Origin of the sequence: Niveispirillum sp. BGYR6, assembly GCF_027568365.1 — a bacterium.
Lineage (GTDB): Bacteria > Pseudomonadota > Alphaproteobacteria > Azospirillales > Azospirillaceae > Niveispirillum.
In genome coordinates, this window is sequence record NZ_JANLNL010000008.1 from 1 (window position 1) to 57,671 (window position 57,671).

The 57,671-nt window shown below is 61.3% G+C and carries 42 protein-coding genes (1 of these 42 running past the window's edge); 21 read left to right on the plus strand and 21 right to left on the minus strand.

Annotation, left to right across the window (positions count from 1 at the left end; translation table 11 throughout):
• Positions 1–239: 239 nt before the first annotated feature.
• The 8 genes from PCJ49_RS16445 to PCJ49_RS16480 form a co-directional block, all read right to left on the minus strand.
• A complete protein-coding gene (locus tag PCJ49_RS16445) occupies positions 240–671 on the minus strand; it encodes a hypothetical protein (protein ID WP_269911882.1) in 432 nt (143 codons plus the stop codon).
• A 19-nt stretch (positions 672–690) separates the two neighbouring features.
• On the minus strand, positions 691–2,049 hold the full coding sequence (locus PCJ49_RS16450; RefSeq protein WP_269911883.1) for an HlyD family type I secretion periplasmic adaptor subunit: 1,359 nt from the start codon (positions 2,047–2,049) through the stop codon (positions 691–693).
• Between the two features lie 79 nt (positions 2,050–2,128).
• Positions 2,129–3,898 (minus strand): type I secretion system permease/ATPase, encoded by a 1,770-nt coding sequence (locus tag PCJ49_RS16455; RefSeq protein ID WP_269911884.1) that lies wholly within the window; start codon positions 3,896–3,898, stop codon positions 2,129–2,131.
• A gap of 236 nt (positions 3,899–4,134) precedes the next feature.
• Entirely contained in the window at positions 4,135–4,677 is a 543-nt protein-coding gene (locus tag PCJ49_RS16460; protein ID WP_269911885.1) for a hypothetical protein, read from the minus strand.
• A gap of 8 nt (positions 4,678–4,685) precedes the next feature.
• A complete protein-coding gene (locus PCJ49_RS16465; RefSeq protein WP_269911886.1) occupies positions 4,686–6,212 on the minus strand; it encodes a class I SAM-dependent methyltransferase in 1,527 nt (508 codons plus the stop codon).
• Between the two features lie 123 nt (positions 6,213–6,335).
• Positions 6,336–7,553 carry a glycosyltransferase family 4 protein gene (locus PCJ49_RS16470; protein WP_269911887.1) on the minus strand — a complete coding sequence of 406 codons (1,218 nt, stop codon included), beginning with the start codon at positions 7,551–7,553 and terminating at the stop codon, positions 6,336–6,338.
• Between the two features lie 138 nt (positions 7,554–7,691).
• Positions 7,692–11,279, minus strand: a complete 3,588-nt coding sequence (locus PCJ49_RS16475; RefSeq protein ID WP_269911888.1) for a hypothetical protein — start codon at positions 11,277–11,279, stop codon at positions 7,692–7,694.
• A gap of 520 nt (positions 11,280–11,799) precedes the next feature.
• Positions 11,800–12,753: a glycosyltransferase family 2 protein gene (locus PCJ49_RS16480; RefSeq protein WP_269911889.1), complete on the minus strand. Its 954-nt coding sequence runs from the start codon at positions 12,751–12,753 to the stop codon at positions 11,800–11,802.
• Positions 12,754–12,986: 233 nt separating this feature from the next.
• Here PCJ49_RS16480 and PCJ49_RS16485 point away from each other — a divergent pair, with 233 nt between their 5' ends.
• The 5 genes from PCJ49_RS16485 to rfbD all read left to right on the plus strand — a co-directional run bounded on the left by PCJ49_RS16485 (position 12,987) and on the right by rfbD (position 17,523).
• Positions 12,987–13,991 (plus strand): glycosyltransferase family 2 protein, encoded by a 1,005-nt coding sequence (locus PCJ49_RS16485; protein ID WP_269911890.1) that lies wholly within the window; start codon positions 12,987–12,989, stop codon positions 13,989–13,991.
• 130 nt (positions 13,992–14,121) lie between these two features.
• Complete coding sequence (gene rfbC, locus PCJ49_RS16490; RefSeq protein ID WP_269911891.1) at positions 14,122–14,682, plus strand: dTDP-4-dehydrorhamnose 3,5-epimerase; 561 nt, start codon at positions 14,122–14,124, stop codon at positions 14,680–14,682.
• A 3-nt stretch (positions 14,683–14,685) separates the two neighbouring features.
• The gene (gene rfbB / locus PCJ49_RS16495) at positions 14,686–15,747 is read left to right on the plus strand and encodes a dTDP-glucose 4,6-dehydratase (RefSeq protein WP_269911892.1); all 1,062 of its coding nucleotides are present in this window, start codon (positions 14,686–14,688) and stop codon (positions 15,745–15,747) included.
• 5 nt (positions 15,748–15,752) lie between these two features.
• On the plus strand, positions 15,753–16,637 hold the full coding sequence (gene rfbA / locus PCJ49_RS16500; protein ID WP_269911893.1) for a glucose-1-phosphate thymidylyltransferase RfbA: 885 nt from the start codon (positions 15,753–15,755) through the stop codon (positions 16,635–16,637).
• Between the two features lies 1 nt (position 16,638).
• Positions 16,639–17,523 carry a dTDP-4-dehydrorhamnose reductase gene (gene rfbD / locus PCJ49_RS16505; RefSeq protein ID WP_269911894.1) on the plus strand — a complete coding sequence of 295 codons (885 nt, stop codon included), beginning with the start codon at positions 16,639–16,641 and terminating at the stop codon, positions 17,521–17,523.
• Positions 17,524–17,682: 159 nt separating this feature from the next.
• Here the strand turns inward: rfbD and PCJ49_RS16510 are convergent, their stop codons facing one another.
• The 5 genes from PCJ49_RS16510 to PCJ49_RS16530 form a co-directional block, all read right to left on the minus strand.
• On the minus strand, positions 17,683–18,564 hold the full coding sequence (locus tag PCJ49_RS16510) for a hypothetical protein (protein WP_269911895.1): 882 nt from the start codon (positions 18,562–18,564) through the stop codon (positions 17,683–17,685).
• Positions 18,561–19,805 carry a hypothetical protein gene (locus tag PCJ49_RS16515; protein ID WP_269911896.1) on the minus strand — a complete coding sequence of 415 codons (1,245 nt, stop codon included), beginning with the start codon at positions 19,803–19,805 and terminating at the stop codon, positions 18,561–18,563. The genes PCJ49_RS16510 and PCJ49_RS16515 overlap by 4 nt, the downstream gene beginning before the upstream one ends.
• Complete coding sequence (locus PCJ49_RS16520) at positions 19,802–20,641, minus strand: Wzz/FepE/Etk N-terminal domain-containing protein (protein ID WP_269911897.1); 840 nt, start codon at positions 20,639–20,641, stop codon at positions 19,802–19,804. Before PCJ49_RS16520 ends, PCJ49_RS16515 begins: the two co-directional genes overlap by 4 nt.
• 66 nt (positions 20,642–20,707) lie before the next feature.
• Positions 20,708–23,236: a YjbH domain-containing protein gene (locus PCJ49_RS16525; RefSeq protein WP_269912071.1), complete on the minus strand. Its 2,529-nt coding sequence runs from the start codon at positions 23,234–23,236 to the stop codon at positions 20,708–20,710.
• 25 nt (positions 23,237–23,261) lie between these two features.
• Positions 23,262–26,015, minus strand: coding sequence for an SLBB domain-containing protein (locus tag PCJ49_RS16530; RefSeq protein WP_269911898.1), 2,754 nt, complete (start codon positions 26,013–26,015; stop codon positions 23,262–23,264).
• A 10-nt stretch (positions 26,016–26,025) separates the two neighbouring features.
• On the opposite strand from PCJ49_RS16530, the gene PCJ49_RS16535 reads away from it, so the two are divergent.
• Entirely contained in the window at positions 26,026–26,751 is a 726-nt protein-coding gene (locus tag PCJ49_RS16535) for a YjbF family lipoprotein (RefSeq protein WP_269911899.1), read from the plus strand.
• A gap of 160 nt (positions 26,752–26,911) precedes the next feature.
• Here the strand turns inward: PCJ49_RS16535 and PCJ49_RS16540 are convergent, their stop codons facing one another.
• Positions 26,912–27,235, minus strand: a complete 324-nt coding sequence (locus PCJ49_RS16540; protein WP_269911900.1) for a hypothetical protein — start codon at positions 27,233–27,235, stop codon at positions 26,912–26,914.
• Positions 27,236–27,495: 260 nt separating this feature from the next.
• On the opposite strand from PCJ49_RS16540, the gene PCJ49_RS16545 reads away from it, so the two are divergent.
• From PCJ49_RS16545 to PCJ49_RS16595, 11 genes are all read left to right on the plus strand, one after another.
• Entirely contained in the window at positions 27,496–27,990 is a 495-nt protein-coding gene (locus tag PCJ49_RS16545; RefSeq protein WP_269911901.1) for a hypothetical protein, read from the plus strand.
• Between the two features lie 97 nt (positions 27,991–28,087).
• A complete protein-coding gene (locus PCJ49_RS16550; protein ID WP_269911902.1) occupies positions 28,088–28,279 on the plus strand; it encodes a hypothetical protein in 192 nt (63 codons plus the stop codon).
• A 149-nt stretch (positions 28,280–28,428) separates the two neighbouring features.
• Positions 28,429–31,986, plus strand: a complete 3,558-nt coding sequence (locus PCJ49_RS16555) for a response regulator (protein WP_269911903.1) — start codon at positions 28,429–28,431, stop codon at positions 31,984–31,986.
• Positions 31,983–32,375, plus strand: coding sequence for a response regulator (locus PCJ49_RS16560; protein ID WP_200819978.1), 393 nt, complete (start codon positions 31,983–31,985; stop codon positions 32,373–32,375). Before PCJ49_RS16555 ends, PCJ49_RS16560 begins: the two co-directional genes overlap by 4 nt.
• 164 nt (positions 32,376–32,539) lie before the next feature.
• A complete protein-coding gene (locus tag PCJ49_RS16565; RefSeq protein WP_269911904.1) occupies positions 32,540–32,986 on the plus strand; it encodes a response regulator in 447 nt (148 codons plus the stop codon).
• A gap of 124 nt (positions 32,987–33,110) precedes the next feature.
• Entirely contained in the window at positions 33,111–35,375 is a 2,265-nt protein-coding gene (locus PCJ49_RS16570) for a helicase-related protein (protein ID WP_269911905.1), read from the plus strand.
• 112 nt (positions 35,376–35,487) lie between these two features.
• Positions 35,488–35,991: an arsenate reductase ArsC gene (locus PCJ49_RS16575; RefSeq protein WP_269911906.1), complete on the plus strand. Its 504-nt coding sequence runs from the start codon at positions 35,488–35,490 to the stop codon at positions 35,989–35,991.
• 196 nt (positions 35,992–36,187) lie between these two features.
• A complete protein-coding gene (gene greB, locus PCJ49_RS16580; RefSeq protein ID WP_089289013.1) occupies positions 36,188–36,757 on the plus strand; it encodes a transcription elongation factor GreB in 570 nt (189 codons plus the stop codon).
• Positions 36,758–36,948: 191 nt separating this feature from the next.
• Positions 36,949–39,900, plus strand: coding sequence for an ATP-binding protein (locus tag PCJ49_RS16585; protein WP_269911907.1), 2,952 nt, complete (start codon positions 36,949–36,951; stop codon positions 39,898–39,900).
• A gap of 144 nt (positions 39,901–40,044) precedes the next feature.
• A complete protein-coding gene (locus PCJ49_RS16590; protein ID WP_089289015.1) occupies positions 40,045–40,497 on the plus strand; it encodes an Rrf2 family transcriptional regulator in 453 nt (150 codons plus the stop codon).
• Between the two features lie 178 nt (positions 40,498–40,675).
• On the plus strand, positions 40,676–41,323 hold the full coding sequence (locus PCJ49_RS16595; RefSeq protein ID WP_269911908.1) for a hydrolase: 648 nt from the start codon (positions 40,676–40,678) through the stop codon (positions 41,321–41,323).
• A 63-nt stretch (positions 41,324–41,386) separates the two neighbouring features.
• Here PCJ49_RS16595 and PCJ49_RS16600 read toward each other — a convergent pair whose 3' ends face one another.
• Positions 41,387–43,633, minus strand: coding sequence for a TonB-dependent receptor (locus PCJ49_RS16600; RefSeq protein WP_269911909.1), 2,247 nt, complete (start codon positions 43,631–43,633; stop codon positions 41,387–41,389).
• Positions 43,634–43,967: 334 nt separating this feature from the next.
• Here PCJ49_RS16600 and adhP point away from each other — a divergent pair, with 334 nt between their 5' ends.
• Positions 43,968–44,990, plus strand: a complete 1,023-nt coding sequence (adhP, locus tag PCJ49_RS16605; protein ID WP_269912072.1) for an alcohol dehydrogenase AdhP — start codon at positions 43,968–43,970, stop codon at positions 44,988–44,990.
• A 107-nt stretch (positions 44,991–45,097) separates the two neighbouring features.
• Here the strand turns inward: adhP and PCJ49_RS16610 are convergent, their stop codons facing one another.
• Positions 45,098–45,553: a hypothetical protein gene (locus PCJ49_RS16610; protein WP_269911910.1), complete on the minus strand. Its 456-nt coding sequence runs from the start codon at positions 45,551–45,553 to the stop codon at positions 45,098–45,100.
• A gap of 11 nt (positions 45,554–45,564) precedes the next feature.
• A complete protein-coding gene (locus PCJ49_RS16615) occupies positions 45,565–48,840 on the minus strand; it encodes a winged helix-turn-helix domain-containing protein (protein WP_269911911.1) in 3,276 nt (1,091 codons plus the stop codon).
• Between the two features lie 474 nt (positions 48,841–49,314).
• On the opposite strand from PCJ49_RS16615, the gene PCJ49_RS16620 reads away from it, so the two are divergent.
• Positions 49,315–50,028: a hypothetical protein gene (locus tag PCJ49_RS16620; RefSeq protein ID WP_269911912.1), complete on the plus strand. Its 714-nt coding sequence runs from the start codon at positions 49,315–49,317 to the stop codon at positions 50,026–50,028.
• A 97-nt stretch (positions 50,029–50,125) separates the two neighbouring features.
• On the opposite strand, the gene PCJ49_RS16625 is transcribed toward PCJ49_RS16620, so the two are convergent.
• The 4 genes from PCJ49_RS16625 to PCJ49_RS16640 all read right to left on the minus strand — a co-directional run bounded on the left by PCJ49_RS16625 (position 50,126) and on the right by PCJ49_RS16640 (position 56,005).
• Complete coding sequence (locus PCJ49_RS16625) at positions 50,126–51,259, minus strand: ABC transporter permease (RefSeq protein WP_089289063.1); 1,134 nt, start codon at positions 51,257–51,259, stop codon at positions 50,126–50,128.
• Between the two features lies 1 nt (position 51,260).
• Positions 51,261–53,981, minus strand: coding sequence for a ribosome-associated ATPase/putative transporter RbbA (rbbA, locus tag PCJ49_RS16630; RefSeq protein ID WP_269911913.1), 2,721 nt, complete (start codon positions 53,979–53,981; stop codon positions 51,261–51,263).
• 36 nt (positions 53,982–54,017) lie between these two features.
• Entirely contained in the window at positions 54,018–55,010 is a 993-nt protein-coding gene (locus PCJ49_RS16635) for an HlyD family efflux transporter periplasmic adaptor subunit (protein WP_269911914.1), read from the minus strand.
• A 77-nt stretch (positions 55,011–55,087) separates the two neighbouring features.
• The gene (locus tag PCJ49_RS16640; protein WP_269911915.1) at positions 55,088–56,005 is read right to left on the minus strand and encodes a LysR family transcriptional regulator; all 918 of its coding nucleotides are present in this window, start codon (positions 56,003–56,005) and stop codon (positions 55,088–55,090) included.
• Between the two features lie 181 nt (positions 56,006–56,186).
• Between PCJ49_RS16640 and PCJ49_RS16645 the strand changes: the two genes are divergently transcribed.
• Together PCJ49_RS16645 and PCJ49_RS16650 are read left to right on the plus strand one after the other, a co-directional pair.
• Positions 56,187–57,377, plus strand: coding sequence for an acyl-CoA dehydrogenase (locus PCJ49_RS16645; protein ID WP_269912073.1), 1,191 nt, complete (start codon positions 56,187–56,189; stop codon positions 57,375–57,377).
• 214 nt (positions 57,378–57,591) lie between these two features.
• A protein-coding gene (locus PCJ49_RS16650; RefSeq protein ID WP_269911916.1) for a CoA transferase crosses the window boundary here: on the plus strand, positions 57,592–57,671 show its start. It continues 1,123 nt past the right edge of the window; 80 of the gene's 1,203 nt are visible here — the first part of the coding sequence; the start codon lies at positions 57,592–57,594; its stop codon lies beyond the right edge, outside the window.

The window sequence follows — 57,671 nt, forward strand, 5'->3', positions numbered from 1 at the left end:
GACGGAACAAGCGACGCGATCGTCACCATCTCAAGTTCCGTCTGTTGGGGCGTCTGGGGCTTAAGCATAAACACAGTGAATCAAAAACCCCCGCCATAGGCGAGGGCTTTGTCAGCAGTCTGAAAGCCCTGCGGATCACCGCAGGGCTTTTTTGAAAACATAGGAAAACGCCTGGGATCACGGCAACCGACAGCCAACGATGAAGCAGCTGTTTCCGGTGCCCCGCTTTGGGGCCGGCGTCAGGCATTGGGCGTCAGATGCTCGTCGGAATGCCCCAATTGCCCCAGGAAATATTCAAGCCGGCGACATAAATCGTCAATCTGATCGGCCGCTAACTGGTCGAAACGGCGGAGCATATTCATGGTGGGTTCATCCAACCTTGGATAAGCCAACAGCAACCCTTCCGATTCCCCCGCCGGCGACCGCACAAAGAGGCGGAAGGAATGACCATGCACAACGAAATAAGCCAGCAAGGCAACAAACCCGACCTTATCCTGCAAGAAGAAGGTCGGGCACTCCACATAGGCATTGTCCGGTACCAGATTGGTCCAGACAGCATCGGGAACCACCAGGCTGTTGGCCGGAAGCTCACAATGCGCCACACCCAGCGCCAGCTCTCGCGGGGCCGCCTGTAAACGCCAGACCGGCCCCGTCTCACGAATTGTCAGCATCCGTCCTCCTGGCGCTGGCTCAAACCTCCTTGAACGCGCGGAAGAAGCTGTCGGTCAAGGGCTTGGTCAGATATTCAAGCAGGGTGCGTTCACCGGCCTTTACCAGCACTTCGGTCGGCATACCGGGAACAATCTTCTGGCCGCCCAATTTGGACAGCTGATCTTCCGGTACAATTACACGGGCCAAATAGTACCGGTTGCCGCGCTGATCGGTGGTCACGTCCGCATCAACCTGCATGACTGTCCCGGTCAAAATGGGGATCTGCCGGCTGGACAGGGCAGAGAAGCGAACCTCCGCCTCCAGGCCAACCGCCATATTATCAATGTCATTGGGGCTGACCATCGCCTCAACCACCAGCTTTTCCTTGCTGGGCACCAAATCCATGATGGTTTCGCCGCCGCGCACCACCCCGCCCAGGGTATGCACCCGCAGACCGACGATGACCCCATCACTGGGTGCCTTCACCTCACGCCGTTCCAAAATATCGTTGGCGTTGGTCAGCCGGTCTTCGAGATCGAAAATCTGCTGCTGCGCTTCGCGCAGCTTGTCGGCCACATCTTCATCGAACGCCTTACGAACCTGGAGGATCTGCAGACGGGCTTCACCGATCTGCATCCGGGCCCGCGCAATCTCGCCCTCGTAATTCCCGCGCGCGCCATCCAGCTCCGCCCGGTTGCGCTGAAGCTGCAACAGCCGGGTCTTGGAAGCATAGCCCTTGTCAAACAGCTGCTGCAGCCCTTCCAGCTCATCATCAATCAGACGGATCTGATCGGTATTGGCAGTAACCTGGGCTTCATAGCCCTTGATCTGTTCTTCCAGCTGTTTGACACGCTGCTCGTAGATGGAAAGCTGGCCGGCCAAGGTTAAGCGCCGGCTCTCAAACAGCTGCTGTTCATTGCCACGAATGCTGCCTTTACGGGCATTATCACCCGCACCCGGCGTCAGTTCCGCCGGCCATTCGATCTTTTCGCTGCGACCACGCTCGGCGATAAGGCGCGCTTCCTTGGCCTTGGCCGCCAGGAACTGGCCAAACAGCACATCCCGCTGTGCCTGGGAGGAGACTTCATCCAGGCGCATCAGCACCTGACCGGCCTTCACCGCGTCCCCATCGCGCACCAGGATTTCGGAAACGATACCGCCTTCCAGATGCTGAATGCTCTTACGGTTGCTGTCCACCACCAGCGTACCGGACGCCACAACGCCCTTTGCCAGCGGGGCGAAGGCGGACCACGCCAGAAGCCCGCCAAACGCAACCAGAATGATCGCCATGCCGAGCCGCACGACGGACATTTCATCGGTAGGCACCTGCGACGGCAGTTCCTTACGCGGGCCAGCGGCCACGACGGCAGACTTGTTGCTGGTGACAAGGTCGGTCATGCTTTCGCACTTTCACAAGGGCCGGCACCCACCGGGTGCCGGCATGGAATATGGTAAAAAAGGCCGACGGGTGACGGCATCAGCCCCCCGTCGCCCCCGTAACCTGCCCCTGCGGTGCCCCGCCCTGTGGCGGAACCGCCGGTGGTTGGGCAACCGGACGGGTGAGGCGGGCAATCACTTCCTGCTTCGGCCCGAACATCTCCACCATGCCTTCACGCAGCAGCAGCACCTTGTCCACATGGTTCAAAATGCTGGGCCGGTGGGAAATGAGGATGACAGTGGCGTTCCGCTCCTTCAAACGCTGCAGCCCATTGATCAGAGCCACCTCGCCATCGGAATCCAGGTTGGAGTTCGGCTCGTCCAGCACAATGAAGGATGGGTTGCCATAGACCGCACGGGCCAGGCCCAGACGTTGACGCTGGCCACCCGACAGGGCGATGCCGCCCGGCCCGATCAACGTATCGTACCCCATGGGCAGGCGCAGGATAAGATCATGCACACCGGCCAGCTGGGCTGCCTCCACCACCTTGGTCGCATCAACCTCCCCGAAACGGGCGATGTTCTCCTTGATGGTGCCGTCGAAAATCTCAACATCCTGGGGCAGATAGCCAATATGCGGACCCAGTTGTTCATGGTTCCAGGCCGAAACATCGGCACCATCCAGACGCACGGAACCGGAATGCGGCGCCCAGACGCCGACCAGCAGACGGGCCAGCGTGGATTTACCGGCAGCGCTGGCCCCGATAATCGCCAAAGCCTCACCAGCGGTCAGAGCGAAGCTGACCCCCTTGATCGTCGGGTTACTGGCACCCGGCGGCATGGCCACCACGCGATCAACCGCCACATGCCCGACCGGGGCCGGCAGTTCCATCTTGTCGGTATGGGGGGTGAAGGTCCGCAGCAGATCATCCAGCCGGCTATAGGCACCGCGCGCCGAGACGAATGACTTCCAGGAACCGATGGCCTGTTCCACAGGTGCCAGACCACGCCCCATGATGATGGAGGCGGCAATCATAACACCGGGGGTGATCTGACCTTCAAGCGCCAGATAGGCACCGAAACCCAGCATGGACGACTGCAACAGCAGGCGGACGAACTTGGTCAGGGCGCTGATCGCGCCGGCGCCATCGCTGGCCTGGGCCTGCAATATCAACGACTTTTCCTGGCTGACCCGCCAGCGGCGGCGGATGCCCGGCAACATGCCCATGGCCGCCAGCACTTCACTGTTCTTCAGGCTGGCTTCAGCGAAAGAGGCAGCCTTGATGGCATGCATATTCGCTTCGTTCAGGGGCTTCTTGGTTGTCACCTCGGTGACATAGGCCAGTGCAAACAGGATCAGGGCCCCGATGATGGCCACAAGCCCCAGCAGCGGATGCATCATGAAGACGATGCCGATGAAGATCGGCGCCCAAGGCGCATCGAAAAGGGCGAAGGGCCCCTGCGAGGTGATAAACTGGCGCACCGTATCCAGATCGCGCAGCGACTGGCTGCGGTTAGCCGCAGGGCTGCGCAGGTTGAGGGCGAAAATGGCGTCGAACACCTTACCGCTCAACATCTGGTCCATCTTACCGCTGACCCGGACCAGCACGCGCGACCGCACCATCTCCAGCAACGCCATCACCAGCATCATCGAGCCGATGATCAAGCTGAGATAAATCAAAGTGGATTCGCTGCGCGCGGTCAATACACGGTCATAAACTTGCAACATATAGATGGGCGATGTCAGCATCAGCAGGTTAATGAAGAAACTGAATATCGCCACGAAGAAGAACGCCCGACCGGAGCTCTTCAACGCCTGGCGCAATTGTGACGGGGCGCCTGCCTGGCGGTTGACGGGAACAATCTTCATCGGGTTCGCCTGCTTCCAGAAGCTGGTCACGAAAATAACCCAGCCACGCCCGTGTGGCCGGGAGCCTATTCTACCGTTTTGAACACCCGGCCTGCAACAGCACCGAACGGGTGGCTGATGCAACCATTCCTCCCGGTACCGACCGAATGCAACAATAAGATTGGGGCGTTTCCGGGGCGCAGACCGGTTATGGATGTTATGCCGCAGGGGACAGGACGGAACCCTGGTGAGCTTTCTCAGCAGGGAAGCGCGCCTGCGGGAATTTGAATCTGCCCCCCATGATCAATCCAGGCCAGTTCGTCGAGGTTCCAGCCGGCTTCCCGGCTCTTGATCAGCAGCATATTAATGAATTGATGAACCAGTTCCCGTGGCAGGTTCATCCATGCCTGCTCCTGATCTGCGTCGTGAAAGGAAAGGCGCAGCACCTCTCCATGGCTGGTCACATCAATCCGCTCAACCAGCCGAGGCGGCTCCTCCGCAATCTCTGCCACCAATGCCGCTGGCGCGGAAGAAGGCGCCGGATTGGCGACAGCGACGCGGTTGACCGCCTCCAGATGTTCAAACAGCAACACGTCGCCGCGATGGTCGGGGCCGCTGCGGGCCACCAGCTCGCTGGACTGCATCAGCAGGTCCAGAAGACCCGACAGCAGCGCCCGTGTCAGGCGCCGTGTCATATGCATGTCCATGCCCGTCGCCGCCGTTCGGGCGGTCAGCACAAGCCTATCCTGGCGCACATCATAGCGCAGGTCCAGGCTGGTGGCGGCGACGGGCGTTACCATACGACCGGTCAGATAACCGCAAGCCGCTGCAGCAGCGGTCGCGTGCTTTCCTGGAAGCCCTGATATTTCTCACGCAGTTCCGCCAGATTATCCGCATCGTCCAACAGCGGCTTTCCATCGCGCACCAGACGCTGATTATTGCGCGACAGCGTATCCCAGACGAAGGCCGGCACGTCGACCGCCCCTTCCGATTCCGCCAGCAGGAACAGCTGCGTCACCTGATCCTGCGCCACGGCACTGCCAAAGATCGGGGAGGCGAGATATTGCAGATCCGACGACCAGCGGGCGCGCTGGATGACGGCATTGTTGAAGGCACGGCAGCGACCTTTGCGTACCTCTGCGTCAGCCTCAGGCAACACCGGCTGCGCATAGCTGGCGCCGACCAGGACCATCAGCGCCTGCTGCACGCGCGGGGCCCCCAAAGGGGCCAGGGTCGGCGATGCCATTAACTCGGCGAAACTCGGCGTCCCCTGCTCCAACGCTGCCATCAGGGGTACATAAATATCTTCCTGCAGCGCAGCCTCGCCCAAGGCGCCATTCACCGTCATCGCTACCTTGGTCCGGTCGACCGACAGGATGAAACGCTGATTGGCCCAGAGATGCTGCAATTCAGCCGTCGGCACCCGAACAGCCCCCTTGACGAAAATATCGCGCCGGAACTGCTGGTTGACCATGAAGTCCCGCAGGGTTTCCTGTCGCGCCACATCACCGGCCTGGGCCAGCACTTGCTGCTGCTCAGCCGTGAGATTGATGGCGTCAAGCCGGTCCAGCAGGTGGGCGGAGCTGATCCAGTTCAGCTTAGCCTTGGCCAATTCTGCGGCAACATCGCCATGATAAAAGGGCGTCCAGTGTTGATTGAAATATTCGTGCGCAACATAGGCCCTCTGCTGGCCCTTGATGCGTTCCAGCCGATCCGCCATGCCGGGATTGCTGGTAAAGAAGCGACCATTGACGTCGCAAACCGTTCCCGCCAGCCCCAGTGCCTGTTCAATACGGGCCAGTACGGACTGGCCCGCCGCCGCGGCAGCCCCCTCCACCATCAACCGGCGCAGCGGCATGGCCGCCGCCCAGCCGGGCAGGGTGTTGTAAGAAATATAGACCAACCCGCCGGGACGCAGCCGCTGGCGAATAAACTCGACAATCTCCGCACGATGCTGATCGCTGATCCAGCTATAGATACCGTGCAGTGAGATAATATCGAAATCCGGCAGGTCGGTACGGGCCAGAAACTCCGCAAAGCTGTCTTCATAGAAGGTAATATTGTCACTTCCAGCCGCCGCCGCCAAATCACGCGCGCCAACGATCTGCGCCGGATTGAAATCCGTGGCATGGAACTGGATCTCGGGATTGGCAGCGGCAAGCAAATTGCTGGAAAAACCCTGGCCGCAGCCAAGTTCACAATAGGTCAGCGGCTGGTGGCTGCGATGGCCGGACAGCAAGGCGGCAAAACCCAGCAGGGATGGCGACAGCTCGCGATAGAAACCGTGGGTATAGGAGATTTCTGCCATATAACCAGCCGACCAATCCGTCGTCATTCCCTGCCGCCTTTGATGGGTTATCGTCACAAGGCTCATACCCGACTGGTACTGGGTGCGCAACCCGCGCCTTCATGGGCGCTGATCCTTGTGTAAATGTTGGAAAGCCGCCAGTGAGCAGGCTTACCCCGCCACCCGGTTGATCAGGGCCTGCTGGCGCGGCAGACAGATACGGTGGAGATCATAGCGATCAATCACGGTCTGACGTGCCGCCTGCCGCATGGTCCGGTAACGCTGCCCCTGGTTCAGAACCTCTGCCACCACCGCCGCGAGCCCATCATAGTCGAAGAAATCCACCAGCAGGCCGTTATGCCCGTGCTCAATTACCTCCTGAACGGGCGGGGTTGCGCTGCCAATCACGGGCGCGCCGCAGCTCATTGCCTCCAGCATCGACCAGGAGAGCACGAACGGGTAGGTCAGATAGACATGGGCCGCAGATATCTGCATCAGGCTGACGAAGGCCGCATAGGGAATATGGCCAACGAAGGCCACCCTTGACAGGTCAATGCGATCCGCCACCTCCGCCAGGAAGATTTCCTTCCAGCTTTTCCCCTCTGGGGCCTTGGCGCCATAGGACACCCCATCGCGGCCGACCACCACGAAAAACGCATCCGGGACCAGGCGCTGCATCTGCGGCAGGGCACGCATGAAGCTATGATAGCCGCGATAGGGTTCCAGGTTGCGGTTGATGAAGGTCACAACCTTCATCCCCGGCCGCAGGACCAGATTTCGGTCTGCCAGTGTCAGCGACGCATCAGATCGTGGCGTCAACAGATCTGTATTGATCCCGTCATGCACCACCTCCACCCGGGGACGGGCAAAGGAGGGGTAGGAAACGCGCTGCCATTCAGTGGGACTGTAACCGGCATCCATCTGTTCCAGCGAGATCAGACCGCAGGAATTCTTGGCCCGCACGCGGGCGCCGCTTTGCCATTGCGGCCGGGCAAATTCCGGATCGAAATTCACGTCGCTGCCACGCGCCGTATAATAGAATTCCAGGAAATGCAGCTGCGGCACGCCCGGCCAGATGTCGCGCAGGAACAGCATCTCCCCCCAGCCGGGATGGCCGACAATAATGTCCGGCCGATAGCCCGATGCCAGCAGGCCCTCTGCGGCACCCGCGCAGGCCTCCCCCCGAATCACCTTGGCTTCGAAATCCGTCACCCAGGGATGGATGTTGGGTGAACTGCCGCGCAGGGGACGATAGCGGACGAACCGGATGCCGGGCAGTTCCGCCCCTTCAATCGCCAATGCGGTGATCTGGTGGCCTGCTGCGAGCAGGGCCGGGACCAGCGATTTGAACTGGCCGGGAAAATTCTGATGCACAAACAGGATCTGCATGGAACGCCGCCAACTCCTCCGAGACCGTCGCCTATTGCTAACGTCTCAGAACGACTTTCCAAAGAAAAAAGACCCCGGATTTCTCCGGGGTCTTCAGTTCGCTCCCGAAGGAGCAAATCAGTCTTTTCAGCACGCCAATTAGATGGCGTGAGCCTGCAGAACTTCACCGGTGATGGAGACACCGTTCAGGTCGATCAGGCCGGTCAGCTTGACAACCTGGTCACCCGTGGTCGGGCTGCTGACGAACACGTTGTCGTTGTTGTTATCAACAACGAGGTAGGTGTCGCCACCGAACTGGAACCACGTCACCACGGCGTTGGTAGCCGCCGCAGCGTGGTTGGAAGCAGCCGCGTTCAGGTAGTCAGCGAAAGCAGCCGTGCCAGCCAGGACAATCTTGCTGTCAGCATTGCTGGTCAGCGTGGTGTTGGAGATCGCATTACCGGCACCGGTCGTAATCACCGACAGAGCCGACAGGTTGATCGAGTCACCGGCAACCAGCGACGCACCGGAACCGGAGTCCTTGGCGAAGTCGGTGATGGTGGCGTAGATGTTGCCGTTGGCGTTCGGGGCATTCAGCACGAAGGTATCGGAACCAGCGCCACCGGTGATCACGGACAGACCGCTACCGACGGTGATGGTGTCGTTACCGGCGCCGCCATCAATGGAATGAGCGCCATTGCCAGCAGTGATGGTGTCATTACCGTCGCCACCGGAAATGGTGTGGTTACCGGTCGCGGTCGCGGTGATGGTGTCGTTACCAGCGCCACCGAGGATCGAGGCATTGCCGGTGCCGGCAGCCGTGATGACGTCGTTACCAGCGCCACCGTCCAGGGTGTCGTTACCGCCACCACCGATGATGGTGTCGGCACCGTCGCCGCCAACGATAGAGTCGTTCTTGGTGTTACCGGTCAACACGTCGTTGCCGATACCGCCCTTGATGGTGACCGTGCTGCTGCCGGTATAGGCAGAGGTATAGGTCACGCCCAGAGCGGCAGCGTCAGCGGCCTTGCCCGTCACGGCGGAGGCATCGAAGTTGGTGACAGAAACAGCCGTGGTGTTGGTCAGCACCAGACCCGCATTACCCGTCACGGTGATGGAGGTCGCGTCAGCGGCCGCCAGCGTGATGGTGTTGGTGTGGGCAGTGCTGTCCGTATCGGTGTTGGTAATGGCAAACGTTTCGACACCGGAAGCCGTGATCGTGCCGGCAGCCAGAGCACCGGCGGAAGAGAGGGTCAGCGCCAGGCTGTCCGACTTACCGCTGGAGTCCTTCAGGACGTAGGAGGTGTTGAAGCCCGGCGAAGCCGTCAGGGTCAGGCCCACGCCAGCGGCGACGTTGGTGTAGGTCACTGCACCGGTCACAGCACCCTGGCGCAGGGAGGTGAAGCCAGTGGCGTTGTAAGAGCCACCACCAGCAGCGGTGCCGAGGCTCAGCACTTCGAAGCCGGTGACATTGGTGTTGGCAGCGGCGTCGAAGTTGCCAGCGAAGTTGACAACCAGAACGTCGGAGGTGCCAGCACCGCCGTCAATGGCCTTGGTCGGAGCCGCCGCGATGGTCACGGTGTCAACACCCGAACCGCCCTTATAGGTGGCCTTGGCGGCATCGACCGTAACGGTGTTGGCACCCGTGGAACCAGAAGCGTCAACGCTGGTCACGGTAGCGCCGTTGAAGTCAGCGGTAACACCGCCGGAACCGGACACCGCAACAGTCTGCAGACCGGACAGGCCAGCCGTCGAGGTCAGGGTCAGACCCTTGTCACCGGACACGGTCAGCGCGGTCACCTTGCTGGCCGACACATTGGTCAGCGTGGAAGCGGCAGTGGTGGTCGACAGGTTCAGCTTGGTGTAGGCACCGGCCGTGTCGGTCAGCGTACCGCCGGTGACACCGTTCAGCGCCACGTTCAGCGTGGTCACGGTCGGGGTGGTCAGGGCATTGGTGACGTCCACGCCGGAATTGCCACCCTTCAAGGACAGGTTAGCCAGCGCGTTGGAGCTGATGATCGTGCCGCCGTAATTTTCCAGCGTCACAGAAGCGATGGTACCGGCCTTGTCGCTCTTGCCGGCGTTCGCGTCCTGGATGGACACGGCACCATCCACGACACCGGCGACGGTGGCGCTCTTGGTGGCAGCAGCGCTCTGCTTCACGGTGACGGCGGTGGTGGCCGCGCCGCCGGTCACGGTCACAGTACCCAGAACGGTCTGGGTGTTGACAGCGTTACCAGCCAGGTTGTTGACCGTAACGGTGGTACCACCGGTGACGGAGACAGCGCCAGCGTTACCATCAACGCTGGAGGTGTTGGTCACAGTGACGGTAGAGGTAGCGCCGGTGACGGTGATCGCACCGGTAGACGCACCCGTGCTGGTCACGGTCACGGGGCCAGCGGCGTCGGTGACAGAGATCGTGCCCGAGGTACGGCTGGCAGCCGTTGCCGTGACATTCTTACCGCCGGTGACGGTCAGGCTGTCGGCGCCGGCAGCCGTGGAGCTGGCGCTGACGGTCACAGTGGTGTCGGCCGAAACGTTAACCTTGCCGCCACCGGTGGCGGTCACCGTGGACAGGCCGGTCCAGCCCTTCACGTTGGCGTCAACTTCCTTCGTGGTGGTGAAGGTAGCGGTCTCGACATTCTTCACGCTCGCGCCGGAAGCCGCGGCAACATTAGCCGTGGCGGACGAGAAGGTGATGGTGTCGTTACCGGCGCCGCCATCGACGGAGTCGAGCGAAATCAGATCACTGCCAACGCCGGCCACAATCGTGTCATTGCCAGCGCCACCGACCAGATTATCGATGCCAGCGGTCAGCGTCAGGGTCTGGCCAACCGGATCGGTGCGATCAGAGATGGCGAAGACGGTGGAGCCGGACAGGGTGACGGCCTTCAGGGCAGCGTCGAACAGGCTGATCTTGAAGCCTTCCAGACCTTCGGCGACCTGATCGTTCACCGCGGTGATCTTGAAGGTACCGGTGGTGGAACCAGCAGCGATGGTCACAGTGCCGGTCAGGCCCGTGAAATCAGCGGCCGAAGCAGCAGCGATGCTGCCACCATTGGTGTCGCCAACGATGTTGAAGGTCAGCACGGTGTCAGCGGCCGCAATCACCGAGGACGTGACGGTGAAGGTGGTCTCGTTGCCTTCGGTCAGCGTCGTCGAAGCGGCGGAGATGCTGTAGCTCGGGTTCGGCGTCGGGAAGGCGCGGCCTTCGACGATGCCGTTATGGTAGTAGTGATAACGGGCAGCGGCCACGCCGGTGTAGCCACCAAAGGTGTTGCCAGCGGCCAAGTAGTCAGCCAGATCCTTGTTGGCGGCCAGATAAGCAGCACCGTCGAAGCCAGAGGCAACGCGGTTCTCGTCGATGCCGAACTTCAGGAAGTGCTGATACAGAGCGTTGGGATCGGTGATGCCGGCAGCGCCCAGATCCGCGTTCTGAGAGGCGTAGATGTTCGCATCAAACTGGGCGGACGTGAGGATGCTGCGACCCTCAAAGACGCCGTAACGGACATAGTGCTCGGTCAGCTGCGCCGGGGTGGTCAGGCCAGCAGAAGCCAGGTCAGGATTGTTGGCGGCATAGACCGTCGGATTGAAAGCCGCAGAGAACGGCCGACCCTCGAACTTACCGTACTGCTCCCAGTGAGCCTGCCCAGAGGCGAAAACACCAGCCTTAACGGCGTTGGCGACGTCCTTATTCTGGGACAGGTAGTAGGCCTCATTGAAGAGGGAGCTCAACGTGACAGCCATCTAGATTCTCCGTAGGTTGGCTAACTTGCCTGACCGAAATGCTGAAAAACGGGTGGAGTTGAGCAAGCCAAAGGGCAATTTACAACCGAAATTCCGGCTGCATATGTCGAGAGAGGATACTCAGCGGCCGGCTGACCGACCGCGAAATGCGGAGGCAACGACCAGAGGAAGTCATTTTGCTCACTGAAAACACGCCCGTTAGACCCTTATTCGTTCAAGCGTAGTAGGTTCTTTAAGCGAGCCAGCCTTCTTACGCAAGAGCCAAATGAGCGCGGGATTCCGCGAAAACCCGACTTTGTTAAGCAACTCGCTAACATGAGGTCGCTGTGCAAGAACGGGAAATGCCGGATTCATCCCATCCTATTGTTAATACGGGCTTTTTCTGATGGGAGCGCTACAATGCAAATTTGCCACAGCCCGACATGAAAAATTTATGTCCATGTCGAAGATGATCGTGGCGAGGCTTCCAAGAGGATAACAAAGCATCCGCCCGTCACCAGCGCCACGATGAAGGCTCGTTTCAGGCCCGCAAGTAGAAGCCGATTGTCCGAATCACGCCGGACAGACGAAAACCATGGCGAATCATTCGCATACGGCGGACCAGGAAGCTTTGCTGCGGCAGCGAGCGGAAGGCGGCCAACGTTCTGGCCTGAGCTGGCGGCAACTGGGCCCCATGCAGCCGTTCCAAGGCAGCTGCCTGGGCATAGAGCCGATCCATCCAGGCCAGAAAGCGTTGCTGGTTAGCCCGGAAACGACCGCTGCGAATCTTGTCCCGAATGGCATCGGCGGCCGACCAGGCCTTGGCTCCCACGGCATTATTTCCATGCTGGCGGTAGTCGATCAGGCATTCCGGCATCGTAATGATCTTGCCCAGACCGGCACAGACCAGGGCAAGCCACCAATCATGCATCAGCGATTCCGCCGGCACATTACAACCGATTCGACAGGCGGACCGATTGATCCCCATGGCACAGCCCGTGACGACATTTTCCGTCAGCAGACGGTTGAAGGCCGCACCGGCCACCGCATCCATCCCCTGGAAATGGCGGAAACTGGGGTTGATGACGGCACCATCGGCATCGACCACAGCCAGATCGCAAAAGGCCAGCACCGGGGTTTCACGACCCAGCTCCGCCTCAGCCCGCATCAGCGCCGCCACGGTAGTCCCCACCTTGTCAGGGTGCCAGACATCATCCTGATCAGCAAAAAGCACATAAGGGGCTTCGGCCACCGCCATCAAACGGGCGAAATTAGCAGCGGCCCCACCCGCCGGCTGATCGGCTTCCAGCACCAGCACCCGTTCTGAATCACGTCGGCGCCACGCATCAATCAGTGTCAGGGTGCCGTCCCTGGAACCATCATCCCGCACTAGAACGCGGTAATCGCGGTCCCGCTGCGCCTCTATGGACGCGATCAGTGCCGGCAGATAAGTCTCGCCATTATAGGTCGCCAGAAGGATGTCGGTACGGGCCATGATCTTCAACTGAGAAACAAATAGGGAGGGTGCGGCCGTGCCGCCGCGCCGACTGTGGCGCGAAACAGGGGCGCGGCGGAAGCGTTACTTGCAGATAGACGCCGAATGCCTGCCACCCATCCAACCACCACCCACGCCGGCAGAGGGTGGCGGACACCCACACGCGTCATTGACCGGCCCCTTCCCCGCGCCTAGAGAAGGGGGAAGCTGAAGCCCCGGAGATAGAGCCGCAAATGACGGTAGCGTCGGTAAGCAGTATGGCGGAAGCCCCGCTTTGCTGGATCGTATTGCTGAACTGGAACGGCCATGCGGACACAATCGCTTGTATCGACAGCGTCATGTCACTGAAAGAGGCGCGCTGGCGCCTTGTCGTCTGCGACAATGCCTCCAGCGACGGCTCCGCCTCTATCCTCTGGCAGGCCATGCGCCAACGTTTCGGCACCGCTTTCCAGGTGCTGAGCGAGGCCGATGCCTCAGCGACGCCGATCGCCCCCGACACGCGGGCATTTCTGATTCAGAATACCGCCAATCATGGCTATGCCGGCGGCAATAATGTCGGTATCCGCCTTGCCCTGCGCGATCCTGCCATGGCGGCCATCTGGATTTTGAACAATGACACGGAGGTGGATTCCAATGCGCTGGCCGCGCTCTGGCACCATGCGGAAGCCCATCCAAGACAGGGCATCATCGGCTCCACCCTGCTCTACCATGACCGCCCGGATGTGATCCAGGCGGCAGGCGGGGGCACCTATCACCGCTGGACCGGTCTGTGCGACCACCATGGGTATGGAGAGCCGCGCGAAGCGGCACAACGCCACGCCAATCGACCGTTGGATTATGTGTTTGGCGCCGCCATGTTCATCCGCCGCCCCTGGTTGGAACAGGTCGGGCTGATGGACGAAAGCCTGTTCCTCTATTTTGAGGAGATTGATTATTGCCGCGCCGGTCGCAGCCGATTCGAAATCGGCTATTGCCCGAACGCCATTGTCTTCCACAAGGAAGGGGGCAGCACCGGCGGCAAACGCCAAGCCGTCAGCCTGTTGGCTGATTTTTATAATCTGCGCAACCGGTTGCGCATCACTTGGCGCCATTTTCCCTATGCGTTGCCCACCGTCTGGGCTGGCCTGCTGGTGACCATGTTGAACCGCTGGCGTCGGGGACAGCGTGATCGCGTCGCCATGGTGTTACGCATCGCCTTCGGCTTCCGCCATATCGAGTTCAAGGATCTGGAGCGCTGACCGACCCAAACGCGACGGAGGGCCACCATGACGCGGGTTGCAGTGGCGGTGCCGCTGGGGCATAAACGCGTCGGGGCGATATCAAACATCAGGGGCCGGCGCCCACGCCCGCCCCGATATGGAATCAAACATGGACGTCAGAGAATTCGCGATCGCCGGGCCAAAGCTGTTGGTGCCTGCCCGCCATGGCGATCATCGCGGCTATTTCAGTGAGACTTTCAATCGCCGCCGCTTTGCCGAGGCGACCGGCACCGATCCCGATTTCGTGCAAGACAACCACTCGCTGTCGGCTGATGTGGGGACGCTGCGCGGCTTGCATTTCCAGCGCCACCCGACCGCGCAAGGGAAGCTGGTGCGCGTTGTCCGGGGGGCCGTGCTGGATGTGATCGTGGATATCCGCACGGGCTCTCCCACCTTTGGTCAGCATGTCAAAGTTGAGCTGTCGGCCGAAAATGGTGCCCAGTTGTGGGTGCCGGTCGGCTTTGCCCATGGGTTCTGCACCCTGCTGCCCGACACGGAATTTCTTTACAAGGTCACCAACTATTACAGCCCGGCCGATGATGGCGGCATCCTGTGGAACGATCCCGACCTGGCTATCGACTGGCCCTTCGGCCCTGATCAGGTAAAGCTGTCCGCCAAGGACACGACGCTGCCGCTGCTTAAAGATCTTCCCGCCCTTTTCCATTGGTGAGACATGACGTTCCGTAATCCCAAGCTGGTGCTGGTCACCGGCGGCGCCGGCTTTATCGGTTCGGCCCTGGTGCGCCATCTGATTCTGGATCGCGGCATCGCGGTCGTGAATGTCGATTGCCTTACCTATGCCGCCAATCCGGACAATCTGAAGCCGGTGGCCGACAGCCCGCTCTACCGGTTCGAGAAGGTGGATATCCGCGACCGGGCGGCCATTGATCAGGTGCTGGCCACGCATAAGCCGGATACCATCATCCATCTAGCAGCCGAAAGCCATGTCGATCGCTCGATCGATGGGCCGGACGCCTTCATCCAGACCAATATCGTGGGGACGTCTGTATTGCTGGCCGCCGCAAGGGCCTATTGGTCGGGGCTGGCCAAGGAAGCAGCGGCACAGTTTCGCTTCCATCATGTTTCCACCGACGAAGTGTTCGGCAGCCTGGGCGCAGAGGGCTTCTTCACTGAAGAAACCGCCTATGCGCCGCGCTCCCCTTACTCGGCCTCCAAGGCGGCGTCGGATCATCTGGTCGATGCCTGGCACCATACCTACGGGCTGCCGGTTGTCCTGACCAATTGCTCCAATAATTATGGCCCCTATCATTTCCCCGAGAAGCTGATCCCGCTGATCATCCTCAATGCACTGGAATGGAAGAAGCTGCCCGTCTATGGCGACGGCCAGAATGTGCGCGACTGGCTGCATGTTGAAGACCATGCCCGGGCGCTTGCTGAGGTGATGATCAAGGCGGAAAATGGCGGCCGCTACAATATCGGCGGCAATAATGAGAAGACCAACCTGGAGGTTGTGGAGCGCATCTGCGATCTGGTGGACAAGTACCGGCCGGAGCCGGGCCGTTCCCGCCGGGAGCTGATCAGCTTCGTCACCGACCGCCCCGGCCATGATCACCGCTATGCCATTGATGCCTCCAAGATCCGTCGCGATCTGGGGTGGACGCCGCAAGAGACGTTCGACAGCGGTATTGAGAAGACCGTGCAATGGTATTTGGAAAATGAATGGTGGTGGAGCCGGCTGCGTGCCGTTGCCGGCCAGCGCCTGGGAAAGGTGTAAGGGCCATGAAGAAGCGTAAAGGCATTATTCTGGCTGGTGGTTCCGGCACCCGGCTTTATCCCATCACCCGTGGCGTCTCCAAGCAGCTGCTGCCGGTCTATGACAAGCCGATGATCTATTATCCACTGTCCGTGCTGCTGATGGCCGGCATCACGGATATTCTGATCATCGCCACACCGAAGGATATGCCGCAGTTCCAGGAACTGCTGGGCGATGGCAGCCAGTGGGGTGTCTCCTTCGTTTATGCTGTACAGCCCAGCCCCGATGGACTGGCACAGGCCTTCATCATCGGGCGCGGCTTCGTTGGCAACGACGACAGCGCCCTGATTCTGGGCGATAATATCTTCTACGGCCATGGGATGGACAAGCTGCTGGCCAATGCCGACCAGCGAGTCAACGGTGCCAGCGTCTTCGCCTATCACGTGAACGACCCTGAACGGTATGGTGTTGTCAGCTTCGATGCAGACGGCCGCGCGCTGACCATTGAGGAAAAGCCCAAGCAGCCCAAGTCGAACTTCGCTGTCACGGGCCTGTATTTCTACGATAATGACGTGCTGGACATTGCCGCCGGAATCAAGCCCAGCCCCCGGGGTGAGCTGGAGATTACCGACGTCAACAATGTCTATCTCCAGCAGGGCCGGCTGAATGTCGAGCGGATGGGCCGGGGCTATGCTTGGCTGGATACCGGCACCCATGACAGTCTGGTGGAGGCAACGCATTTCGTGCAGACGGTGGAACGCCGCCAAGGGTTGAAGATTGCCTGCCCTGAAGAGATCGCCTATCGCAAGCGGCTGATCGACGACACTCAATTGGAGGCGCTGGCCAAGCCCTTGATGAAGAATGATTACGGCCATTACCTGCTGAAAGTTCTCAACGAAGGGCGCGACTGAGATGACGGTTCTGGTTTTTGGCCGGACCGGCCAGCTTGCCACGGCGCTGGTCCACCATTCGTGGGCCCCCAGTGCCGATGGCAGACCGCGGGCCGTGATCGCACTGGGCTCTGCAGAGGCTGATATCCGTGACGCGGCGGCGGTGGCAAATGCCATCGCCGCCCATCAGCCGAGCCTGGTGGTCAATGCGGCCGCCTATACGGCGGTCGACAAGGCAGAGAGCGAACCGGAAGCCGCCTACGCGGTGAACGAGGCGGGGCCGGCCGCAATCGCACTGGCGGCCGCTGCGGCCGATATTCCCCTGATCCATGTTTCAACCGACTATGTGTTTGATGGGACGGGTAATGTTCCCTATGGGGAGGAGCAGCCAACAGCGCCGCTGGGTGTCTATGGTGCCTCCAAACTTGCTGGTGAAAAGGCTGTGGCAGCGGCCGGCGGCCGGTCTGTAAGCCTGCGGACCTCCTGGGTGTTCAGCGCCGATGGGAATAACTTCGTCAAGACGATGTTGCGATTAGGAGCCGAGCGTCCCACTCTGCGAGTGGTGGCTGATCAAGTTGGCCGTCCTACGGCAGCGGCCGACATCGCCGCCGCAATCGCTTTCCTGGAGCCTTTTGTGCGGGAGGGGCGTCTTAACGGTGCTGTCCATTTCGGCGGAGATGCCCCCATCAGCTGGCATGGCTTCGCCGAAGAGATTTTTGATGCGGCAGCTGCCTTGGGACGGCCCCGCCCCACCGTTGCCCCGATCACGACCGCTGAATATCCCACTCCAGCCAAGCGGCCCGCCTATTCGGTCCTCGCCTGTGATCGCTTCCTGGCCTTGCCAGGGGCCTGCCTGCCGGATTGGCGCAGTTCCCTGCGAAAGGTCGTCGCCACGCTGTGCCACTAAGGTTGCTCGGCTACCGGCGAAAACTACGGCGCTGCGTTGTAAAGCCATCAGTGCCCATATCAGAACCCGATCAGGTGGAAGGGCGCGCTGGGATCTGGTACCAATCCGCCGAGGGTCAAACCCTCGGCGGATTGGTATTATCTCTCCTGCAAGGGAGGCCTACATCAATTGAGGCCCGCCATCAGCCGGTCGGACACCTAATCCGATGAGCAGCGCATTCAGCCGCACCAATGAAACTTTGCGACTGGACGGTCCCTTTAAAAAAAACTTAAAGCTATTCGCTATAAATAAAAACACTCTCATCAATAGATATAAACGATCGAGAATAGACCAACCTGGCGCTCGCAGTTGCTGGCCAAGCAGAACCCCCTGACCATGTGCGTAACGCGTAATCTTATTCTGTAAATCTGGACGCGATGGTCTTACAACTGAAATATTATTCAGCCATGAAACATTTTTTAGGTGATGACGCATTTTGACCAGGTAAAGAAACCGTCCATCTTCCCCGGACTGATGTGGAGAAGAGGTACCCGGCCCAATCGATGGGTCAAAACGCAGACCGGTAATCGCCGTCGTTCGGAAGGCTGTTGACCAGATAAAGGCTCGGAACACGACTCGCACGGCGGAAATTTGCCTTACTGTCACATTCCTCACGCTCGGCGACGTCGATATATGATCATCGAATGAAACAGGGGCCGAAACAACCAACTCTGTCCTTAACGCTTGTAAGGCACCACGAATGAAATCGGAGCCCGGGCGAACGCTGACATCAACAAACATCAGGAAATCGGTGGTATTCTCCAGCCGCATTAAGCCTTGATTTCGCGCATTGGAGACACCTCTATTGGGCAAGATCTGCAAATCTACCGAGGGATCGCCGAGCAACCATTCGGGAGCGGTGTCAAGACGTCCCTGTAAGATGACGGCAAACACAGGCTGAATATCCGGAATGGAATCGCAGATAGTATGAAGATTGTTGATACAGCCCTCAAGTAAGGAAAGTTCCTCCACCAAGGCAGGAATAATAAAACCGAAAATCATAGCTTAACTATCGCCTGAGATGGGTTAGATTCGTCTTGAGATTTAAGCGGAAAGCCACATGCGATCATAACACCCAAAACTGCCCCCACCATGGGATGGGCAAGAGGGATCGCCGTGATCATTAGCAACAGATAGGCCGCTGCGGTGAACACGCGCACAGATGCAGGCGCCTTAAGGCGCCAGGCGGCTGCTACAACGATCCCAGCAAACATAAAAAGCAAGGGCCCTAATTCAAAGGCAATTCGACCAGCACCAGAAAGGTTACTTTTAGAGGGGGTCGCAGCCCATAAAAATTGGGGATTTCTCTGCTTTAAATCAACGAACACGTCGTAATAATAATTACCAGATATTCCATGCGGCATCATGTAGTTCCCGAAGAATGACTTAAAAGAAACATAGATTGCTGCAAATCTTTCATTTGCAGATGCGTCCACCAACAACAGGCTGGTTGGATTTTTTAACAGAATGTCCACAATTGTTAATATACGATACTGATGTTTATAATCCTCAAAAAGCGCAAAGCCGAGCGCCCCCACGAACAGACTGATCAAAAGGACAAACCCAAAGCCACGGCGCCCCAGAAGAAAGGGCAGGCTAATTCCGGTAGCCAAAATAATCACAATGACGACCTGGGACGAAATCGCCAGAAACAGGATTGATAGCAAAGCAATCGCCACGATGAAACGTTTCATCCCGAGCAATATGTGCAACAATAATAGAAAAAGCATTTGGCTGGCATAATATGTCGGCTCAGGCGCCAAACTCGTCACACCACGGCTATCAGTGGTACGTGCATCCGAAATCAGAAAAACGAGAAATCCACGGCCAATAATGATTTGAAGAACCCCAACAAGAAACCATCCAAGAATTGCGATTTCAGTGATTTTTTGCAAGAGCGCACGCTCTGATAGTGAAATATTAAAGAAAAGATAAGTAAAAACAAAAAGGCTAATATACCCAATGATATTTCGAATAGCGGATAATTCGATATCACCTGCCAAAAAAATAATTATTGCGGCAATGGTGATGCCAGCAACCATCCAGACACCGGCCGAGGCCTGATGCCGACGGGCAAGCATGATCAGCATGAGCCCAAGCACCAAGCCTGTAGGCTGGGTATCCACCGGAAGAGGAATCGTCCGCAGATAGGGGAAGAAACAAAACAACAGGAACAATGCCAGCAGCCAATGGCTGCTTTGGCATCGTTCCGTATGCGGAATATCCCCCACCGCGACCGTCACCTCTGCCCCCTGATCGCCAGAATGATAAAGGCTGTGATAAAGGCTGTGAGCACGGCCGTCAGGCCCAGCCAGATCAGCAAGAAGGAGGGGCGCACGCGAACGTTTGCCGCCGCCGCTGGATCAATGAGATTGAAGGCAAAGGGCGACAACGATTGTGCGCTGACAAGTTCGGCAGAAAGACGGCTATGCATCTCCAGCAAAGACTTTCGAGTGCTGTCTGCCGTCGTTGACTCAATCATGGAGTTGATACGCTCCAACCGCTCCTGCAGACCTGAAATACGCAGTCCCCGCAAAATCAGATCGGCTTCTGAGATAATGGTGGAGAGTACGGGCTGCGAAACGCCCTGTTTACGAAAAAAGAACTCCAGCTCAACAACGTTTGACCCGCTGGCTGCACGGGAAAGTTTTACTTTCTGTGTCAGCAATCCGCGAATAACATCGCCTCCATCTTCACGTCCCATCGGGTCTAACTGGAATAAGTCGTCCTCTATAAATTCACGAACCTTTGACAATAGGCTGCGCTGCTGGGGATCAATCCCCAACGCCTTGACCATCTCGGGCTTTGCTGCAAGCCGATCCGCCAAGGAACGGGAGGTCAGCACAGCTTCAAGCGCATTATAGGAGTCGGACGACGATGTCAGGCTGCTTAATATCCCGCTGAATTGCGTCGGCGTTTCACTATCTCGCAACTGCAACGTCGCCTGAGCCACGTAACCTTTGTCCAAGAACGGCAGGACCAGTCCGGTGAGTACAAAAGCCACCAGCAAGCCCCCAAGATAGAGGAACCATTTCGCCCTGATGGCCCGCATCAAGGTCGGTAGGTCGATCAACTCCATGGTGCGCATATCACTCAGTCTCCCAGCCGCCTTGGCGTCGGCAATTCCCGATCCACCGATCGATGATCAGTCTAATAACGTATTCCAGTTGCGCCGCAGGCGCGATCCATCGGACGCCTCGATCTGCCCGATCAACGCCCGCCGACTGGCCAGCATTTGGCCACCGTCACGGGTAAGCGGGCGCCAGAGCCAGCCCAGCGACCCACGGCTGGATTTGACATAGATGTTGTCGAGCGGGATGATGAAATAAATGCCTTTGTCGAAACGGCCCTCACCAAACTGCTCTGCCGAAACGTCTGTAAAAGTGGCAAAGGCCCCCACGGTGATGCCACTGTCAAACGTCCGTGACAATTCGAATGTGGCCCCCTTATCACCCGCCAGATAGCGGCCAACACTCAAGCGAGTATCCACCCCTAGCGGTTCATAGTGATAATATCCGCTCAAGTGGCCGGTCACGACATCATAATCGCGGAAGCCGAACCATTGCTGGAAATCGCGCTGTTTGACCCAGGCAACATCCAAGCCGATGGCCCATTCCTGACCGAAGGGCTTATACAGCACCTCGCCGCCGGCCCCACCGAACATTTCCTCCAGATAGCCGCCGTAAAGCCGGCCATACGTATCCTTTGCCAGGCTAAATGAATAATCAGCCTGCAGGTGCGTCATCGACGTCGTACCCTGCTGGAGATAGCTTTTGATGTCAGAGCGCACATGCGGCAACACGCTGTCCGACGGAACGCGCATCCGGTCGAAATTATTATAGATGTCGATGCCAACGCCGCCGGCAATGTTGAGGCCGGGAGCCAGGGTCACTGTGCCGGATACGCGCATCAGCGCCTGCCATAAAATGAAGGCTTCCGGCCGCCCCAAAGTCTGACGCAGGGCCGGGCGCAGCGACCAGCCGAATCCTGGATAGGGATCTGGCTGTGGCGTATTGGCCTCTGCCAGCTTCATCTCCGGCCGTTCCATGCGGGTGCGCATCCACACCTCTTCCATGGAACCACCCGTAGCCGAGAGCGAGCGCTCCAGATCAGCGCGGTACATGGTCGCGGCCAGCATCTCCATGCCGTTTTCCATGAAAACCAGCTGGATCTCGCCATATTCAGGAGGCAGCACAGAGGCGGCGGCGCGCACGGCACGGCCAATGGCGCGCGGCATCTGCCGGTACCGGCTATTGGCAATGAACAAGCTCGCCTTGCCGGGCTTATAGTCAGCACCATACAGGAAGAAACCCTGCTTGCTCAGCACCTCCCGCAGCTGCTTGCGGACAGGTTCCGGCGGCGGGGCCCCGGTCAACTGCACCTTGTCAGAGGGCGTGACTGGTGACGGCTGCGACACCTTCAGCTCATCCCGCAGCAGTTTGGTGTCGAAATCCATCACCAGCCAGGGCAGGCTGTTTTCCACCTGCACGATGCGGATCTTGCCCTGGAAATCAGGCGCCAGTTCGATAACCCGCTGTGCCAGCGCATAAGCCACCGTGACGCCATCCCGATTGGGCGAGCCGGTCACAGTAACGTGGATTTCCTTGCCCATGCGGGCAAATGCTTCCAGATGCAAACCATCAAAGGCAGCCTGACGTCCAAGACCGGTGCGCACCTCCTCCGCATTGCCCGGCACGATCGGCGCCTGTGCGACAGGCGGCGCAGCCAATGCCGCCGCCTGCTGCCCCGCCGGCGTGACGGGGAGCAGCGGGGGCGGCGGTGCATCCAGCTTGGGCGGACCCTTGGCCTTATGGAAATTGGTGGTGGTGGCAAAACGCAGCATGGCGCGATTACCACGCTCCAGCGCTACACCCAGTTGCAGCCAATCCCAGGGTTTATAATCAATCCCGATATTGATCGGCAGGCTCTGCTTCAACGGGTTGTTGAGCGGCTCCGACTGATAATCGTTGGGATCATATTCCAGCTTCAGGTTAAGCCCCTCAACAAAGGGCGGACGCCAGTTGACCCCGCCGAACAGCGAAACACGGCGTCCCTGGAAAAAGTCAGTGGAAATAGCACCACCGCCGCTGGCAAAGGTGGTGTCACGTGTATCGAACCGCTTGGAAATGAGGGAGAACGGATTACGCAGCGTACCCTGGGTGCCCATATTGCCCCAGCCCATGCCCAGCGAAATGTCGAAATCCCCGAAGCTCTGATCGGCGACAATATATTCGGAGCCAAACAAGCCGGTCCCGGCAATATCGCGCAAGCCCACCGACAGGTTAGGCCAGTCGGCATCGCCCTTTACCAAACGGACCTTTACGTCAATGCCGCGGTCTTTATAGCTCTGATCGCCAGAGAAATCCTGCGGCCCGTAGAAGCGGTTAGCAACGCTGGTGTAACGCAGGGTCGCTTCCAGCCAGGGTAATCCCTGGACCGTCAGGAAATAGCGCGTATAGGGCCAGACATAGGAAAAGCCGACATAGGCCTGCCCGTCGTCAGACATGCGTCCCATCGGGGTTTGGATCAACCCCACGCCACCATAATCGTTCACCGTTGCTGATGGCTGCCGGGGCAGGAACGGATTGTCCAGTTCCTGCCCCTGGGCTGCCCCCCCGTTGGACATAGCCAGCAAGGCAATGAGGGCTGTGGCCATCCGGCGGAAGCGTAACATGATCACCAGATTATCCACCCGTCGATCAATTCCGAGAGATCACAGCCAGCGAGGCCGCCGAAATGGCCAGACTGCTGATCAACGACATCACGGTGCGAGTGGTGGCCAAGAAGCTGAACGGTTCCGGATCACGCGGCACAACGATCGTGGAACCCGGCGGTATCGGCACATTGCCATCGCTGAAGCGCCCCAAACCGAGAGGTTCGGATTCCCCGTTGGGATAGATGACGAACGCATCAGAGAGTTCTGCCGATGCTGTGACGCCCCCCGCCCTTTTCACATAATCACGTGCGCTGGCGCCACTGGTAAACATGACAGAACTGGGGTTCAGCACCTCTCCTGTCACCGTCACATGCGATGGCCGCTTGGGGATAAACAGCTTGTCACCCGGCTCGAGAGCGAAATCCAGTTCGGGTCGGGAGGCCAGAACCGTCGGATCGGCCTCAATCACCACACGGCCGACCGCCTTCGTGCTTTTCAGACTACTGATCAGCCCCTGCAAGAAGGGCAGCGCGCTCTGTGCTGCCTGAGCATTCTCAGCATTGCCGCTGGCAAGCACGCCGGGCAGCGCCTGCTCCAACTCACGGGCGGCACGACGGTAACCCTCCTCTTCTGCAACACGGACCTGTTCTCGTTGAAAAACAGCACCGTAAGAATAGGCACCGGGCGTCAAGCCATCAACGCGACGCAGCAGCTCCGACAATCGCTCCCCACGTCGAATATCGTAGCGACCTGGCCGCAACACCTCGCCGGCCACTTCAACCACACCAGTTTCACGTTGCTGTATAACACCGCTGACCCGGATCACATCACCGGGGCTGATCGTCGCCTGATTAAGCTGCGCCACATTCAGTCCGGTCTGACGCCCACCAGCCGTGCTGCTCATCTCAATGGCATTGACGTCGGCATCAAGTGTCAGGCCACCGACGGCGGACAGCACCGTCTGGGATCTTGTGCCAGGAACCACGGGGTAGATTCCGGGAAACCGGACCTCCCCTTCAAGTACCGATACATATTCCAGCAAATAGGGAAGCAGGTCAGGATGGCGGTCATATATCGCCGGACAGGGGCGGACATCAATTAACCCGGAATTGCCATAACTCATCATCCGCCGGGCGATCGGGAACCGTTGTTGCATCCCTTCCGAAACAATGGCGGCCAGAGACTGCAGGCCAGCACAGGCAACGTTGGTTTCGATCAGACGCGTCGTGCCTGCCGACTTGTCAGTATAGGCGCCAATCAACCCCTTTGCGACCGGCTCATTTTCCTGCTTATCAGGCGTAGACGTCAATGAGCCTCCCCCCAAGGCCAGCCTTTCCTGCGCCATTTTCGAGTCGATGGAAAGCTGCAGGCTGGGGGGGGACTCTTTCCGAAGTACCGCCTGCACATCCGCAGAACCGAGATAGCGTACATCGTCTCTGGTCAAGATGATGATCTTATCACGCTCGCGCAACGTGATGTTCATGCCCCCTTCCAGTACACGCTGGAGATCGACGGGAACGTACCGGCGCTGGCGGTTGGCGGGATCCTCCGTTTCAATGACGGCAAACGGAAGATAGGGGTTGGATTGAAGGACATAAGGGTCCCGCAGGAGATCGCTGAGCGTCTTGGCCTGACCCAGGCCGCGATCACCCGGCAATTCCGCAGCGCCTTCCAGGGCAATCGCTTCCCGCGGCAGCTGAACGAAAATCACATCGCCTGCCGCAATGGCCGCCGTGCTGGCAGGGCTCCGGATGATCTCATTGCGACCACTGGAGTCCAGGCGCAGAATCTCAAGCCGGTTTCCACGCGCGCGCTGCGGCCCCCCGGCCAGTTCCAGGGCAGCGTTCAGCGAAACCTTGCCGCCATCCGCCCGCAATTCATAAATACCCGGACGGACGACCTCGCCAGCGACGGCGATGGTGGTTCCAATGCCGGGAACGATGATCTGGTCGCCATCTCTCAGCCTGAGATCATGGAGCGAGCGGCGCCCCAGCAGCACATCATAAAGATCAACCGGAATTGTTTCGCCGGCCCGAACGATCTTGAGATTGCGCAGGCTACCGGTCTTATTCACCCCCTCTGCAAGCAGCAGGGCATCGACAAGGCTGGACAGGCTGGTCAGCGTGAAACGGCCGGGTGAGTGAACTTCACCGGTGACCAGGACGCCGATCGACCGGATCGAACCGACAGAGACATAGACATTGGTCTGCAGAAAGGCCGCCTGCGCCTGCGCTGTCAAATCATCCCGGAACTCCCCGAAATGCCGCCCGGCGGCCGCCACAGGCGGCATGTTGGGCAGGACAACACGGCCTTCACGATCCACCCGAACCTGGGTGGTATTGTTCACTTGGCCACGCAGCGTGATGACCAGCTCATCACCAATGCCCAAGACATAATCATCGGGCACCGAACCGGACAAAAGGCCCGTCGTCTGCGTGGTCCCCGTCGCCGTCCGCAGATCGTAACCAAACTGAACGAGGTCCTGCGACACACGCCGCTGATATTGGGCCTCCAGGGTAGAAGGAACCTCCTGTTTCTGCTCTTCCCGGCCGAAAGGCAGCGTCTTGCCCGGCGGCTGCTGTTGTTGCAGGCGGGCCCGGTCCAGCGCACTGGGAACCTGCCCACTCGGCTGGCCTTGGCTATATTGCTGCTGCAGGTCACGCAGATTAACGCTGCCGCTGGGCAACTCGATCATCTGTGCCGACGCTGGCATGGCGGCACTGACAAGCAGCCCCACCCATGCTAGACCGGATCGCAGGTGCCGCCCCTGGACGGCAGCCTTGAACACATGACGCATCGAGTTCTCCATGATTCATCCCAAACGCGATCCCAAGGCGACCACGGCCATCCTCAGCCGGCGCCGCTGTCTGGGCCTGTTGGCAGCCAGCGCCTTGCCGGCGACCACCTTGCCGGGATGTGCCCTGGTTAGCACTGAATCTCCTTATTGGGCAACAGTGGCCGCGGTGACTGGTGTCACGCAGCCAGTACCGGTCACCCGCCAGCAGGCAGATGACCTGCCCTATGCCTCGATTCTCGCCTGGTATGACGATGGGGCAGTGGCCTTCATGGTGCTGGGGGAAGTCGGTCCGCAACGGGAACTGGTCTATTACAGCCAGAGCCGGCAGGTCCTGGTGACACGGGGCCCCTTCATTGTGCGCAGTGTGGGAATGGCCGGCGACCTGACACGAACAATCTTCCCCACAGACTGGCCAATGGCAGACAATGGAGAACCGGCAGATTTAAGAGCACTGGCGGGCCGCACCCTGGTGCGGCGCATCGATATCCAGTCCGCTGCCCTGTTTGACGTACCGCTCAGCAGCCGTTTCACCCTGGAAGGCACAGTCCAGATCAAGATTCTAGGGCGATCGCTGGAAACTGTCATCCTGCGGGAAGATGTGCAGATGCCGGGAGAGAAGCCCTACACCAACCGGTACTGGCTGGATGCCAAGACCGGATTCTGCTGGAAGTCGAATCAACACATCCACGCGCGCGCTGATGCGATGAATATCGAGGTTACCAAGCCTGCCGGCTGAACCGCAGGGAAAGGGGCGTTCACACGGGACCGAAAGGCGGGGAGCCCGGCGCCTTGCCCATCAAACCTACCCTTAAGAAAACCTGAAATGCAAAAGGGCCCCCTCACGGGGGCCCCTCCGAGAACAGTCCACATCCTGCGGGTGCGAACAGCGCCCGTTATCAGCGACGCGTGCTGGTCGCGGTCGTCGTCGACGTGCTGGTCGGGGTCGTGATTGGCGGGGTCGGCGTGGTGCCGCCGCCATTGTCTGGCGCATCATCATTGCCGCCGGAAGCAGCGGCAGCCACCACACCAGCCACAGCAACGGCACCGACAACGGCAACCGTGGTCAGCGAGCCAACTGCAACGCCGCTAGCACCGGCGCCCGCAGCGCTGCCTGCGCCGGTAGAAGCAGTGGCGGTAGAGCTTGCCTGCTGAGCATTGGCAACGGCCGGCATCAGCCCAAGTGCGATAGCCGCAGCCGCAGCCAGAAGATCCTTTTTCATTTGGACTAATTCCCCAGAGGTTGGACCGATGTGCCTTATACCACTTCTTTTCCGCGTTGCGAGAGGTCTTCTGCCTCCAACGGGTTAAAAATACCGCATAGCGGTGTCCTGTGGCAGGGCTGCCGCAGCTGCCAATAGGGCAAAACGGGGGAGAAGATCATTTTTCCTTTCACCCTTTCCCCATTCAGTCAGATATTTCTGGTTGCACCACGTATAACGATTCGGAATATGCCTTTGGAGCGAACGAAGCGGAAGAGACCATGAAAGGCGATCCGGCAGCCCAGGCACGCATGGACCATCAGCTTCGCCTGCTGCACGATGATCTTGCACGGCTGGAGAAGCGGTGCGCGGCCTTGTCTCCCCCCGCGGACGTCACCCATGCCTTGCGTCAGTTCAAGGAACTGACGCCGCTGTTTGAAACCGTCGATTCCTTTGTCACCGTGGCCGGCTCCTATGCCCAGCGCCTGGAAACAGACAAGCTGGTACAGGTGGAAGAACAGCTGACGCGGTTGCAAACCCTGCTGTGGCACCTGCGTCTGACGGCGGTGGCGCCGATCCTGGAATGTCTGGCGGAAGATATGCGGCACATGCCCCTGGGCAGCCGGTTTGTGATGGAACGATGGCGGGACAGGCTGGCTGACCTTCACCAGCATCCGGCAGTACAGACCGGCCTGCCGCCGACACTGCTCTCTCATATAGAAGAATTGACCCGGCGCCTGATCAGCAGCGCCCCCGACCTGATCGCCTTTGATTGATGCGACGCGGGGGTGCGGTAACACACTGGTCAATCGCCGGCCCTGCTGTATTATCCTGCGCCCAAACACCTATGCCATGCAGGGATCAGAAAAGCGGATGAACAAGATTCTCGAGATTCTCAAACCCTATGGCCGCCCCACGCCCAAGGAAGAGGCGATACTGGACGCCGTTCTTGAACGGGTGGGGCGCAAGCTGCTGACCCCTGAAGATGCCATTGACGAGATCATGGAGCGACTGGATTGGCCCCTGGAACGGGCCGCAGCCGAGGTGGATGGGTACCTGGAATAATCAGCGCACGTGCTGAACTTTCCACCCAAACCTAGACTTCTGGATAGGGTCATTGCAGGAGTATGGCGACCGTCATACGAATCGTTCATCGTCCTGCTCGTACCGGCGGTGGCACAGGCCGCCGCTGACGAACTGGACATTGAAGGTCGATGCGGCTTCGCTACCTCATCCCCGCCCTGATATTGGCGCTTGCCGCTGGCTTCCTGGCCATGGCGGGGGTGGATATATTCCAGAGCTGGCGTGAGAAGCGGAACGCTGAAGATTTCATACACTCCGATGCCGCCAGGGGCACGTTGCTGCTCGCCTCTGCCGACTGGGCGCTGGAGCGCGGTCTGGGCTATATGCTGCTGTTCACCGAGGCGCCGGTCCCAGCGGAGAAGCGGGAACAGCTGGCAAGCGTCGCGGCCAGCGCTGACAGATATTGGGCACAGGCGCTGACGGCGCTGGAGGAACATAGCGGCACCGGGCAGATTTCCCCCCATTCGCTGCTGGAGATGAAGCAGACCATCATCATCGCCCAGGACATGCGGGCGAGATTGGCAAAAGCCCTTGCCCTGCCCCGGTCGCAGCGCCCGCCCGATTTGCATGAACGCTGGTTTGCCGCCATGACCGGCGTGATTGATCAAAGCAGCGCGTTGCGATTCCAGGCACTTGTCGCCATTCCGATTGATGACATGCGAATCGCCGCCCAATCATGGCTGAAGCAATATTCCTGGATCGCGGCAGAATATGCCGGGCGGGAACGGGCACTGATTGCAGGGGCACTGGCTGGTGGCCCGTCACTGGCCTCCGTGCAGGCCACCTTGATTGATGCCAATGCCCGCCATGCCTGGGCCTGGAATGGCATTGAGAACATGGCACGTACCGGCATCGGCGATGTGGAGGGGCTGGTGGCGGAAACCCGCCGGGTGATGAACACGGATGTCGCTCCCGCGCGCCATGATGCGATGCAGTTGCTGAACAGCCCTGATTTCCATCCCGACATGGCAAAGGCGGAAGCATGGTTTGCGGTGGCAACAAACGGTATTGACAGTATGCTGGCGATACAACGCGCTGCCAGCGTCGCTTCCGCCAGCCGCGCGGCGGAATTGGCCCGCGTGGCGGGACGCGATCTGCTGGCCAGCATCCTGCTGCTGCTGTTTGGCGTGGGCCTGACGATGCTGGCCCTGCTGCTGGCCCATTATCGCCTGCTGCGACCATTGGCTGAACTGACCAACCTGTTTGAAAAGATCGCCCGCGGTCGCACCGATCTGACCGTACCCGACATACGTCGCCAGGATGAGGTGGGGGAATTGGCACGCGCCGCCGCAGCCTTCCGGCAAACTCACCTGGACGGGCGGCGTATGGCCGATGAACTGCGCCGGCGCGAGCATCTGCTGGGCCTGTTCATCAGCCACACCCCCACCGCCATCGCCATGCTGGACCGCGACATGCGCTATCTGGCTGTCAGCCGGCGCTGGTTGTCGGAATATGGTCTGGAGGGTCGCAATGTCATCGGCCTTTCCTATTATGACCTGTTCCCGGAAACCGACGAACGCTGGCGCGCCATCCACCGCGCCTGCCTGGGGGGTAAGACCGCCGCTTCCCAGGAGGACAGGCTGGTTGGCAGTGATGGCACCGTCAACTGGCTGCGCTGGGAAATCCACCCGTGGCACGACATTGATGGCCGGGTCGGCGGGATCATCATTTTCACCGAATTCATCACCGAACGCAAAGAAGCGGAAAGCGAAATCCGCCATCTGGCCACCCATCTTCAGGTGATGCTGGACAGCGCCGACACGGCGTTTATCTCCACCGACACCGATGGCACGATCCAGATTTTCAACCGCGGTGCCGAACGGATGCTGGGCTATGGCGCCCATGAACTGATCGGCCGGCAGACACCGGTGCTGTTCCATGATCCGGCGGAACTGGCGGGCGTGCTGAATCGGCTGCGCCAGGAAGGCATCGCCATCAACAGCCCCTTTGAGGCATTGGTGCATGATGCCCGCCAGGGGCGCCCCAGCCAGCGCGAATGGACCATGGTGGACCGGGACGGGCACCGTTTCCCGGCCTTGCTGTCCGTCAATGCGCTGCGCTCCGCCGATGGCCAGATCCAGGGCTTCCTGGGCATCGCCAACAATATTTCGCAATTGCGCGAAGCAGACCGGCTGAAGGCGGAATTCATCTCTACCGTCAGCCATGAACTGCGCACCCCGCTGACGGCCATCCGCGCCTCCCTGGGCATGGTCAATAGCGGCCTGTTCGGCGACGTGCCGGAAGAGGCGCGGCAACTGACCGACATTGCCCAGCAGAGCACGGAGCGCTTGATCCGCCTGATCAATGATCTGCTGGATATCGAGAAAATTGCCTCTGGCAAGATGCGCTTTGAGATGAAGCCGCATCAACTGCGCACCCTGCTGCGCCAGACCGTGCAGGATAATGAGGCCCTGGCCGGCCGTGCCGGGGTGACATTGCAGCTGGAGGAAGGGTTACCGGAGGCCACCGTGCAGGGTGACGCCGACCGGCTGGTGCAGACCTTCACCAACCTGGTCAGCAATGCGGTGAAATTCTCCCCCGCCGGCAGCAGCGTGCGGATCAGTGTCACCGGCCTGCGGCCCAACTGGGTGCGGGTCAGCATCATCGACCAGGGCTGCGGCATCCCGGAGGAGTTCCGCCCCCGCATCTTCCAGCGTTTCGCCCAGGCCGACAGCTCCGACAGCCGGGCAAAGGGCGGCACCGGCTTAGGCCTGGCCATCACCCGGGAGATCGTCGAACGCCATGGCGGGCAAGTTTCCTTTGAAACCACGGTCGGCAATGGCACACGCTTCCATGTCGATCTGCCGGTGCTGGACGATCTGCCGGTTACCGCCTTGTTGGCGGATGATGAGGCAGAAGCGGGGATGGCGATGCCCGCCGCCCAGGTTCTGGTCTGTGAAGATGACCCCGATATTGCCCGCCTGCTGGGCTTGATGCTGTCTCAGGCGGGGTTTGAGCCCGTGCTGGCCACGGATGGGGAAGAGGCGCTGCGCCTGCTGCGGGAACGGCGATTCGATGCCATGACACTGGACCTGCTGTTGCCCGACGTTTCCGGACTGACCTTGTTCGATAAAATCAGGGCCCTGCCCGCCGGCCGCGATCTGCCGATCATCATTGTCTCCGCCATCGCCGATCAGGGGCGCGAAACCCTGAACGGCGAGGCGGTGGGCATTATCGACTGGCTGGCCAAGCCGATTGATCCGGATCGGCTGATCCGCGCCATTGGTCGCGCCATCGCCCGCCCCGGCAACCAGAAGCCCCTGTTGCTGCATGTAGAGGATGATGCGGATATGCGGCTGGTGGTGCAGCGTGTGCTGTCACGGCTGGCTGATATTGTCCCCGCCGCTTCCATGGCGGAAGCCCGGAAGGCGGCAGCGGCACAGCATTTCGATCTGGCCATCATCGATATCGACATGCCGGACGGATCGGGCCTGGATGTCATCCCCCTGCTGCGCGACCGGGCCGGGGGCCCGGTGCCGGTGGTGGTCTTCACTGGGGCCGACATTGATCTGGTCGCCCTGCGCCAGGTGGCGGCAACCCTGGTGAAATCACGCGCACGCAGTGACGATCTGGTCGAAACCATCCAAGGGCTGATACAAAGGCTGCGCCAAGCCGGACAGGGGCCGGCCGGCGCATCCCAGCGTGCCATCCCCCCCGAACCGTCTCATCATCTGGAGCCTTCATCATGATCCCGGACCTCAGCCGTATTCTCTATGTCGAGGATGAGGAGATGCTGCGCACGGTCACCAACCTGGCGCTGACCCGGATCGGCAAATTCACGGTGGAACTCTGTGACAGCGGTACGCGGGCGGTGGCCACTGCCAAAACATTCAAGCCCGACCTGATCCTGTTGGATGTGATGATGCCGGGCATGGACGGGCCGGCCACGCTGCGCGCTCTGCAGGGCGACCCGGAGACGGCCGCTATCCCGGTGATCTTCATCACCGCCAAGGTACAGCCGCGTGAAGTGGAAGCCTTTTTGGCGCTTGGCGTTATCGATGTGGTGCCAAAACCATTCGAGCCGATGACCCTGGCGCGGGACATCCGCGCCATCTGGGACCGGCATCACGGCGGTTGATCCGACCCGCCTATGTCTTCCGCCCATGCCCGACAGCGTGGGTGCCTAGGCAGACCGTCCGATAGGACCAGACCTTTTGCGGGCGGGACTTTTCCCGCCCGTTGCCGTTCAATCCCAGGCGTCAGCAATAACCGGCCGGCCATCGAACCCTGGGGGAATAAGGCATGAATGTCCTGATCGTGGAAGACGAACCCTTGATCGCCGCCAGCGTCGAGGATGCCCTGAGCGGGGCCGGCATCAATACGCGGTCGGCAGCCAATGCTGCCGAGGCCCTGGCCCTGGCTGAACGCACCCGCTTCGATCTGGCTTTGCTGGATGTGCGGCTGGGCTATGGCGAGAGCGGGTTGATGCTGGCGGAAATGCTGTTGGAAAGCCATGCCGTCCCCACCTTGCTGCTGACCGGGCTCAGCGAGTTGCCAGACCATGTCGGCAGCTTCGTGCTGGGCGTATTGCACAAGCCCTTCAGCGGCGCGGATGTGGTGGCCGCCGTTCACGCCGTGCGCCGGGTCGTCGCCGGACAGGCGGTGGAACAGCCGCCGCGCAATCTCACCTTTTATGGTGGACGCCGTCGTGATCAGCAGGATGTACCAGCCTTTATGGCGCTGGCGTAACCGTCCGCCGCCCGACCAGGGGAGGCCGGGGGCGTGAGTGCCATGTTCACGAACCCTCTGGGAATAGGCGGCGGCTTATCGCATATTGTGCGCCTGCTAAATCGTTCTCTTTGCTCGGTGCCCAATGGAAGTGTCGTCCCCGGAACAGGCTGTTCTGGACCCGGATCTGGTTTTCTCTGTCGCCCGCCATCACCCTGAAATCACCACCGCTGGCCGGCTGGGGCTGGACCGGGTAGAGCAGGCGCTGGCCTATGGCATGGTGCCGCTGGGCCTGCCGCTGCCAGAGGGCAAGCGCGATCTGGTGGTGATGGAGGACCGGCGCGAGGCGGTGGCGCTGGAGATTGAAGGCCAGGTGGCCCGGCTGATCCGCCGGCGGGAACTGCTGGAACAGGGCCGCCGCGCGCTGGACGGTGCTCCGGTCGCGCTCGTGGCGGCGGAGGCGAAAACGCGGGTGCGCGCCCGTACGGCGGATGAGCTGAACTTCCCCGACCTGCCCGGCCCGATCAAGCTGGAGGTCAGCCGCAGCCTGGATATTGACGAGCTGACCGGGCTGGAAGATGCGGAACTGCGCGAGCGGCTGGTCAATGATCCGCAGCTGGCCCAGGCGCTGGAACAGGCGCTGACCGACGTAGCCCAGCGCCTGTGGCAGCTGCGGGAGCTGGTGGGCGAGGCGGAAGATAGCTGGACCTTCGAGAATCTGGGCGAACGGCTTTACCGCATCTGCCGCAGCAACCATCAGCCCAACGATATTCTGCGCCGCTGGGAAGAGGTGGCGGATACCTGGCTGCGGGAACGCGCCGTGGCGCGCGGTCGCAATTTTGTGAACAGCGAATTCGATTTCGCCAAGTTCGAACGGCTGTTCCCCCGCGCCCGCACCATGGGGCGCAAGCTGGTGCTGGTGATCGGCCCCACCAATTCCGGCAAGACCCACCGGGCGATGACGGCCTTGAAGCAAGCCGAAACCGGATTCTATCTGGCCCCCTTGCGCCTGCTGGCGCTGGAGGTGATGGACCGGCTGAACCGCGATGGCACCCCCACCACCCTGCTGACGGGGGAAGAGGAAATCCGTGTGCCGGACGCCCGGCACACCGCTTCCACCATCGAAATGCTGGACCCGGAAATCCCCGTCGATGTGGCGGTGATCGACGAAATTCAGATGCTGGCCGACAAGGATCGCGGCTGGGCCTGGACGGCGGCCCTGATGGGGGTGGCGGCGCGCACCGTTTATCTGCTGGGCGCGCCGGAGGTGCTGCCGCTGATCAAGCGGATGGCGCACCATCTGAATGAGCCGTTGGAAGTGGTGTCGCTGGAGCGCAAATCGCCCCTGCACATGATCGAACAGCGGCTGGAATATGAGGATGTGCGCAAGGGCGACGCGCTGATCGCCTTTTCCCGGCGTAACGTGCATCTGGTGCGCGACATGGTGCAGGCCAAGGGCCTGACCGCCGCCGTGATCTATGGCGCGCTGGCACCAGAGGTGCGGCGGCGCGAAGCGGAGCGCTTCACCAGCGGCGAGGCGCAGGTGGTGGTGGCAACCGACGCCATCGGCATGGGGCTGAACCTGCCCATCCGCCGCGTGCTGTTCACCACCCTGGAAAAATATGACGGGGTAGAGCAGCGGGAGCTGCTGCCGACGGAATTGAAGCAGATCGCCGGCCGCGCCGGCCGCTATGGCCATCACGAGGCGGGCGAGTTCGGCATTGTCGGCAAGGGCACGGCAGTCCGCCTGCAGGCACTCTGGAACCGGCCAGACAATGCCTTCGGGCCGAAAACCATGCTGACCGTGCGGCCGACCCGCGCCATGGTGGCGCGGCTGGCCGGCCGCATCGGCACCCATAACATGCAGCTGCTGGTGGATTGCTTTGCCGCCGCCAAGACGGCGGGCAGCCCCTACCGCGTTTCCGACCTGTCCTCCCTGCGCCGGCTGGCGCAGGAGCTGGATGAGCGGGATATCGGGTTTGAAGAAAAGCTGTCCCTGCTGTTCATGCCCTGCGATCTGGAAAAGGAAGTGGATGCCCGCTTCTTCCACCAAATGCTGCGCGCCGTGGAAAGCGGGGAACCGGTGCCGCTGGGGCTGGTGGTGCCGCCGCGCATGGACCGGCTGGATGATTATGCGCTGGAGGAACTGTCGCGCTCCTGCGACCTGTATTATTGGGCCAGCCGCAAATTCGCCCGCCTGTTCCCGGACCGGAAAGCCGTGGAGGAGCGCCGTGGCCAGGTGGCCGGGCGGCTGTCGGAGCTGCTGGCCAGCACGGCGCGGCGACGCCAGGGCAAGCCCCATGGCGGCCCGCGTCCAGGTGGTGGCACCCCCGGCAGCGGACCGGGTGGCAAACCTGCCCCCGGCTTCCGCGGGGCGCCGCGCAAACGCTATGGCCCGAAACGGGGGTAAGTTTAATGGATTTTTAACGGTAACCGGCGTGTCCGTCACCAAACCGTCATCGGCCTGTCACCACTCATCGCCATGATCGCGCCACCACGGAAACGGGCCTGGTGGAGCGATCATGACGGATAAGCGGTTCAAGGTGCTGTTCATCTGCCGCAAGAACGCGGCACGCAGCCTGATGGCAGAGGCGCTGTTGCGCCGCTGGGGCATGGGCCGGTTCGAGGTCCATTCCGCCGGGCCGGAACCGCTGGACCAGCCCAACCCACAGGCGATGGAGCTGCTGCGCAAGGTCGGGATCGATACCGACGCGCTGCGCCCGAAAAGCTGGGATCTCTATGCGGGTGCCGACGCCCCCGAAATGGATTTCATCTTCTTTGCCTGCGAAGATACCGCCAAGCTGCACCCGCCGCACTGGCCCGGCCAGCCGATGGTGGCACAGTGGAACTTCCCCGACCCGCTGAGCCTGCAGGGGTCGGAGATTGAGCGTCATGCGCTGTTGAATCTGGTGTTCGGCATGATCGAGCGCCGGGTGAAAATCTTCTGCGCCCTGCCCGATCACCGGCTGGCCAAACTGACGGCCGCCGACATGTCGGACATTGCCACGGGCGAACACGCGGCCTGACATCCGGTTGGCTTTATCAGAACCGATCGCTCTGCCATCTTGGCCCCGTCCCACTGCCGCGCTAGAGCCACCTGCGTTTAGTCGAACGCAGGTGGCTCTAGCTGAGTCTGCCTGCGAGCGGATTCACGCCAAAAGGTGATTTCACCTTTTGGCGATCCGCTCTAAACAGGGGCGGCAGTGATGGGAAGGGCCGGTGATGAGCAAAGCCTGGGTGAATGAAAATGCGCGCGACGCGGCGGCCGATGATGACGGCGCCGATGATCCCCGCCCCTTGCCGCCCGGCACCAAGAACCATATCACGCCAGCCGGTTTCGACCGGATGCAGCGGGAGCTGCAGCAATTGCTGCGGGTCGAACGGCCCAAAGTGGTGGAAATCGTGCATTGGGCGGCCGGTAATGGCGACCGGTCGGAAAATGGCGATTATATCTATGGCAAGAAGCGCCTGCGGGAGATTGACCGCCGGATGCGCTTCCTGTCCAAGCGGCTGGAAATCGCCAATGTGGTCGATCCCGCCCAGCAGAAGCAGAAGGACCGGGTGTTCTTCGGCGCCACCGTCACCTATGTCCGCGAGGATGACAGCGAAAATACCGTCACCATTGTCGGGGTGGATGAAACCGACATGGGGCCCGGCTTGATCAGCTGGGTCTCCCCCATCGCCCGCGCGCTGCTGAAGGCGCAGGTCGGCGATCTGGTGGCTGTGCGCACGCCTGCCGGGCTGGAGGAGATTGAAGTATTGTCCATCCATTATCCCACGGCCAGTACCTGATACTCAGCTGGCTTGGCTTCACGCGGCACAAGCGGCGCGGCGGCGGTCGCAGCATTACCAAGTTGCCTACGCGGCGGGTAACGATGCTCTCCCCTGCACCTGGGAAGGGAAATATGCTATCCAGGGTGCTGTGATGCAGGGGTGGCCCGATGACAAGGCTGATAACAGCCGGCCGTCCCCTTGAAAGGGGGATGATGCAGGGCGCTTCGGGTAAATCGCTGCTGGCCTTGTTCGCGGCGCTGGCCCTTTTGTGGGGCGCGATCATCGGCTTCCTGCATCTGGAGCGCGGCACGCTGCTGCGGGCTGCGGAGCGGGATGTCACCAACCTGTCATTGGCCTTTGAAGAACAATCCTTCTGGCTGCTCTCCACCGTTGATCAGCTGCTCCGCGCCGTGAAGGCCGATCTGGAAGCGGACGCCCAACATTTCGATCTGGCGCGGGTGATCCGGCGGCAGAATTCACCGGCCGGGGCCAGTGTGGAGGTCTCGGTCATTGACGCGGCCGGGTATCTGCTGGCCTCCACCAGGGGGCTGGGACCGGATGCACGCATCACCAATTATCTGGACCGGGCCCATGTGCTGGCCCATCTGGACCGGGACAGCGGCGGCATTTTCATTGGCCCCCCCATAATCGGCCGGCTGTCCGGTCGCCATTCCGTGCCGGTTTCGCTGCGCATCAACCGGCCCGATGGCAGTTTCGGCGGCGTGGCGGTGGCCGCCATCAACCCCGCCGATCTGGCCAATTATTACCGCCGGCTGGACCTGGGCAAAAGCGGCGTCGTCTCTATCGTCGGGATGGATGGCATGGTGCGCGCCCGTTCCGGGGAGGAGGATGGCGATACGACGGGCAAGTCCGTGGGACAGCAAAGCATGTTGTCCACCCCGCTGATGTCCCGCTTCCGCCAGGCGCCATCCGGCACCTTCACCACGGTCAGCGCCATTGACGGGGTAGAGCGGATCGTCGCCTACCGGGCCATCCATGATTATCCGCTGATCGCCACTGTCGGCCTCTCGCTGGCGGAGGTGCTGGCCCCCTGGCACACGCTGCTGGTCTGGACCGTGGCCGCCGGCATTCTGGCCAGCCTGGCCTTCTATGGCTTTTTCCATATGTTGCTGGTGGAGGAAAAGCGCCGCCAGCGCCAGGCCCGCGATACGGAAGAGGCCAACCGCCTGCTGCGGCTGGCTGAACAGGTGGCCATGGTGGGCCATTGGCAGATCGAACTGGCCAGCGGTCGCGTCATCTGGTCGGACGAGGTCTATCGCATTCACGGGCTGGATCAGAACAGCTTTCAACCCTCTCTGGAAGCAGCGCGAGCTCTGCTTGAGCCGGAAGATCACGACCTGCTGTCCGCCCTGGTGCAGGAGGCGATCGACGGGGCGGACAATTTTGAAACGAGGATGCGCATCCGCCGCCCGGACGGAACACAGCGCCATCTGGTGGTGCGCGGGATTGTCGTGCGCAATGAGGCTGGCGAGGCCCAGTCCCTGTTCGGTGCCATGAGTGATGTGACCGAGCGCACCCGCCAGGAAGAGGCCCTGCGGCAGGCCCGGCGGGAGGCGGAGGAGGCGGCGAAGGCCAAGGCCGACTTCCTGGCCACGGTCAGCCACGAACTGCGCACGCCGCTGAATGCCGTCATCGGCTTCGCCGACCTGCTGTTGACCGCCAATCCGCCGGAAGCGGAGCGCCGGCATTATATCCGCCTGCAGGCAGAAGCCGGGCGCACCTTGCTGGCCGTCATCAATGACGTGCTGGATTTCTCCAAGATCGATGCCGGCCGGCTGGAACTGGAGGAGATGGCATCGGAGACGGTGGGGCTGCTGCAAACCTGCGTCGATCTGGTGCGCCCGATGGCGGAGGAAAAGGGGCTGCGGGTCATTCTGGATATCGCGCCCGACCTGCCACCCTGGCTGATGCTGGACCCGACGCGGGTGCGCCAGATCGTGCTGAACCTGCTGAACAATGCGGTGAAATTCACCCAGGCCGGCCATGTCGGGCTGCGGGCACGGGTGGAGATGGTGGAGGGAAAGCCCTTCCTGCGGCTGGCGGTGGAGGATACCGGGATCGGCATTCCCCCCGCCCGCCAGGGCAAGCTGTTCGAGCCATTCCATCAGGCCGATGCCTCCACCGCGCGCCGCTATGGCGGCACCGGCCTGGGGCTGGCCATCTGCAAGCGGCTGGTCAGCCTGATGGAAGGAAGAATCGGCGTCAGTTCCGATGCCGGGCGGGGCAGCACCTTCTGGGTGGAGGTACCGTTACGGCCGACAGAGGCGCCCAACCACGCCCCAGCATTGCCCACCCCCGGCGCCACCGGGGCCGGGGCGGTGCCGGCCCGGCCGCTGCGAATCCTGGTGGCGGAAGATTTGCCGGTCAACCAGCTGCTGATCCGCGCCATCCTGGAACGCGCCGGCCATCAAGTGGAGATGGTGGCCGATGGGGCAGCGGCGGTGGAGGCGGTGCAGCACCATAATGTCGATCTGGTGCTGATGGATGTGCAGATGCCCGGCATGGATGGGCTGGAAGCCACCCGCGCCATCCGCGCCCTGCCCAGCATGGCCGGGCGCATCCCCATTGTGGCGCTGACCGCCAATGCCCTGCCGGCGGAGGTGGAACGCTGCCGGCGGGCCGGCATGAATGACCATCTGGCCAAGCCGATTGAGGCCGAACATCTGGTCGCCGCCCTGGTACGCTGGTCGCAGCGCATCGGCCCGGTGCAGGCCCTCCCGCCAGCGGAAACCGCACCAGCCGCGACGCCGGCACCCGCACCGACCCCAGTGGAAGAGCAGGTGCCGGTGCTGCAGGAGGAAATGCTGAACCAGCTGGAAACCCTGATGGGTGCCGCCACGCTGCACAGCATGTTGTCAGAGGTGGACAATACGCTGCGCCAGCGGCTTTCCGTCCTGCAGGCGGATGACACCCCGCGCGATACGGTGCGCACCAACGCCCATGCGATGATCTCGCTCGCCGGCAATTTCGGCCTGATGGAAATGTCGACCCGCGCCCGCCAGCTTGAGCATCTGTGCGAGGATGAGACTGCCGGTCCAGCGGAACTGACGGCCGGCATCCAGGCGCTGGCCCAGGCGGCCGCACGCGCCCAGGCCGCCCTGGCCGAACGTCTGCCCCAACTGGCCGCCGCCGAAGGGTGACACCGTGGGGAAGCGTGGCTGGGTCGCATGGCGGCAACGCAACGCTATCCAGAAAAAACAGCCCCTTAACGCTGGTCACCCTTGATATTCGACGGCATAAGCCCCAAGAAAGATGCCGTACCGTCCTGGAGAAGCCGTTCCATAATGTTGACCCAGCGGGCGAAATACGCCCTTCGTGCCTGTATCCATCTCGCCGATCATTATGGGGATGCCACCACCGTGCAGATCGCGGAGATCGCGGCGGCGGAGAATATTCCTGGCAAGTTCCTGGAGGCGATCCTGCTGGACCTGCGCAAGGCCGGGCTGCTGCACAGCCAGCGCGGCCGCAATGGCGGCTATCGCCTGGCCCGGGCGCCGGAGAATCTGTCGGTCGGTGACATCATCCGCGTCATTGACGGCACGCTGGCCCCCATCCGTTGCGCCAGCCGGCTGAAGTTTGAGCCGTGTGCCGATTGCGATGATGCGGCCACCTGCGTCATCCGCTGGGCCATGCTGAAGGCACGCGACGCCATGGCCACGGTGCTGGACCGCTGCACCCTGGCAGAGGCCTCGCGCCGCCGCGCCTCCACCTCCCAACCGCTTGATTTCGTGATATAATACCAATCTCCCTTGATCGTGACCGATCAAGGGAGATTTTGTGTTCCCTCAGTCGCCGGGCAGCGGCATCCGCCGCCTTGGCTTACGCGGGCACGCGCCCGCGGTCGCTGGCCGCCAATCCGCCAAGGGTCAAACCCGCGGCGGATTGTTATGATACCGGCCAACAAGGGTGGAAGGGATGGATAAGAAGCCGGTCGCCAAGGTTCCCTCCCATCTGGAGGCACCGCGCACCAACCTGCTGATGCGCTCGGGCCGCTGGGTCAATCTCTATGATCCGTCCCCGGCCGATATCATGCTGGAGGATTGGGTGACCGGCGCCTCCCGCGTGGCCCGCTGGGGTGGGCAGACGCGGGGCGATGTCGCCTATAATGTGCTGCAGCATTCGGTGTTGCTGGAACAGGTGCTGCTGACCCTGCTGGCGCCCGATGCCTCCCCGACCCTGCGGCTGGCCGCCTTGATGCATGATCTGCATGAAGGGGGCGGGCTGGGGGATGTGGTCACCCCCTATGGCAAGCTGTTCGCCACGGCCGGGTTGAAAGAGGTGAAGGCCCGGCTGGACCGCGCCCTGTTCCTGGCCACCGGCCTGCCCTGGCCCCTGCCCGCCCCCATGCTGGACCTGATCAAGAAGGCCGATAAGGTGACAGCGATTTCCGAAGCGGTGCAGCTGATGGGCTGGCCGGAAAAGCTTGCCCGGCGCGATATTGGCGGCAATTACCGGGGTAAGCTTTGGCAGGAACCGATCGAGGTCATGGATGAAGCGGCGGCGCGCGCCGCCTGGTGGGCCCGCTATCACGCCGTCACCGCCCTGATGGGACCGGTTGGCTGACGCCCCCTGCATTGGCTGGAACACCCTTGTTCCAACCAATGCAGAGAGAACCAGGAAGCGGTTTTAGAAACGCGAGGTGATTTCGATGCCGTAGAACGGCGCCTCCGTCACGAAGCCGGTCAGGTTGTTGAAGTCGATTGCCCCTTCCAGCTCCTTGGCATTGGTGATGTTGCGGCCGAATACGGCCACGCCGAACCGCTCATCATCCGACTGATAGCCAATCTTCAGGCCGCCTTCGAGCTTGGGATCGCTCTGGAATTCCAGCGACTGGTACAGGAAGAAATTCACCTTGGAGCGATAGTTCCAGTCGGTAAAGATATAGAATTCCCCCGATTCCACCGGAATGCCATAGCGCGCAGTGGCGGTCAGCATCCATTTTGGCGCGTTGGGGAACGGGTTGCCATCGATATTGGCCAGACCGCCGACCACCTTGTCCGTCACCGTACAGCCACCGCCGCACGGGGCGATGCGCAGGTTGGGGTCGTCAATTTCCGTGTGGTTATAGCTGCCACCGGCCGTGAGCTTGAGATTGTCGGTGGGCAGCAGTTCGGCCTCCACCTCCAGCCCATAGCCCTTGCCGGCCGCGGCATTGACCAGCGTATTATTGTTGCTGGCCCCGCCGACGGCGGTGAATTGCTGATCTTCGATATCGGTGTAATAGGCAGTGACGTTCAGGCGGGCGCGGCGGTCCCACAGGTCGGACTTCACGCCCGCCTCATAGGACATCAGGGTCTCCGCCTTGGCGACGGACAGGGCGTCGCGGTTGATATTATTGCCGAAATAGAACAGCGGCCGGCTCTGGATCGACGGCGCGCGGTAGCCATTGGCCACACGGGTAAAGAGATTGACGTCCGGCGTGGCCTTATAGGTCAGGCTGACATCCCAGGTGATCTGATCGTCCGACAGGTTGGTGCCGCCCTTGGTAAAGGCACCGGAAATGCCCTTGGCATAGCGGATGACGCTGAAATCCTTGTCTTCATCATTATAGCGCACGCCGCCGGTCAGGGTCAGCTGCTCGGTCAGATCGTAATTGGCCTGGCCGAACACGGCCCAGGTCTTGGTATCCTGGTCGGTGTCGGTGGAAAAGGCGATGCCGCGCGGCTCCGTCGGGTCGCCATAGGAATAGCCGATGGCTGACAGCTTTTCCTTGAAATAGAACAGGCCGGTCTGCCAGCGGAAGCGGCTTTCACCGGTGCTGGACAGCCGGACTTCCTGCGTCCATTGTGAATGGCCGTTCAGCTCATCCGCTGTTTCGCTGTCGAACGGGATGAAGCCGGGGCCGACACCGGCCACGCCGCCATCAATATCGCCGCGCGTATAGACATGCACCGTCTCATAGCCGGTGATGGAGGTCAGCAACATGCTGTCCAGATCATATTCCAGCTTCAGGCTGCCGCCCTTGCTGGTGACATCCAGGGCGTTCTGGCCGTTATGGAAGACCTTGTTGCGGGAGAAGCCGGGCACAAGATCATTGCTGCCCTTGACGATGGCATTGGCATGGTTGACGCGCGCCGTGCCGTTCAGATCCCGCACATGGCCGTTCAGCAGCGCCGTCAGCGGCCCGCCATTATCGAACAGCAATTGCAGGCGGGCCGCCGTTTCCTCATGCCCGCCCAGGGCGTCCTTCTGACCGGTATAGGTATTGTCGATATAATCGTCCTTGCGGTCGTGATAGAGCGAGAGGCGGCCGGACAGCACGCCATCGATCAGGGCCCCACCCATTGCCCCTTCGGCGGTGATGGTATTCTTGCTGCCATAGGAGGCGGTGAAATAGCCGCCCGTCTCCTGCTTGGGTTTCACGGAGACGAAGCTGATGGTGCCGGCCGGCGTGTTGCGGCCGAACAGGGTGCCCTGTGGCCCGCGCAGCACCTCCACCCGTTCCATATCGAAGACGGGGAAGCCGCGCAGCAGCGGGTTTTCCTGCACCACCTCATCATAGATGATGCCGACCGGCTGGGTGGAGGTCAGGTCGAAATCGCTGTTGCCCAGGCCACGGATATAAAAGCGCGGGAAGGTGCGGGCGAAGGTGCTTTCCGCATAAAGGCTGGGCACCTGGCCGGACAAGGCCAGCAGATCGACGCCGCCGGACATCACCGCTTCCAGCTTGTCGCCCGTGACAGTGCCGACGGAGACCGGCACCTGCTGCTGGTTTTCCGCCCGCTTAGTGGCGGTGACGATGATTTCATCCAGCACCATCGGGCTGGAATCCCCCGCCGATTGTGCCAGGGCCGGCATGGCCGACGCCATCAAGGCCAGCACGCTGGCAGCGCCCGCCAGTACATGCCGCTTGGTCCGATTGCTTGCACCCATTCTGTCCCGCTCCTGTCGGTAATTCGATCCCAAGGCCCTGGCGGTACGCTCCCCAAAGGGTTGGCCCATCTGGTGGGGCCATTCCTGATTGCGCAGGGAGGATGTGAGCGGCCGGGATGGCTGGCAAGAGAGGGGAGAGGACAATCAGAACAATATCTCGCCATGATGCAGCAAGAACACAGGGCCGGCCGATCACCGTCTGCGCCCGGCACCAAGCCCTATGCTGCTTTAGTATCAGAGTTCCCGGTTCTTGCGCTGGATCAAGGCACCCAAGGTACCCACGTCCTATGGTTCGCCTGCCTGTTTGCGAAACGGAAAGGACAGAGCCACCATGTTGCCGCAGAAGATGAAGGCCGCCGTCGTCCATGCCTATGGCAAGCCGCTATCACTGGAAGAGGTGGCAGTGCCCCGGCCCGGCCGGGGACAGATTCTGGTGAAGATCGCCGCTTCCGGCGTCTGCCACACCGACCTGCACGCCGCCGATGGCGACTGGCCGGTGAAGCCACCCCTGCCCTTCATCCCCGGCCATGAGGGCGTGGGCACCGTGGTTGCCGTCGGCGATGGCGTCACCCAGGTGAGTGAGGGCGACCGGGTGGGCGTGCCCTGGCTCTATACCGCCTGCGGCCATTGTGAGCATTGCATGACCGGTTGGGAAACCCTGTGCGAATCGCAGCAGAATACCGGTTATTCCGTCAATGGCGGCTACGCTGAATATGTGCTGGCCGATCCCAACTATGTCGGCCATCTGCCCAAAGATGTTTCCTTCACCGATATTGCCCCCATCCTGTGTGCCGGCGTCACCGTCTATAAGGGCTTGAAGGAAACGGAAGCCCGACCCGGTCAGTGGGTGGCGATCACCGGGATTGGCGGGCTGGGCCATGTGGCCGTGCAATATGCCAAGGCCATGGGCCTGCATGTTGCCGCCATTGATGTGGCCGACAGCAAGCTGGCCCTGGCCCGCAGCCTGGGTGCCGACCTGACCATCAATGCTACCCAGGTGAACCCGGTGGAAGAAATCCGCCGCACCATCGGCGGTGCCCATGGTGTGCTGGTCACGGCGGTCAGCCAATCCGCCTTCGGTCAGGCCATCGGCATGGCGCGGCGCCATGGCACCGTTGCCCTGGTGGGCCTGCCGCCGGGCAATTTCCCCGTGCCGATCTTCGACGTGGTGTTGAACCGCATCACCATCCGCGGTTCCATCGTCGGCACCCGCGCTGATCTGGCTGAAGCCCTGATGTTTGCCGGTGAAGGCAAGGTGAAGGCCACCGTCTCGGTGGAAGCCATGGATGATATCAATGGCGTGCTGGGCCGCCTGCGCGACGGCCAGATTGATGGGCGCGTGGTGGTGACGCCGTAAACGGACTGGGGCGGGCCAAAAGGCCCGCCCCAACAACGATACGCCAGAGATGGTCCGAGACAGGGCTCAGCACCCGTACCCCGATCCCCAATCGGCTGCTAGCACTATTAATTCTCGTTCTTGACCTGCGGATCACGGCTAATAAGGAGATGAAGGCCGTCCACCGTGCGCGCCCACAGCTCAAAAGAAATGCCGACAGGACGACCTTCAGGATCGGTATTCCTGAAATAAACTGTCACATTGCTGGAATATACATTAACCTCTTTCTCATTTTCCACTTTCTTTTGAGGGTTCTGACAACCCGAGTTCGTCTCAACACCGATGACCTGATCGAAATCGGTTAAGGCCCCAACCTGGGCCGTATTGGTATTAACCATCAAGAAAAACAGCTCGTGTACAGCAGATTGCATATCATATGAAATCGCCCAGCTGCCAGATCCGACCGGAACAACAACGCCACCAGAGGCAGTAACCGTAGCCCCATCCGTCTGGGTGGGCTCGTAGGACCAAACGCCATCAACGATTCGAACAGTAAACTTCACGGCGTGATCTGTATAGATCATTTCTCGTTTCCTTATGAATGGGATTTGACATAGAGCAGATAACCTCGACGTCTATAGCCAATCAGTTCCAGATACTTAATGGAGTCTGAAACCTGATTTGACAGACCGAGACATATGTGCCCCCTCACCCACACATCTTGAATGGAGAATTTCTTTTGGTCAACTGCAATTAATGGATGCAAAAGATTAATCGCATCTTGACAAGCCCGTTTTGCCTCTGCGGCTTTTCCCAAGGCTGCTTCAGTTTCCGACAGGAGAATGAAGCCTAAAGACAGATTATGAACAATGGTCGGATCGCCGCGCATACGATCATCGGCCATGGCAAGAACCCGGCGGAGATGCTCACGTGCATCAACCACCGCCCCCATCCGGAGCAGCGTCTCCCCCATGGAAATATTATTGGCGATCTCCACCTGGCGCCACATGGCGTTGGACGGGTTCTCGCGCGTCAAACCTGCCAACTTTTCCGCTGTTTCCTGCTGCAGCGTCAGCACATCCTTCAAAGGGCGCCGTTGAACCCACATATTGCCCGCCAGCCAGTTGATCCGAAGCAGGGCATGTTGCCAAATGCGGTTACTGGGATCATGCAGGATCAGCGAACGGGCCAACGCCTGCCCTTCCATAACCAATGTATCGGCCTGAGCATCATGGCCCATGGCATCCAGCAGGCGTGCGTGACGCTGCAGGGCGGTGACAAGATCATAAGTCCAGCGAAACTCTGAAGGTGCTACGGCCCGAAGGGCCCGCAACTCAACCTGCTCCTGTTCATAAAGTGCCAGGGCTTGGCCGAGTTCACCCTCGCCTTCCCGGACCGTTCCCAGCCAGGAGAGAGTATCTGCCAATTCAGCCCGCAGCCCGCGATCATCCGGTCGCTTTTCTAAAGAACGTCGCTTCAACTCCAACGAGCTTTGGAAATATTTTACCGCAAGTTCTCCATTACCTTTTGATCGATAGACCGAACCAAGGCTGTTTTTTGCATATGAAAGTTCGATCCAGGCATCAATATTTCCTGGATCAATCTCGTTCATGCGTACAGTATAATTTTCATATTGCGAGAAATACCGTTCTGCCTCATCCATATTATTGGCATCGAATGCAATCTGCCCCAGCCAGAAGGCGTCCGCCCCCAAATCCTTCAGCAGGTCCAGTGACTCAATTCCCTGGGCCAGATTGGCATCCAGCAGTTTCTTGGCCAGCAACAGGGCGCTGCGGGCCGCATTCGGGTCGGCCCGGGCCCGCGCCACCTCGGCAATGGTTTGCAGGGCGCGGGCCTGCTGCATCCGCGCCTCTGGCGACAAGTCGTTGATATTGCTGTTGCCAAAATAGCTGAGCGCCTTGCCACCAATGTCCGACAACAGGTCCAGCCGGCCCAGCGGACGCAGCTTCTCAGCAAAGTCGCCCACCATGAAATTCATCAGGTCTTCGGCCTGACGGCGGCGATGCTCGGCCATGTCCTCGGCCTGATTGGCGCGCAGGCCCAGCAACAGGGCCACCAGCGCCACCAGCCCGAACCCCAGGGAAATCACGAAACGGCGTTGATCGGCCTGGCGCTCCCGCCGCGCGGAAGCGGTGATGAAGGCGCGGACATCGCCGCTGAGCGGGATCTGCACCTGCCGGGTCAGTTCCCGCGCCTCTTCCAGCTGCTTGCCACGCGGCAGCAGCAGGTCGACGCGCCGCCCCTCCTCCGTCCAGCGCCGGGCCGATTCCTCCAGCCGGCTGCGGGCATTCAAAGCCTGACGGTGCTGGGCAATCCAGCCCGTAACGCGTGGCCATTGGCGCAGCATGGCTTCATGTGCCACCCCGAAGACCGGAACCCCATCATAAACCAGACTGACGAACAGGCGTTGCTGCACGAAGGTGCGCACCAGAATGCGCTCCATCTCGCTGCCCAGGGAGGACCAGGGCATACGCCGGCTGCGCGCTGCACCATCGGTAACACCACTGCCCCCCATGGTGACGATCAGGGACAGAACCTGCGGCAGGCAGAGGCGCGATGCCTCCGGCAGCTCGTTCAGGGTGGCCTCCGCCCTTTTGCCGATAGCGCCACCGATCCCACCCAAGGCGCGATAGGCCGCGACCGTCAGCTCGCGGTTGGTGCTGCGCTGCAGATACAGCTCATGCAATGTATATTGCAGCAGGGGCAGCGCATCGGGATTATCCGCCGTGCCGTCGCACAGAATATCATCCAGCTGCGCCTTGCTTTCCTCATCCATCCCGAAGCTGAGCCCGGCGGCAAGGGCGGGCATCCGGATCATCTGCATGATCTCTGCCCGGCTGGGCGGTGCCAGATCGAAATGGGCACCGGCCGCCTTGGCCGCCATCAGCACCGGTTCGCGCGCCACATCGGGGTAGAAATCATTCCGGCAGGCGGCCAGTACCAGCACGGCACCGGTGCGGGCCAGACGATCCAACCCAGCCAGAAAGCCACGCCGCTGCCCCTCATCCACCGCCGGATTGTTGAAAATCGCTTCCAGCCGATCAACAAACAGCAAGACGCGGGTATCGGGTGCCATTGCCGCAAACAAGGCATCCACCGCCCCCGGCTGGTCATCGGCCAAGGCGGCGGCAATTGTCTCCGCACTATGCCCATTCAGCAGCGGTTCCCCCGCCACCTCCAGGTCCAGCAGTGCGCCGCCGACCGCCATCAGCAGGGACATGCCGCTGATATCGCCCATGTCCAACATGCTGCTATCCAGCAGGCGGAATGGCTGATCCGGGCGCCGCAGGGCCGGCAGCAGACCAGCCCGGATCAGCGAGGTCTTGCCGCTGCCACTGGCCCCCAGCACCAGCACCGGGCCCCCGTCCGGCATCGCCGCCTGACGCAACATTGTGTCCCGCAGGGCGGCGATGGCCGTATCCCGGCCAAAAAATACGGCCGAGCGCGATTCATCAAACGCTTCCAGACCCACAAAGGGGGATTCTTCGGACCAGTCGCCAGGAGATCCCGTTGCGGCAAGATCAGAAGCAATAGTGACGGGTGCGACGGTCCTGTAACCACGCTTACGTATGTTCTCTATATAACGAACCTGACCCGGGTCATCGCCCAGCAGCTTCCGCAGCTGGGCGATGGCCTTATGCACCTGGTTGTCACCGACCGCCAGCCCATCCCAGCATGAACGCAGCAGGTCTTCCGCGCTGAAAATTTCCCCCGGTCGGCTGCACAGCGCCACCAGCACATCCATGGCACGCGGCTCCACCTTCACCGGCTGCTGGCGCTGGTGATGGATCAAGGTGCAGCTGCTGGCATCGACCTGCCATTCGCCGAAATGGAAAAATCTTATCCGCAATATCGCCCCACCGACCAATTTGCCTGTGCCAGCCCCATTCTGCTGCGGTCACCCACCTGCATCCCCGCAGATCCGCCATCGCCAGAATGGAATCATGACACGTGGCCGCCCCTCCGACCGCTTACCCGTTTTCCCACACTTCCCCGTGGTTTCCGGGGAAGCCGGTCGGTACCCCTTGCCCACCTGGAATGATAGGGAAGTCGAAGGTCATAGTCCAATCTGATTAACCCGATCAAATCGACCTTAGATTATGTATGTTGAAATTGATACCACATATGCGTGCATTCATAATCCTTCCAGCGAACTTCCCTCCCTCAGATGTGCTCACTTCCCCTTCGCTTCCGGGAGGAGAAAGGCCGCTTCCGGAGCCGAAAAATCGCCTCCGTCGTTTCCGATATTTTTCATTATAAACAATTGGTTAGGTGTCGGAAGATTTTCAGAAGCACCCGTTTTCGGAAAGCTGGTCTAGGCTTTGTGTCCATAGCGAACCTGCCGGGTTGGGTGACCCAGGGCAGGCCGCTGATCGGATCGAACGCCCAAGCAATCAGCCTTATCCCGGAAGAGGGTCGTGACATGGATTTCCACATTCCGTCACTCATGAAGATGAACGAAGCACTGGCTTTCGGTCGCCTGAGCGCCCTCCATGGTGGAACCTATTTTCCGCGGGGCGAACGCCCTGCGCGCCGTGACCGATCACATTCAGTGGCCATCAGCACGGTACAGCAGGCCATTGCACACCCTGTCACGCAGCCACAGCGTCCGCTCCCTCTGCCGCCCATGGCGGCCCCCGTGCGCTGCATCACCCCGCAGGCGCCCCGGCTGGATGATTTGTGGACAACGGCTGAGAAGGATCAGCTTGATGGGCGCGATTGCTGGGTGATCGACGGCAGCAGGAGCAAGGAAGAAGATGGCGCGATGGCTTTCTTCTCTTTCAATCTGGAACGCCCCTGCGACATCGGCCTGACCCTGTCGATGCGGGCCGCCGACCCCGGCCCGTCCGCTTTCGAGATTATCGTAACCGGTCACGTTATCAGCCGGCATTATACGGTGGTTGACCGTTTCATCTCCCGGACCTTCACCATTCCGGCCTCTGTGCTGAGCAAAGGGCGTAATGCGCTGTCCATCAGCACTATTCCGGGTTATCATGGTATCTGGATCGAATCGGCAGGCGTCAGCCCGCTGGGATGAGTCCGCAATGGTGAGTTTGTCCGGTTGAAAAGCCCGGTGACAGGGACTGCCATCCCCGTCGCCGGGCTTTCATTATCGGGGTTTCATTGGCTCTGTTTCACTGGCTGCGTGCCAACATGGCGCGGAACTGCGGCAGGGCGACTGCCAGAAAGCCCGCCCCCAGCCCCGCCAGCACCAGCAGCTGCGGCCAGATGATGGCCAGCCCGGCCCCGCGATAAAGGATGGCTTGGGCCAGCTGCACGAAATGCATGGTGGGCGAGACCTGCACCAGCCATTGCAGCACCGTCGGCATACTTTCCAGCGGCGAGGTGGCGCCCGACAGCATGTTCAGCACCAGGAAAACAGGGATGCCGACCAGGGAAAATTGCGGCATGGAGCGGGTGACCGTGGCCAGCAGGATGCCCAGCGACATGGTGGCGAACAGGTAAAGCGCCACACAGGCCAGAAACAGCGGGATGGAACCTTCGATCGGCACGCCCAGCCAGAGCCGCACCACGAATTGCAATGACAGGCCGGTGGCCACCAGAATCACCAGACCATTGGCCCAGATCTTGGCAGCCGCGATTTCAGAGGCCCCCAGCGGCATGACCAGCAGATGTTCGATGGTGCCATGCTCCCGTTCCCGGATCACGGCGGCCCCGACCAGCAGGATGGACATGATGGTAATATACTGGATCACTGCCATCACCGCCTGAAACCACATGCCCTCCAGATTGGGATTGAAATAAGTGCGGGTCACCACGGAAACCGGGGCCCGGTTGGGGGCATCCGGCGACAGCGCCTCGGCCACCTCCTGATTGATGATGGTCTGGATATAGGCACTGCCCAGCCCGGCCATGGTCATGGCCGTGGCATCGATGTTCAACTGGATGGTCGGCTGGTGGCCTTCCCGCAGATCGGCTTCCAGCCGGGGCGGCAGGTCCAACACGAAGGCATAGCGGCCTTCATCCATGACCCGATCCACCTGCGACCGGTCGATCAGCTCCGGCGTCTTGAATTGCGGGGGCAACAGGGCGTCACGGATGCGGCGGGACAGGGCGGAGCCGTCAGCATCCACCACCGCCACCCGCGCGCCTGCCACATCCGTTTTCACGCCGGTGGCGACCGTATAAACGCTGACCGAGAAGCAATAGATGATGAAGGCCAGCAACACCTTGTCGGCCAGCACGGAAGACAGTTCCTTGACGCCCAGATAATAGACGGTGAGGAACCAGCGCTGGATATGGCCCATCTCACGCCTCCTGTTTGCGCAGCAGCAGCGATGCCGCCGTCATGAAACCCAGGGCGAACAGGCCCAGCATGACAAATTCCAGATGCAGCGCCCCGAAATCACGCGCCTTGGCAAAGGCGCCCAGACTGATGGTCTGGAACCAGAGGGAAGGGAAGGCCCGGCCGATCAGGGCGGCCCCCCCTTCCAGGGTCGAGGCGGGGTAAAGGAAACCGGAGAAATTGATCGCCGGCACCACGCTGATGATGGCGGTCACCAGAATGGCGGCCACCTGGGTGCGCACGAAGGTGGACACCAGCAGCCCCAGCCCAGTGGCCGCCATGATATAGAGCGCGCCCCCCAGCAGCAGCCCGGCCAGCGAGCCATTCACCATCACCCCGAACAGCAGCACCGTGGTGGCCACCAGGATCAACAGGCTGACAAAGCCGATCACCACATAGGGCATCTGCTTGCCCAGCAGGAATTCCGGCACCGAGGCAGGGGAGGCGTAGAGATTGGCGATGGAGCCGATCTCCCGTTCCCGCACCACACCGATGGCCGTCAACATGCCGGGGATCATGATCATCACCACCATGATGATGCCCGGCAGAATGGCATTGGCACTGCGGAAGGACTGGTTATAGCGGAAGCGCGGCTGGATGATCGGCCCGCTGGTCTCTGCCGTGGCAAGGGTGGAGCGGCGCAGCAGTTCCCGGGCATAGAGCTGGGCAATACCCTGCACATAGCCACGCGCCGTTTCCGCCCGGAAGGGCATGGCCCCATCCAGATAGACCGCCAGTTCCGGCTGATGGCCGGTCAGCAGGTCACGCCCGAAGGAGGGCGGGATCGCCACCACCAGCCGCAGTTCCCCGCTGCGCAGCCGTCGTTCGATCTCCAGATCGCTGCGCACCGGGGCCCGTTCCTGGAAATAGCGGGAGCCGGAGAGATTCTCCACCAACTGCCGGCTCTCTAGTGACTGGTCACGGTCAAATACAGCGTATGGGAGGTTTTCGACATCAAAGGTGATGCCATAGCCAAAAGTCAGCAACAGGATCAGCGGCCCGATCAGGGCGAAGGCAAGGCGTATCCGGTCACGCAAAACCTCCGTCATTTCACGGCGCGCAAAGGCCCAGATCCGCCCGAAGGAGGCGGCCAGTTCCCCCTTGCCCCCACTCTTCACCGGTTCGGCCGGCAAGTCCGGTTCCGCAGCCGGCGGCGGCTGGCTGGGGGAGGCTTCCTCCAGAAAGGTGATGAAAGACTCCTCCAGCGTCGCCCCGCCCTTGGCGTCGCGCAGCTCCACCGGGGTGCCCACCGCCAGCACCCGGCCGGAATGCATCAGGGAGATGCGGTCGCAGCGTTCCGCCTCATTCATGAAATGGGTGGAAACGAAGATGGTCACCCCGTCGCGGCGCGACAGGTCGGCCAGATGCCGCCAGAACAGGTCGCGCGCCGCCGGGTCAACGCCCGATGTCGGTTCATCCAGAATCAGCACATCGGGCTTGTGCAGGCAGGCGGCCGCCAGTTGCAGCCGCTGGCGGATGCCCAGCGGCAGGGAAGCCGGCAATTCATCCGCCACCTCTGCCAGCCCGAAGGTTTGCAACGCCTCATCCGTGCGGGCCTGCACGGCCGCCGCATCCATGCGGTACAAGCGGGCGTGCAGCAGCAGGTTGGCGCGGACGCTCAATTCCTCATAAAGCGAGAAGCTTTGCGACATATAGCCGACGCGCAGCCGCGTTTGCATGTCCGCCGCCCCGATGGGCCGGCCCAGCAGGCTGGCCGTGCCTTCGGTCGCCGGCAACAGGCCGGTCAGCATCTTCATCGTGGTGGTCTTGCCGCAGCCGTTGGAGCCGAGGAAGCCGAAAATCTCCCCCCTGGCGATGCGGAAACTGACATGATCCACGGCCGTGAAGGCACCGAACCGCCTTGTCAGCCCATCCGCCACAATGGCATCCGGCCCGTCATGCAGCACGCGCGGCGACATCACCAGGGCGGCCGCCGCCCCGCCCCCGGCGGCCAGATTGGCGAAGGCCTGTTCGGGATTATCGGCGCCGGCCTGTTGCAGCACCGCCTGCATCGGCCCCGCCGCCAGCACCCGCCCTTCATCCACCACCACCAGATGCTGGAAGCGCGCCGCCTCCTCCATATAGGCCGTCGCCACGATGACGGTCATGCCCGGCCGTTCGGCGCGGATATTGTCAATCAGACTCCAGAACTGGCGGCGTGACAGCGGGTCCACGCCCGTGGTCGGCTCATCCAGAATCAGCAGGTCGGGATCATGGATCAGGGAGCAGCAGAGCGAGAGTTTCTGCTTCATCCCGCCCGACAGCTTGCCCGCCGGTCGGTCGGGAAACGGTTCCAGCCCGGTGGCGCGCAGCAACCGATCGATGCGCTGCCGCCGCTCCGCCGCCGACTGGCCGAACAGCCGGCCGAAAAAATCGATATTCTCCGCCACCGACAGGGTGGGATAGAGGTTGCGGCCCAAACCCTGGGGCATATAGGCAATGCGCGGGGCGACAAGATCACGGTGCTGGGCGTCGGCCATATCGCCACCCAGCACCCGTACCTGCCCCGTTTGCAGCGCGCGCACCCCGGCGATCAAGCCCAGCAGGGTGGATTTACCCACCCCATCCGGCCCGATCACCGCCACGGTGGCGCCGGCCGGCACCTCCAGGCTGACGGCATCCAGGGCCACCTTGTCCCCATAATGGTGGGAAACGGCGCTCAATGTGATGGCGGCTTCAGACATGGGCTGACCCCCAGGGCGGCAGCGGGAAGGAATGAGTCAGCGGGCCGGCTTGGGCGGCAGTTTCACCGCCAGATCCGCCGGCCATTTCGCCCCCAGTTCCGTCAGCACATAGCCCTGGCCGGTCAGCCCGGCGCGGACATAATCCCGATAGGTTTCCAGCAATTGCGGGTCGACCGACAGCTTCACCCGGTACATCAGCTTTTCCCGCTCGTCGCTGGTTTCCACCGTCTTGGGCGTGAACTGCGCCTCTGCGGCCACGAAGGAAACGCGGGCGGGGATGACATAGGTGGGGGCGGCATCCAGCACGATCCGCGCCTCTGACCCATGCGCCACCCGGCCCGCCTGCGATGTGGGCAGGAAGATGGTCATGTAGACGTCGCTGAGATCCAGCAGGGTGGCCACCCGCCCGCCGGCGGCCAGCACCTCCCCCGGATGGGCCAGCTTATATTCGATGCGGCCTGCAATGGGCGCGGCCAGCACCATATCGGCAATGGTACTGTCGATCTGCGCCACCTGGGCGCGGGCCTGTTCCACCGCGGCCTTGGCATCGGCGACCGTTGCCTCTGCCGCCTGGATATTGGCGTAATTCACCTCATGCTGGGATTTGCGGCGATCCACCTCTGAGGCGGGCGTAGCGGAGGTTTTCAGCAATTCCTGCACCCGGCGCAGTTCCACGCCGGAAAGCTTATATTCCGCCTGCCGGATGGCCACCATGGCCTCGGCCTGGGTCACCCCGGTTTCCGCACGGCGCAAGGCCGCCTGGGACGCAGCCAGTTCAGCCTTCAAGGTGGTGGTATCCAGATTGGCCACCACCCCGCCGCGCGGCACGGCATCACCTTCCCGAACTGTGATTTCCGCCAGTTTGCCGGCATATTTAGTGGCGATATCAACCCGCTCCACCTCCATCCGACCATTGGCGGTGGCAAGCCCGGCCGGCAACTGCCCCGCCCGGCTCTGTTGCCAATAGAAGAAACCACCGGCCCCCAGGGCAGCCACGGCGACAATGATCAGCAATGGTGCGGCACGCATACTGAATTCCCCCTGGGGTTTTCCGTTCACCTTGGAAAGGCTCTAAACCTCATTGCCCGTTGCCGCATTGCGTAAGATCAATCCGTCACCGAAGTGTTTCCACTTTCGCCCACTTCCGCCAGCAGCCAGTCCCGGAAGGCCACCAGCGGGGCATAGCGCTCCTTCTCCGCTGGATAGACAAGGTGATAACCACCGCCATCCTGCCCGGCCTGGCCGGGCAGGCGGCAGAGGCTGCCATCGGCCAGCTCATCAGCCACCAGGATGCCAGGCACCAGGGCACAGCCCAGTCCGGCCACGGCGGCGCGAATGACCAGCAGGAACTGTTCGAACACCAGCACCGGCTGATGCGGGTCCGCCGTCAGCCCCTGGGCGGCAAACCAATGGCCCCAGGCGGTGGGCCTGGTTTCCTGCTGCAACAGGGTGGCGCGGGCCAGATCGGCCGGCTGATGCAGACCCAGCCTTGCCACTAGGGCAGGGGCAGCCACGGGCACCAGCTCTTCCCCGAAGAAACGATGGCAGATCAGACCGGTGCTACCAGGATCAACGCTCATGATCGCCGCATCGATCCCTTCCGCCCGCAAATTAAAGGGGCGCACCCGGGTGGAGAAATTGACACTGATATCCCGGTGCCGGGCAAAGAAGCCGCCCATACGCGGGATCAGCCAGCGGGCACCAAAGGTGGGCAGGATGGCCAGATCCAGCGTACCGCCCCCGCCGGCAAAGGCGATGGTCTGTGCCGCCGCCTGGGCGATGCGGGCCAACGTATCGCGCGCCTGTTCGGCCAGGAAGCGCCCTGCCGGGGTCAGCACCACGCGCTGGCGCACCCGTTCGAACAGCACCACGCCCAACTGCCCTTCCAGTTGGGCCACCTGCCGGCTGATTGCGCCCTGGGTCTGGTTCAGCTCCAGCGCCGCCGCCCGGAATCCGCCCAGCCGGGCCGCCGCTTCAAAGGCAATCAGGGCGGCGGTGCTGGGGATCAGGCGGCGGGAAAACATGGGTGCAGATCAGCCGGAAGGTGATGAGGGTTCATGCCAAGATACCACGCATTTTCTGCGAACATGACGCCAACTTGATGCTGATCATGCATCAAGTTGGTGAGCAAACATGGTTTGCCGGAGGCCCCACAGAGGCGTAAGCCAGAGACAGCAACCGCCCTTCCAACCCAGAGGACAGATGATGGCCGGCGATCTTGGCAGCTTTCAGTGGGATGACGCCTTTCTGCTGGATGACCAGTTGGACGAGACGGAACGGCTGGTCCGCGACAGCGCCCGCGCCTATGCCCAGGAAAAGCTGGCCCCCCGTGTGCGGGAGGCCTTTGCCCGCGAACATACCGACCCGGCCATTTTCAAGGAGATGGGCGATCTCGGCCTGCTGGGCGTCACCATCCCGGCCGAATATGGCGGGGCCGGCCTGGGCTATGTCGCCTATGGGCTGGTGGCGCGGGAGGTGGAGCGGGTGGATAGCGGCTATCGCTCCATGATGAGCGTGCAGTCATCGCTGGTGATGCACCCGATCTTTGCCTATGGCAGCGAGGATCAGCGGCAGAAATATCTGCCCAAGCTGGCCTCGGGCGAATGGATCGGCTGTTTCGGCCTGACGGAACCGGATGCCGGTTCCGACCCGGCCGGAATGCGCACACGGGCGGAAAAGATCGACGGCGGTTATCGCCTGACGGGCGCGAAGATGTGGATCACCAATGCCCCCATCGCCGATGTCTTCGTCGTCTGGGCCAAGTCCGACGCGCATGGCGGTGCCATCCGGGGTTTCGTGCTGGAAAAGGGCATGAAGGGCCTCTCGGCCCCCAAGATCGAAGGGAAAATGTCGCTGCGCGCCTCGGTGACGGGTGAAATTGTCATGGATGGGGTGGCGGTGACGGAAGAGGCCATGCTGCCCAACGTCTCCGGCCTGAAAGGGCCGTTCGGCTGCCTGAACCGGGCGCGCTATGGCATTTCCTGGGGGGCAATGGGTGCGGCGGAAGCCTGTTTCCATGCCGCCCGGCTCTATACGCTGGACCGCAAACAGTTCAACCGCCCGCTGGCCCAGACCCAGTTGGTGCAGAAGAAACTGGCCGACATGCTGACGGAGATCAGCCTGGGGCTTCAAGCGTCATTGCGGGTGGGACGGCTGTTTGAGGCGGGCACGCTGGCGCCGGAAATGATTTCCCTGGTCAAGCGCAATAATTGCGGCAAGGCGCTGGATATTGCGCGGGCCGCCCGCGACATGCATGGCGGCAACGGCATTTCCGACGAATATCCGGTGATGCGCCATATGGTGAACCTGGAAACGGTGAACACCTATGAAGGCACCCATGATGTCCATGCCCTGATCCTGGGCCGCGCCATCACCGGGCTGCAGGCGTTTTTTTGAAGGCGGCAGGGCCTGACAGACCGCACAACATGGTGGCTGCACGGCTCAGCACCTTTGCTGCCCGGCAACCACCCGCTCAACCGTCACCCCGGCGAAGGCCGGGGTCCAGGGGCCACAGGCGCTTTGCTCTACGATGCTGGACCCCGGCCGCAGCATGGGTGACGGTAATGTGAGCTGTCAGCGGCCTGGAACCACAATCCGGAAGGGTTTTTCTATGGCAGCACTGGCGGGTATCCGCGTCCTTGACCTCAGCCGGATTTTGGCGGGGCCCTGGGCCACCCAGATGCTGGGTGA

Bases quoted from the DNA above. Each gene is read 5' to 3' on its own strand.
- PCJ49_RS16445 (WP_269911882.1), bottom strand. From the start codon at position 671: ATGCTGACAATTCGTGAGACGGGGCCGGTCTGGCGTTTACAGGCGGCC.
- PCJ49_RS16450 (WP_269911883.1), bottom strand. From the start codon at position 2,049: ATGACCGACCTTGTCACCAGCAACAAGTCTGCCGTCGTGGCCGCTGGC.
- PCJ49_RS16455 (WP_269911884.1), bottom strand. From the start codon at position 3,898: ATGAAGATTGTTCCCGTCAACCGCCAGGCAGGCGCCCCGTCACAATTG.
- PCJ49_RS16460 (WP_269911885.1), bottom strand. From the start codon at position 4,677: ATGGTAACGCCCGTCGCCGCCACCAGCCTGGACCTGCGCTATGATGTG.
- PCJ49_RS16465 (WP_269911886.1), bottom strand. From the start codon at position 6,212: ATGACGACGGATTGGTCGGCTGGTTATATGGCAGAAATCTCCTATACC.
- PCJ49_RS16470 (WP_269911887.1), bottom strand. From the start codon at position 7,553: ATGCAGATCCTGTTTGTGCATCAGAATTTTCCCGGCCAGTTCAAATCG.
- PCJ49_RS16475 (WP_269911888.1), bottom strand. From the start codon at position 11,279: ATGGCTGTCACGTTGAGCTCCCTCTTCAATGAGGCCTACTACCTGTCC.
- PCJ49_RS16480 (WP_269911889.1), bottom strand. From the start codon at position 12,753: ATGGCCCGTACCGACATCCTTCTGGCGACCTATAATGGCGAGACTTAT.
- PCJ49_RS16485 (WP_269911890.1), top strand. From the start codon at position 12,987: ATGACGGTAGCGTCGGTAAGCAGTATGGCGGAAGCCCCGCTTTGCTGG.
- rfbC (WP_269911891.1), top strand. From the start codon at position 14,122: ATGGACGTCAGAGAATTCGCGATCGCCGGGCCAAAGCTGTTGGTGCCT.
- rfbB (WP_269911892.1), top strand. From the start codon at position 14,686: ATGACGTTCCGTAATCCCAAGCTGGTGCTGGTCACCGGCGGCGCCGGC.
- rfbA (WP_269911893.1), top strand. From the start codon at position 15,753: ATGAAGAAGCGTAAAGGCATTATTCTGGCTGGTGGTTCCGGCACCCGG.
- rfbD (WP_269911894.1), top strand. From the start codon at position 16,639: ATGACGGTTCTGGTTTTTGGCCGGACCGGCCAGCTTGCCACGGCGCTG.
- PCJ49_RS16510 (WP_269911895.1), bottom strand. From the start codon at position 18,564: ATGATTTTCGGTTTTATTATTCCTGCCTTGGTGGAGGAACTTTCCTTA.
- PCJ49_RS16520 (WP_269911897.1), bottom strand. From the start codon at position 20,641: ATGGAGTTGATCGACCTACCGACCTTGATGCGGGCCATCAGGGCGAAA.
- PCJ49_RS16525 (WP_269912071.1), bottom strand. From the start codon at position 23,236: ATGTTACGCTTCCGCCGGATGGCCACAGCCCTCATTGCCTTGCTGGCT.
- PCJ49_RS16530 (WP_269911898.1), bottom strand. From the start codon at position 26,015: ATGCGTCATGTGTTCAAGGCTGCCGTCCAGGGGCGGCACCTGCGATCC.
- PCJ49_RS16535 (WP_269911899.1), top strand. From the start codon at position 26,026: ATGATTCATCCCAAACGCGATCCCAAGGCGACCACGGCCATCCTCAGC.
- PCJ49_RS16540 (WP_269911900.1), bottom strand. From the start codon at position 27,235: ATGAAAAAGGATCTTCTGGCTGCGGCTGCGGCTATCGCACTTGGGCTG.
- PCJ49_RS16545 (WP_269911901.1), top strand. From the start codon at position 27,496: ATGAAAGGCGATCCGGCAGCCCAGGCACGCATGGACCATCAGCTTCGC.
- PCJ49_RS16550 (WP_269911902.1), top strand. From the start codon at position 28,088: ATGAACAAGATTCTCGAGATTCTCAAACCCTATGGCCGCCCCACGCCC.
- PCJ49_RS16555 (WP_269911903.1), top strand. From the start codon at position 28,429: ATGCGGCTTCGCTACCTCATCCCCGCCCTGATATTGGCGCTTGCCGCT.
- PCJ49_RS16560 (WP_200819978.1), top strand. From the start codon at position 31,983: ATGATCCCGGACCTCAGCCGTATTCTCTATGTCGAGGATGAGGAGATG.
- PCJ49_RS16565 (WP_269911904.1), top strand. From the start codon at position 32,540: ATGAATGTCCTGATCGTGGAAGACGAACCCTTGATCGCCGCCAGCGTC.
- PCJ49_RS16570 (WP_269911905.1), top strand. From the start codon at position 33,111: ATGGAAGTGTCGTCCCCGGAACAGGCTGTTCTGGACCCGGATCTGGTT.
- PCJ49_RS16575 (WP_269911906.1), top strand. From the start codon at position 35,488: ATGACGGATAAGCGGTTCAAGGTGCTGTTCATCTGCCGCAAGAACGCG.
- greB (WP_089289013.1), top strand. From the start codon at position 36,188: ATGAGCAAAGCCTGGGTGAATGAAAATGCGCGCGACGCGGCGGCCGAT.
- PCJ49_RS16585 (WP_269911907.1), top strand. From the start codon at position 36,949: ATGATGCAGGGCGCTTCGGGTAAATCGCTGCTGGCCTTGTTCGCGGCG.
- PCJ49_RS16590 (WP_089289015.1), top strand. From the start codon at position 40,045: ATGTTGACCCAGCGGGCGAAATACGCCCTTCGTGCCTGTATCCATCTC.
- PCJ49_RS16595 (WP_269911908.1), top strand. From the start codon at position 40,676: ATGGATAAGAAGCCGGTCGCCAAGGTTCCCTCCCATCTGGAGGCACCG.
- PCJ49_RS16600 (WP_269911909.1), bottom strand. From the start codon at position 43,633: ATGGGTGCAAGCAATCGGACCAAGCGGCATGTACTGGCGGGCGCTGCC.
- PCJ49_RS16610 (WP_269911910.1), bottom strand. From the start codon at position 45,553: ATGATCTATACAGATCACGCCGTGAAGTTTACTGTTCGAATCGTTGAT.
- PCJ49_RS16625 (WP_089289063.1), bottom strand. From the start codon at position 51,259: ATGGGCCATATCCAGCGCTGGTTCCTCACCGTCTATTATCTGGGCGTC.
- rbbA (WP_269911913.1), bottom strand. From the start codon at position 53,981: ATGTCTGAAGCCGCCATCACATTGAGCGCCGTTTCCCACCATTATGGG.
- PCJ49_RS16635 (WP_269911914.1), bottom strand. From the start codon at position 55,010: ATGCGTGCCGCACCATTGCTGATCATTGTCGCCGTGGCTGCCCTGGGG.
- PCJ49_RS16640 (WP_269911915.1), bottom strand. From the start codon at position 56,005: ATGTTTTCCCGCCGCCTGATCCCCAGCACCGCCGCCCTGATTGCCTTT.
- PCJ49_RS16645 (WP_269912073.1), top strand. From the start codon at position 56,187: ATGGCCGGCGATCTTGGCAGCTTTCAGTGGGATGACGCCTTTCTGCTG.